Here is a 51,100-nt window from a genome sequence, read left to right as displayed (position 1 = left end):
CTCCCACCAGAGGCGGGAGGACAAACGCGGGGGGTGGGTGGGGTGCCCCCCCCCCCCTCTCTCCTTCTTTTTCGTGCCGCTGTACGCCGCTACCTACTGCGGCGTACAGCGTCGTGCAAGAGGGCTACATCGCGAGCGTCGGCGTCTCGTCGCGCACGTCGCTGGCGAGCTCCACGGTCGCCGCCTGAGCGGGCCGGCCGAGGGCCCGGTACTGCCAGCCCTTCGACGTGTAGTCGTTGGCGTTCAGCGCGTGCCGTCCGTCGAGGATCCGCTTGTGCGTCACGAGGGCGCCCAGCTCGTCGGGATCGGCGTCGCGGAACTCGGACCACTCGGTCAGCAGGGCGACGACGTCGGCCTGGTCCACGGCCTCGGCCATCGACCCGACGTAGTTGAGGTCCGGGTAGAGGCGGTGGGCGTTGGCGTTGGCCTCGGGGTCGTAGACCGTGACGATGGCACCCTCGAGGTACAGCAGCCGTGCGACGTCGAGCGCCGGGGCGTCCCGGACGTCGTCGGAGTTCGGCTTGAAGGCGGCGCCGAGGGCTGCGACGCGGACGCCGTCGAGGTTCCCGCCGGCGAGCTCGCGGATGAGGTCCACGGTGCGGACCCGGCGGCGGTTGTTGATGGAGTCGACCTCGCCGAGGAAGCTGACGGCCTGCCCGACACCGAGCTCTTCGGCGCGGTACTTGAAGGCGCGGATGTCCTTGGGGAGGCAGCCGCCGCCGAAGCCGAGGCCGGGCTTGAGGAACCGGCCACCGATGCGGTCGTCCAGGCTGAGGGCCTTGGCCAAGTGGTTGACGTCGGCGCCGGTGGCCTCGCAGATCTCGGCCATGGCGTTGATGAAGGAGATCTTGGTGGCGAGGAAGGAGTTCGCGGCGACCTTCACCAGCTCGGAGGTGGCGAGGTCGGCGACGATCACGGGGGTGTCGAGGTCGAGGATCGGCGCGAAGACCCGGCGGAGCTGCTGCTCGGCCCACTCGGAGCTGACGCCGAAGACGAGGCGGTCCGGGAACAGGGTGTCCTGGACGGCGAAGCCCTCGCGGAGGAACTCGGGGTTCCAGGCGAGTTCGAGCTCGGCACCGAGGGGGGACACCGACTGCACCATGGTGGTGAGGCGGGCGGCGGTGCCGATGGGGACCGTCGACTTCCCGACGAGGAGTGCCTTCCGGTCGATGCGGGTCGCCAGCGCCGTGAAGGCGGCGTCGACGTAGCGCATGTCGGCGGCGGAGGAGTCGGGGGCCTGCGGCGTGCCGACGCAGACGAAGTGCACGTCGCCGAAGGCGGCGGCCTCGTCGAAGTCGGTGCTGAAGCGCAGTCGACCCGACGCGAGGGCCTCCTGGAGCTTCTCGGGCAGGCCTGGCTCGAAGAACGGGACCTCGCCGGCGGACAGCATGTCGATCTTGCGCTGGTCCACGTCGACGCCGAGGACGTCGAAGCCCATGATGGCCATGCAGACGGCGTGGGTGGCCCCGAGGTAGCCGGTGCCGATGACGGTCACGCGGGGTGCTGGCTGGTCGTTCTGGAAGGGGATGCTCATGATGAGGCCTCTTTTGGGGTAGGAAGTAGCTCGGTCTGTCGTGTCGGGGTGGTGCAGGTGATGCTTGGGGGTATGGGGTCTGGAGCGGGTCAGCCGGAGGTGCAGGGCTCGTTGGACAGGCCTTCTCCGGCGTCGGAGGCCGTGTTGCTGCATTCGACGACGTTGTCCCGCACCGGTTTCAGGGAGTAGCCGAGGCCGGGCCCGTTGACCTGCGCGACGTTGTCGCGGAAGACGTTCTCGGTTCCCCAGCCGTCCACGATCTCGTGGGTCTGGAATCCGTCCAGCGGCGAGTTGGCGCCGGTGTTCTCGGCGATGATCCAGCCGCGGCCCTTCACGTCGACCCAGGAGTCGGCCTCGACGATGCCGGACCCGTCGAAGCTGTTGGCCCGCAGGATGCCGTCCGAGGTGCCCTCCTTGATGTCGACGTTCTCCGAGGTGGTGCCGGAGATGGTGTTCCCGGCGATCTCGTTGCGGTCGCTGCGGTCCGGTTCGCAGTTGCTGATGTCGCACCAGTTGCTCTCGGCCGTGCCGATGTAGACGCCCTCGCCGAACTTGGGCTTCCGCAGGCCGGTGTCGCTGATCGTGTTGCCGATCACCCGGTTGTCGGTGCTGAACTTCCGCAGATGGATCGCCTCGTCGCCGAGGGTCGTCACGGTGAGGCCCTGGATCACGGTGTTCGTGCTCTGGTCCACCATGACGCCCTTCTGTCCGTTGCGGACGGTGAAGCCCTGGAGCACCCAGTAGGAGGAGTCCTCCAGGTGGAACACGTAGCCGTCGTCGGTGGTGCCGCCGTCGAGGATGCTCTCCGTGGTGCCGCAGAGCGTGATCGGCTGCTCGGCCGTCCCCGCCGCGGAGGCGGTGAAGTTCCCCGTGTACACGCCGGGCGCGATGCCGATGACGTCGCCGGGCTTGGCGGCGTCGAGCGCGGTCATGAGGTCGTTCGGGTTGGACACCGTCACGGTGGCCTCGGGGCACTCGGCGGGTGTCTCGACCGGCGCGGGCGGCGGGGCGGCCTCCTGGGAGGTGCCCGGCTGGGGCTCGCGCTCGTTCGAGGCGGACCCCTTGCCGTTCGACGCGTTCAGGCCGACCACGACGACGACGGCGGCCACGGCGAGCGCGACGACGGCGAGGATCAGGGCGATCAGCCCGCTCCGGCGGCTCATCGTGCACCCCGGACGTCGTCGATGCGCACGATGCCGCGGCTGAGGGCCGTCAGCGGGACGCGCTCCTCGTAGGGGTTGCGGATGGTCCGTACGCGCAGGTGCCGCTTGCGGGTGAAGGCGGTCGCGACGAGGAGTGCGCCGAGCAGCAGCCAGACGAACGTCAGCGGCTGGAACACGGAGTTCAGGACGCTGTGGACGGTGGGGGCGGGGTGCCAGTTGAGCAGTTCGTTCTCCTCGACGAGGGCACCCGTGGACGTCTCGTCCCAGATGGCGGTGGTGCCGTACCCGCCCACGTTGTTGCCGGTGACCCGGGTGTCGGGGACGTTCCCGCGGAGGGAGACGCCGTGTCCGGAGAGCGAGGTCATGGTGTTGCCGGTGACCGTCGCCGAGGCGTCCCGGACATACACGCCCGTGTCGCCGCCGGAGATGGAGTTCCTGCGGATGTCGGCCTGCGCGCCGGTCTCGCGGACGGCGATGCCCTGCTGGCGCTGGTCGCGGATCTCGTTGTCGATGATGGCGACGCCCTGGGCCCCGTAGTTGACGACGACGCCGACCTCGTTGCCCCGGATGGTGTTGCCGGTGAGGCGCAGGTTGTCGCCGCCGCTGACCTCGACGCCGTAGCGGCCGTTGTCGCTGACGGTGCTCTTCACGACGCGGTTCGCCCCGTAGGTGACGACCGCCGTACCGACGGCGTTGGGGCCGTCCGCGAGCGGCTGTCCGTCGAGGGAGATCCCGTTGCGTCCGTTGCCCCGCGCGGTGACGTCCTGCAGCTGGACGCGCATGCTGGACCGGCCGACGGTGATGCCGTCCACCGCGTTGTCCGACGACGTCGTGCCGGTGATGGTCGCGTCGGTGACGGAGCGGTGCAGCACCAGGCCGTCCACGAGGCTGCCACGGATCGTGGTGTCGCGGATGGCGACGTCGCGGGCATTGGTGATGAAGAGGCCGAAGGCGTTGTCCTTGACAGTGAGGTTGTCGATGCCGGCGGTCACGACGCTGTAGTCGAGGTCCGACTGGTCGGCGAGGGACTGCAGGTCCGCCTCGGGGAGCAGGCGTGCGCCCGCCGGTGCCACGGGGTCCGCCGTCGGTGCGTCCTGGAAGGTGCCGGCGGTGTCCGTGCCGGTCAGCGCGAGGCCGCCGGTGTTGCCGCTCCAGAAGCCGAGGGAGGAGACGGTGGTGTGGGAGAACGCGGCATGGCCGCCGATCATCCGCACGTAGGCGCGTCCGTCGGAGGTGTCGGTGTCGACGCCCACGCCGTTCCAGCTCGTGAGCGCGACGTCGGCCTCCGGGGTGCCGGCGATCGCCAGCGAGCCGCCGAGGGCGACGATCGATACGAAGGCGTCCTCGTCGCTCTGCATGCGGACGGTGACGCCGTCCCCGCCGTTCAGGGACAGGGTGGCGCCGGGCAGCACCACGATGTTCTCGCTCAGCAGGAACGTCGACGACGCCAGCTGCTTGAAGGTGTCCGGTGCAAGCTGGAGGAGGTCCGCGGTGGTGTACGGGATGGTGCGGGCGGGCAGCACGAGCGTGTTCGTGGCTCCGGTGTGGAGGCGGTACGGGCCTTCGAGGCCGTCGACGCGCCAGCGGGCCGCCGAGGCGATGGTCCGCACGTAGACGAGGCGTTCCTCCTCGCTCTGCACGATCCGGGCCTCGCTGCGGGGGTCACCGGTGTAGAGCTCACCCTGCACGTTGCCGTTGGCGGCGATCTCGTTGCGTCCGACGGCGTCGGCCTCGGACTCCTTCCACACGTTGCCGGCGGCGAGGAAACCCGCGCCGACGAGCGCGATGAAGACGAACGCGAGGATGCCGAAGAGGATCGGTTTGCGGCTGGTCATGCGACGGCCTCCCGGGTGTCCTGGTCGGAGAGTGCCGAGCCGGGGGTGGAGTGGAGGCTGAGGGCGTCCTGTCCGTCGCCGCCGACCTGGTCGGCGTGGCGGGTCAGCCAGCCCTGCTTGTTCATGGTGGCGAAGGCGTACAGCTTGATGGGCAGGGCCACGAGGATGACGGCGAAGGCGAGGACGGGCAGGATCAGGATGTCCTTGGGGTGGCGGCGGAGGTGGGAGGCGCCGCGGATGCCGCGGCCGAGCAGGAGCCAGCTCAGGGCGGCGGCGACGCCGAGCACCGTGAAGTCGAGGCGGTTGAAGATCAGGTAGAACATGGTCAGGCCCATGGTGACGGGCGTGAGCAGGATCTGCAGGACGGTGACCTTGGTGATGAAGGGGGTCCGCCACAGCCACCCGGTGCCGATGGCCGTCAGGTAGCAGCGGTAGGAGTTGCGGCTCCAGCGGATGCGCTGCTTGACGAAGGCGCGGAAGCTGGAGGGGAACATCGAGAGCGCCCGCGCCGTCGACTGGTGCACGGTCTTGTAGCCGGAGGCGAGGACCAGCCAGGTCAGGCGGCCGTCGTCCCCGGAGATGCAGCGCTTGCCGAGGAAGTACTCGTTCTCGAGGTGCTCGAGGACGGGCAGGACGGCGGAGCGGCGGTAGACGGCCGTACGGCCCGAGATGCACGGGACGGCGCCGGCGGCACCCATCGCGGGGACGTAGTCGAGGTAGCGCAGGTTCACGAGCCAGTCGGCGACGCGGCGCCACACGCTCGAATCACGCTGGAAGACGTTCTGGTGGGTGCCCACCGCACCGACGAGCGGGTCGATGAAGGGCATCTGCACGTTGCGCAGCAGCTCCGGCTGCCACCAGGTGTCGGAGTCCGTGAGCACCAGGATGTCGTACTTCGCGAGGCGGATGCCGGCGCCCAGGGCGGAGCGCTTGCCCACGTGGTGGAACAGGATGGGCTTGATGGTCGGGTCCCCGAGGGCCTCGATGCGGGCGTACGCCTCCAGGTCCTCGACGTCGAGGACGATGATGATCTCGTCGGGACGCTGCGCACGCCAGGACTCGAGCGCGCTCATCAGGATGTCCGGGTCCTCGTGGAAGGACGGCACCACCACCGACGTCGTCGCGGTGTGGTCGGTCACGATGGGCTTCGCACGGTGCGAGAGGATGAAGCGGTAGAGCCACAGGCCCCAGACGATGGCGCCGGCGACCGCGATCGGGAAGTAGGGCGAGACCTCGGCCCAGAACGCGCTGACGTCGGTCCAGTCGAGGGCGGCGGTCCAGCTGGACCACGTGTTGCCCAGGGCCTGCGCGCCGAGGTCTACGGCGGAGGCTGGGCTGGCGGCGAGCGCGAGTGAGTGCATCGGTGTCCTTGGAAAATGAGACGGCTGTCGGGATGCACGTCAGCGGGCGTAGGGCGCCTCCCACCGGCACAGCAGTGCTGCGTCCTGGTGTGGCAGATGGTCCGAAACACTGTTCAGGACCCGTTCCCTTTCTTGAGACTAGGGGGGCACGCCAGACCCTGTCCTACTCGAAAAAAAGTCGCGACTACTTGGCACTACTTAGGCGCTCTAGCGGCTTTTTCGACGCCCCGTGGCGGGCGCGCGCCCGCCCCGCGGCTCTCCCGCGCGGGTCGGCGGGTGGGCCTCGCGGCTCCCGGCCGGACGGTGGCCGGAGGCAACCTCCAGTGCTGTGACCTGCGGTTTCATCCCGCATGCGCAGCGCGGATGGGCGCCGACCGGCGGGAGCGGGAGGTGCCGGAGGGGCCGTGCCGCCGGCCCTCCGGGCGAGGTCGCCGACTACCTGCCCGGTCCGGCGTGGGGTTCGGTGCCGACCAGTATTAACGTCGCGGCGTGTGATCCGAAACATGCTTGACCAACCGCCGAAACGGGGGCAGGAGGAGGACCTACTCCCCCAGCACCTCCGCGGCCTCCATCCACTGCGTCTCGAGGTCCTCGATCTCCGCCTGCAGCTCCCGCAGGCGGGTGTCGAGGCCCGCGATGTGATCGAAGTCGGCATCGGCCTTGGCGCCGGCGTCGCTCATCTGCTGCTGGACCTTGCCCTTCTGGGCGTCCACCTTACTGATCTGCCGTTCGATGCGCGCGAGGTCCTTGCGGGCCTGCCGGAGCTCCGCCTCGGACGAGCTCGAGGTCGTCCCCGCGGACCCTCCGCTGACGGCGGGCGAGGCGGCGTTCCCTGTCGCCGTCATGGGTCCTGCGGCACGGCGCAGCTCGAGGTACTGGTCCACGCCGCCGGGCAGGTCCCGCAGCCGGCCGTCACCGAGCAGCGCCATCTGGGAGTCGGTCACGCGTTCGAGCAGGTAGCGGTCGTGGGAGACCACCACGAGGGTGCCGGGCCAGCCGTCCAGCACGTCCTCGATGGCCGAGAGCGTATCGGTGTCGAGGTCGTTGGTCGGCTCGTCGAGCATCAGGACGTTGGGTTCGCCCACGAGCAGGCGGAGCAGCTGCAGGCGGCGGCGCTCGCCGCCGGAGAGCTCGCTGACCCGCGTCCACTGCTTCTCGTTGGTGAAGCCGAGCTGCTCCACGAGCTGGGTCGCCGAGACCTCCTTGCCGCCGACGGCGAACACGCGCTTCTCGGACTCGATGACCTCGATGACGCGGCTGTCCCGGACGTCGTCGAGCTCGCGCACCTCCTGGGACAGCACCGCGGTCTGGACGGTCTTGCCGCGCTTGACCTTGCCCGAGCCGGGCTGGAGCTCCCCGTTGAGCAGGCGCAGCAGCGTGGTCTTGCCCGAGCCGTTGACGCCCACGAGCCCGAGGCGCTGGCCCGGGGCGAGCCGCAGGGTGATGTCGTCGAACAGCCGGCGCTCGGAGCCCTCGCCGTCGTCGATGGTCAGGCTGACGTCCTCGAGGTCGAGGACGTCCTTGCCGAGCCTGGACATGGCCATCTTGCTGAGGGCGAGGGAGTCGCGCGGTTCCGGGACGTCGGCGATCAGCTCGTTCGCGGCCTCGATGCGGAACTTGGGCTTCGCGGTGCGGGCCGGGGCGCCGCGCCGCAGCCAGGCCAGTTCCTTCTTGACGAGCTGCACGCGCTTGGACTCGACGACGTTCGCCATGCGGTCGCGTTCGGCGCGCGCGAGGACGTAGGCGGCGTACCCGCCGTCGAAGTCCTCCACCATCGCGTCGTGGACCTCCCACGTGTGGTTGCAGATCTCGTCGAGGAACCAGCGGTCGTGGGTGACCACGAGCAGGCCGCCCTCGGTCGCACGCCACCGCTGCTGCAGGTGGCGGGCGAGCCAGGCGACGCCCTCGACGTCGAGGTGGTTGGTGGGCTCGTCGAGCATGATGACGTCGTCGTCGCCGATGAGGAGCTTGGCGAGGGCCACGCGCCGCTTCTGCCCGCCGGAGAGGGAGGAGACCTTCGCGTGCCAGTCGACCTCGGAGACCAGGCCGCCCATGACGTCGCGGATCTTCGGGTTCGACGCCCACTCGTGGTCCGCCTGGTCGCCCACGATCGCGGTGCCGACCTCGAGGTCGCCGTCGAGCACGTCCGACTGGTCGAGGTACCCGACCGAGACGTCACGGCGTTTCGTCACGCGGCCGGAATCGGGCGTGCTGTGCTGGGCGAGCAGGCGCATGAGCGTCGACTTGCCGTCGCCGTTGCGGCCCACCATCCCGATGCGGTCGCCGTCCTCGAGCCCGAGGGACACGTTGTCGAGGATGGTGCGGGTGACGTAGGCGACGCTGAGGTTTTCCGCGCCGAGGAGGTGTGCCAAGGAGATACTGCTTTCGGTTGGAGCGATGCGCTGGATGCGCGGTGTGCGCGAGGGGCTGCGGGCCGGGTCAGCCCGCGAAGCCGGCGACGATGCGGGCCCCGTGGGCCGGGCCGCGGACCGATGCCGCCTGCAGCCCCTCCGTCGCGAGGAGGGATTCGAGTTCGGCCGCGTGGCCCGAGCTCTGCGTCAGGAATGCGATCGTGGGACCGGAGCCGGAGACGATCCCGGCGAGGGCTCCCGCGGCCTTGCCCGTCTCAAGGATATCGCCCAGCGCCGGGGCGAGTTCGAGCGAGGCCTGCTGCAGGTCGTTGTGGAGCAGTGGGGCGAGGCCCGGGGCGTCGCCGGCACGCATGGCGCCGAGGATGGCCGGGTCGATCTGCGGCTGGGGGTCCGGGTCCACGCCGTCGCGCAGGCGGATCTCGTCGAGCCTGCGGTACACCTCGGGCGTGGAGAGGCCGTAGTCGGAGGTCACCAGGACCCAGTGCAGGGGCGTCTTCGAGATGGCCGGCGTGAGCTGGTCGCCGACCCCGAGCCCGACGGCGGTGCCCCCGACGAGCGCGAAGGGCACGTCCGCGCCGAGGTCGACGGCGATCTTTGCGAGTTCGTCCCGGGAGAAGCCGCTGCCCCACAGGGCGTCGCAGGCCAGCAGGGCCGCCGCGGCGTCGGCCGATCCCCCGCCCATGCCGCCGGAGATCGGCACGCGCTTCGTGATGTCGAGGACCACCCCGGTGCGTCCCGGGCTGACCTCCGCGAGGAGCTCGGCGGCGCGGACCGCGAGGTTCGTGCGGTCCAGCGGGATGGAGTCGTGCGGCAGGTTCAGGGTGCCCTGGCCGTTCACCGTGACGGTGATGCCGTCGCCGGGCGCCTCGGTGGCCGTGACCTCCTCGTACAGGGAGACGGCCAGGAACACGCTGGCGATCCCGTGGTACCCGTCCTCGCGCGGGGGCCCCACCTTCAGGGAGACGTTGATCTTCCCGGGGGCACGGACGCGGACGGAGCGGGTGCCGGCGCGCATGTCGAACGTTCTGCCCGGGACCATACCCACCAACCTAACCCACCGGCCGGGGTGCCGCCGGGGAGGCCTGCGCTTCCCGTCGGGCTTCCGCGATGCGCGCGAAGGCCGTGATATCGAGCACCTCGCCGCGGGCCGTGGGGTCCACCCCGGCGTCGCGCAGGGCCTGCTCGGCGAGGACGGGGCTGCCGGCCCAGCCGGCGAGCGCGGCGCGCAGGGTCTTGCGGCGCTGGGCGAAGGCGGCGTCGATGACGGCGAACACCTGCTCGCGCGTGGCGCTCGTCGCCGGGGGTTCGCGGCGCGTGAAGCGGACGAGGCCGGAGGCGATCTTCGGGGCGGGCCAGAACACGTTCATGCCCACCACCCCGGCCTTCGTCATGCTCGAGTACCACGCGGCCTTCACGGACGGCACGCCGTAGGTCCTGGACCCGGGAGGAGCGGCGAGGCGGTCCGCCACCTCGTCCTGCACCATCACGAGCCCGTGGCGCAGCGAGGGGAAGCGCTCGAGGAGGTTGAGGACCACGGGGACGGCGACGTTGTACGGCAGGTTGGCGACGAGCGCCGTGGGCGGGTGCGGCAGCTCCGTGACGCGCAGGGCGTCCTCGAGCAGGACGTCGAGGGCCGCGGCGCGGTCGGGCCGCCACCGCGCGACGGTGTCGGGGAGCTTCCGGGCGAGGACCGGGTCGATCTCGACCGCGACCACGCGCTCGGCGGCGTCGAGCAGGCCGAGCGTGAGGGAGCCGAGGCCGGGCCCCACCTCGAGGACCGTCTCGTCGGGGCCGAGGTTCGCCGCGGCGACGATCCTGCGGATGGTGTTCCCGTCGATGACGAAGTTCTGTCCGAGGGTCTTGGTGGGACGGATGTCGACGTCGGCCGCGAGGCGCCTGATGTCGGCGGCGCCGAGGAGGGGGGCGGGCGTGCCGGCGGCGGGGGGCGTAGTCACCCTGCCATGGTATCGGTCGCGCCGCGGCGCTCCGGCGGGGTCGCCGTTCCCCGGCGCCGTGCCGGGAGGGCCGGTGGATACCGGCCCGGGAGTCGGCGACGCCTGGTGGAGGCCCTGGTCTCAGGAGAGCCTCCGGCGCCGCCGACCCATTCGGGGCTGCTTCCCTGCTGGGAAAAGGAAGCTGCCGGTCGCACCGTCGGCTTCCGGTCTCACGAGAAGGACGGTACTGGGAGGGCGGCCGGCTTCGGCGCGATGTAAGGCCGGCGGCGCCTCTCCTCCTAGAACAGTACGAAGGAGCGGCGGCACCGGCACGAGTGCTCCCTACCCGACTTCGGGGGGTCCGTACTCGCCCCTCCGGCCGGTGCTACGTGTGATCGGCGACACCCGCTACGGGGCGGTGTCCGCCGGGCTCCGCGGGCCGGTCCCACGTGCCGTAGACGGCCTCCGTGTTCGCCGTCAGCCGCGCGCATAGGGCGTCGAGGTCGGCCTCCAGGAAGCCCGCCATGGCGCGCACGGTGTAGGGGACGAGGTATGCGGCGTTGGGCCTGCCGCGGAAGGGGTGCGGCGTGAGGAACGGCGCGTCGGTCTCGGTCAGCACGAGGGAGGGGTCCGCCACGAGCAGCGCCTCCCGCAGGTTCTCCGCGTTGCGGAACGTCACCGTCCCGGCGAAGGACATGTACCAGCCCTGCTCGTTGCAGATGCGCGCGAGGCCGGCGTCGCCCGAGAAGCAGTGCAGCACCACGCGCTCCGGGGCACCGTCGGCCAGGAGGGTGGCCACGACGTCGTCGTGCGCGTCCCGGTCGTGGATCTGGAGCGCCTTGCCGAGCCGCTTGGCGATGTCGATGTGGCGGCGGAACGACGTGAGCTGGCTCCCGCGCCCGCCCTCCCCCGTCCGGAAGTAGTCGAGGCCCGTCTCCCCGAGCGCCCGGATCCGCGGGCCGGCGGCGAGCCGTTCGATCTCCTCGAGGGCGTCGTCGAGCGTCCCCGCCCCCGCGAGCAGCGGGGCGTCGTTGGGGTGCAGGGCCACGGCGCCGAGGAGCCGGGCGTCCTGCTCCACGACCTCGGCCGTGAAGCGCGACGACGCGAGGTCGGTGCCCACCTGGACGGCGCCCCTCACCCCTGCCGCCTCGGCCGCGTCGAGGGCGTCGCTGAGGGAGACGGCGGGGCCCTCGCTGAAGTCGAAGTGCGTGTGGTTGTCGATCACGGGGACGGGCAGCGGCTCCGGCAGGGGCGGATAGGTGCCCTTGCGGCGCCGCCGGGCCCCGTCGCCGCCCTCTCCCCCGCCGTCGGCGGACTGCGCTTCTCCCGCCTCCTCCGTCTCCTCCGGCTCCCGGTAGGCCGGCGGCGTCTCCCCCGCCGCGTAGGGATGACGGACCGATGCTGCGCTGTTACACATGGGGCAAGCCTAGCCACGGGGCGGAACTTATCTCCCGGGGATCAAGTTGACCTAGTAATCTGTGAAATCAGCCAGGCCTGTCCTGCCCCGCGCCGGAACGGTCGTGGCGGTTCCCTGCGTGTCGCTCGCCTGGCCGTCCGGCTCGCGCGTACCGCCGCAGCCGCACGCATGGAAGGTACCCATGGACGTCCAGCACAACATCGCCGAGGCCGCAGCGGAACCCCGGACCGCGGCACGGGTGGACCCGGACGTCCCCGGCGTCGGCTTCCACGACATCAGCACCCGCATCCTCGGCTCCATCAACACGGTCATCGACGGCAAGCCCGAGGCCGCGCGCCTCGCCCTCACCGTCCTGCTGGCCCAGGGCCACCTGCTCCTCGAGGACGTGCCCGGCGTCGGCAAGACGATGCTCGCGAAGACCCTCGCCCGGACGATCGACTGCACCGTGAACCGCATTCAGTTCACGCCCGACCTGCTGCCCTCGGACGTCACCGGGGTGTCCATCTTCAGCCAGGACACCCGGCGCTTCGAGTTCCGCCCCGGACCGGTCTTCGCGAACATCGTCATCGGCGACGAGATCAACCGGGCGTCGGCCAAGACGCAGTCCTCCCTCCTCGAGTGCATGGAGGAGCACCAGGTGACCGTGGACGGCACCACCCATGTGCTCGGCGACCCGTTCATGGTGGTCGCGACGCAGAACCCCATCGAGATGGAGGGCACCTACCCCCTCCCCGAGGCCCAGCGCGACCGCTTCATGGCGCGGATCTCCATGGGCTACCCCGACGCCCGGGCCGAGGCCGACATGCTCGAGACGCACCAGTCCGTGTCCCCGCTCGAGGGGATCCGCCCGGTGGCGAGCGTCTCCGACATCGCCGCGATGATGCGCGAGGTGCGCGGCGTGTACGTGTCGCCGGCCGTCAAGGACTACACCGTCGCCGTCGGGCATGCCACGCGCCAGCACCCCCGGCTGCGCCTCGGCGCGAGCCCCCGGTCGCTGCTGCAGCTCCTCCGGGCGGCGAAGGCGGGCGCCGCGCTCGAGGGCCGGGACTTCGTGCTGCCCGACGACATCGCGTCCGTCGCCGACGCCGTGCTCGCCCACCGCCTCCTGCTGGACCGCAAGGCCACGAGCGCGGGCGAGACGGCGTCGAGCATCGTGCACGACATCCTCGCGCGGGTCCCGGTGGCCCGCGAGGCCCAGCGGCGATGACGGCCCGGACAGGCGACTGATGGTCCTCCTCGACAGGCTCCCCTCGCGCATCCTGACGGTGCGCGGGTGGGGCTTCGTCCTCGTCGCGGTCGTCGCGCTGCTGTCCGCGCAGGTGCTCGGGCGCCGTGACCTCCTCTACGTGGGGATCCTGCTCGCGGCCCTGCCCGCGGCCTCCATCCTCGTCCTCCGGCTCGTCAAGCCCCGGTTCACGGTGGCCCGCCGGTTCCAGCCGCAGTCCATGGAGATCGGCTCGACGACGACCGTCACGCTCTCGCTCACGGCGTCCGTGGCGGGCGGGGCCAGCATCGCGATGGAGGAGCAGCTCCCGGCCCGCTTCGGGCAGGCGCCGCAGTTCACCTACCCGTCCCGCAACCCGACGCCGGACGGCAAGTCCCTCTACGAGTACCGCCTCCGGTCCGCCTCGCGCGGCGTCTACCTCATCGGTCCGGTCACCGCCGAGTTCACGGACCCGTTCGGCCTCGCGAAGTCCTGGCACGTGCTCGGCGGGGCGGACGGCCTCGTGGTCACGCCCGCGCCGCTCGAGCTGCTCCCCTCGACCCTGCAGGGCTCCCGCGGCAACGACGGCCTCGCCGCGACGCACCGCCAGGCCAACCCGAGCGACGACGACGTCATGACCCGCGAGTACCGGCACGGGGACTCGATGCGGCGCGTGCACTGGGCGGCGACCGCCCGGCACAGCGAGCTCATGGTGCGCCAGGAGGAATCGGTGACCACCCCGCAGGCCACGCTGCTCCTGGACCAGCGGCACGCGAGCTTCAGCGGCGGCTTCACCGCGGCCTTCAGCGGCGACGGGGCCACCGGCAGCGGGCTGTCCACCTCCCCCACCTTCGAGGCGGCGGTCACCGCGGTCATGTCCATCAGCGCCCACCTGCTGGAGCGCAACTACGCCCTGCGATTCCTCGACCACCAGGGCGCCCCGGCCCTGCTGCACTCCCCCTCCGCGCCGTTCCCGTCCGACGAGGAGCACCACGGCCCGGGCGCCGTCGCCGGCATCGCCGAGGGCCTCGCGGCCCTCGAGCTCGGCCCCGAGGGCGGGCGCCGACAGCACGCCGAGGAGGGGCCCGGCGTCACCGCGCGGGCCGGGGACGCGGTACGCGGCGCCGCGCGTCGTCTCCGGCGTCCGACGTCGGACACCTCCCAGACCACCCCGCACGCGGCGTTCGGCGACGACCTGCTGGACAAGCTGGCCACCACGCGCCACCGCGGCCCGCTCATCGCCGTCCTCGGGACGCTCACGGGCGAGGAGGCACGGACCCTCGCCTCGGCCGCCGACTACGGGTCCGCGTCCTACGCGATCCTCCTCACCGAGCGGCCGGCCGACGCCCGGCGGCAGCTCGAGATCCTCCGCGACGCGGGCTGGCACGCGACGGCCGCCTCGCCGGCAGCGCACCTGCCCACCGTCTGGGCCGGCCTCGGGAACGCGTCCGGCACGACGCCCAGCGAGCAACCCGTCCCGGCATCCTCCCCCGGGCCCGTCCGCGGCTCACGACACTCCCCAGGATCGGCATGACCACCACACTCTCCCGCCCCGCGGCCGCACCGGCAGCCGCGACGCCGTCCGCCCGGCGACCGCCGTCGGCCGACCCCTGGCACTGGTCCGTCACCGGGGCGTCGCTCCTCGCCGTCCTCGCGGCGGCCACCAGCCTGAACGGCGTCGTCGAGCCGTGGACCTGGCTGCTGCCGGTCCTCGGCACGCTCGTGCCGGTGCTCCTGGCCATGGCGCTGACCCGCACCCTGCGCCTGAACGGCGTGCTGACCGCCCTCGTGGGCGTCCTTGCCCTGATCGGTGCCCTCACCGCGCAATTCGTCCCCCGGCAGAGCATCCTCGGGGTCGTCCCGGGGCCGGGCACCTCGCTCGAGCTGCGGCGCCTCCTCGCGCAGGCAGAGGAGACCGTCGTCTCGCAGGTGGCCCCGGTGCTGCCGGGCGCCGGGATCGTCCTGATCATGTGCGCCGCGCTCGGGCTGGTCGCGATCCTCGTGGACATCCTCGCGACGACGATGCGCATGCCCGCCGCGAGCGGCCTCGGGCTCTTCGCGATCCTGATCGCCCCGGCCATCGTGAAGCCCAACGGTGTGGGGATGGCAGCGTTCATCGCCACAGCCCTCGCGTTCCTGCTGCTCCTCGCCGCCGCGCAGTGGCGCGAGAACCGTCTCGCGTCGGGCGGGGCACGGGCCTCGTCGGGCTTCGCGGGGCGCAGCGCCGTCATCGGCTCGGCGGCCCTCGCCGTGACCGTGATCCTGCCGATGTTCGTGCCCGGCTTCAACTCCGGCGCCTTCCCGCAGGGGGCGCGGCTCAACGTCTGGGGCAACGCGACCGGCCTCAACCCGGCGGTGACGCTCGGCAACGACCTCCGCAATCCCACGGGCTTCGGCCGGATCGCGTACTCCACGAACTCGGACACCCCCGTGTACCTGAGGGCCGTCACGCTCGAGGACTTCAGCGGCCGGCGCTGGGAACCCGACCAGCGGCTCGACGACCGCGAGCAGGGCGTCGACGAGATCGGTGCGGAGGCGGGCGCCCCGCGGAGCGCGCCGGCCGGCAGCACCGTCTTCACGCGCGTCACGACGCAGAGCTACTCCAGCCCCTGGCTGCTCTCGCCCTACGCGCCCGTGGGCATCTCCAACCTCTCCGGCAGCTGGGCGTGGGACCCCGCGAACCTGTCGGTCCTCGCGACCGACGGCGGGTCCACGGCACGCCAGGAGTACGTCGTGGAGAGCACCTCCGCCGAGCTCACGCGCGAGGGACTCGGGGCCATCGGGCCCTCGGAGGACCCGGCCGTGCCCGAGGTCTTCACGCAGCTGCCGGAGGACACGCCCGAGATCGTCCGCACCAGGACGGACGAGGTCACCGACGAGTTCGTGAACCCCTACGACAAGGCCCTCGCCATCCAGAGCTACCTCCGCGGGCCGGAGTTCACCTACTCCGTGGAGGCGCCGGTCGACGGCGGGTACGACGGCAGCGGCATGGACGTCATGGCACGCTTCCTCGAGTCGAAGTCCGGCTACTGCGTCCACTACGCCGGCACCATGGCCGTCATGGCGCGCGCCGCGGGCATCCCCAGCCGGGTCGCCATCGGCTACACGCCGGGCAGCCCCACGGGCGACACCACCGAGGGCCCGCGCGGGACGGAACTGCGCGAGTTCGTCGTCGACTCCCGCAACGCGCACGCCTGGCCCGAGCTGTACTTCGAGGGCGTGGGCTGGGTCCAGTTCGAACCGACGCCGTCCCGCGGCGTCGTCCCCACGTACGCCCAGCAGTCCTCCTCGCCGGTCGGCCCGCGGGCGGACGACAGCGACGCCCTCAACCCCGGCGGTGCCACCGGGGCGGCCGGCCAGACCGGCTCGGCCGCGGAGCCGTCCGATGCCGCCGACGGTTCCTCGGCCGGCGGCCCCGACGACGAGGCGAACCCCCTGGCCGGCGCGCTCGCCCTGGCGGGCATCGGGCTGGTCGCGCTCCTGCCGCTCCTCCTCCGGACGTCGAGGACGCGCTCACGGCGCGCCGTCGTCGGCGACGTCGTGCCGGGTGCTGCCGGGGCCGCGACGGCCGCCTGGGCCGAGACCACCGAGATCGCCGGCGACTACGGCTACCCGCTCGAGCCCACCGACACGCCCCGCACCTTCGCCGGGCGGCTCAGCCGGGACGCTCGGCTCGACGGTGATCCCGCCGTGTCGCTCGGGAGGCTGCAGTCCGCCTACGAGCACGAGGAGTACGCCGCGCACACCGTCCCCTCCTCCGCCCGGACCGGTGCACGGAGCGGTGGTCCCGACGTCCGGTCCGGGACGCTCGCCCGGCCGCCGGCGGTCCCGCGCTGGGACGACGTCGACACCGTCACGCGCGCGCTCCGGAGCGGCAGCTCCTGGACCCGGAGGATCAGGGCCCGCCTGTTCCCGCAGTCGCTCCTCAACCGGTTCCGGACCGGCACCCGCCGCTGACCGACGACAAGGCCGCCGGCACACGGAAGGCCGGCACCCTCCCGGGTGCCGGCCTTCCTGCTGCCTGCCGCCGTCCGCCCCTCGGCGGACACCCCGCTAGGAGGCGTAGGGGTCGGCGATGCCGACGTACTGCGTGTACAGGTACTCCTCGATGCCCTCGGCGCCGCCCTCGCGGCCGAGGCCGGACTGCTTGACGCCGCCGAACGGTGCCGCCGCATTGGACACGACGCCCGCGTTGAGGCCCAGCATGCCCGTCTCGAGCCGCTCGCCGATGCGGAGCCCACGATTCAGGTCCCGCGTGAAGACGTACGCCACGAGGCCGTACTCGGTGTCGTTGGCCAGGTCCACGGCCTCGTCCTCGGTGTCGAACGTGATGATCGGGGCCACGGGGCCGAAGATCTCCTCCTGCATGATGCGCGCGGTCCGCGGCACGTTCGTCAGCACGGTCGCCTCGTAGAAGTAGCCGTCGCCCGTCACCGGCGCCCCGCCCGTCACGGTCTGCGCACCGTCGCCGACGGCCGCCGTCACGAGCTCGTGCACCTTGTCGCGGCTCTTCTGGTCGATCAGGGGGCCGAGCTTCGACTCGTCCCGGGTGCCACGCGCCGGGGTCATGGCCTCCATGCGCTCGGCGAGGGCCGCCGCGAAGCGGTCGGCCACGGAGGAGTGCACGATGAAGCGGTTCGCGGCCGTGCAGGCCTCCCCCATGTTGCGCAGCTTCGCGAGCATCGCCCCCTGGACGGCGGCGTCGAGGTCGGCGTCCTCGAAGACCAGGAAGGGGGCGTTGCCGCCGAGTTCCATGGAGGTCCTCAGCACGTTCTTCGACGCCGCGGCCAGCAGGCTGCGGCCCACGGGCGTGGACCCCGTGAAGGAGAGCTTCCGCAGCCGCGGGTCGTCGATGAGCGGTCCCGTGACCTTGCCCGCCGTCGTCGTGTTGACGATGTTGAGCACGCCGGCCGGGAGGCCGGCCTCCTGCAGGACGGTCGCGAACAGCGACGACGTCATGGGCGTGAGGTTCGCGGGCTTGAGGACCATCGTGCAGCCCGCGGCGATCGCGGGGGCGATCTTCCGGGTGGCCATGGCCAGCGGGAAGTTCCACGGCGTGATGAGCAGGCACGGGCCCACGGGCTTCTTGCTCACGAGGAGCCGCGACCTGCCGTCGGGCGACGTGGAGTAGCGGCCCGAGGCGCGGACCGACTCCTCGGAGAACCACCGGAGGAACTCGGCGCCGTAGGTGACCTCGCCACGCGCCTCGGCGAGCGGCTTGCCCATCTCGAGCGTCATGAGCAGCGCGAACTCGTCGGCGCGAGCCGTGACCAGATCGAAGGCCCTGCGCAGGATCTCGCCCCGCTCCCGCGGAGCCGTCCGCGCCCATGCGGCCTGCGCGGCGACCGCAGCGTCCAGTGCGGCCATGCCGTCCTCGGGGCTGGCGTCGGCGAGCGTCCGGAGGGTGCGGCCGGTGGCCGGATCCTCGACGTCGAACGTGGCACCGGACGACGAGGCACGCCACTCGCCGCCGATGAAGAGGCCCGTGGGCACCTTCTCGAGTACTGCCTTCTCCTGGTCGGCGGTGACAGCCATACTGAGCTCCTTCGCGAAGATACTGGGGGTCGGGCACTGGGGGTTCGGGGCGTCCCGGACGGGGACATCCCGCTCACGCTAGACCCGGCGACGAAGGGGTGTCCAGTGAAGCCTGCACTCCCGTGACGCTTACCCGTTGGACGAGTGCACAAGCCACCGGGCGCCCCGGCCCCGGTCAGCGTGCGGCGATCACCGCGGCGTACAGTTCGCGCTTGCTGACGCGGCTCTCGGCCGCCACGGCGGCCACGGCGTCCTTGAGCCGCATCCCGCCCTCGATCAGCGCGTTGACGTCGGACACGTGGTCCTCGGGGCTGGAGGGCGGCGCCTCCGGCGCACCGGCGACGACGACGGCGATCTCGCCGCGCACCTCGACGGCCTGGGCCCACTGGAGGAGCTCGAGGAGGGAGCCGCGGATCACCTGCTCGTGCACCTTGGTGAGCTCACGCGCCACCGCCGCGGGCCGTTCGGAGCCGAAGGTCTGCTGCAGCGAGCGCAGCATCGGCTCGAGGCGGTGGGGTGCCTCGAAGAACACCATCGTGCGGCGTTCCGCGGCGAGGTCGATCAGGCGTCCCGTCCGCAGGCCCGGCTTGCGCGGCAGGAATCCCTCGAAGCAGAACCGGTCCGTGGGCAGGCCGGACAGCGCGAGCGCGGCGAGGACGGCGGAGGCGCCCGGCACCGACGTCAGGTCGAGGCCCTCGGCCACCGCGGCCTCCACCAGCCGGTAGCCGGGATCGGAGACCGAGGGCATGCCGGCGTCCGTCACCATCAGCAGGGTGGCGCCGTCGCGCACGAGGTCGAGGAGTTCGGGGGTGCGCTCGGTCTCGTTGTGTTCGTGATAGCTGATGACGCGGCCGGTCACGGTCACGCCGAGCGCCTGCACGAGCCGGTGCAGGCGGCGCGTGTCCTCCGCGGCGACGACGTCGGCGGACCGGAGCAACCCGATCAGCCGCTCGGTCGCATCACCCATGTTGCCGATCGGCGTCGCCGCCAGGACGATCCGGCCCCGGCCGCTGCCGTCCCCCGCGGTGCCGCGGTACGCCGTCCCGGGGACGCGGGCCCCGGGGTCCCCCGACCCGTCCTCGGCGTCCTGCGCTCCCGGCGCGTCCTGGTCGTCGTCGGCCGCGCGCGCTTCCCGGCTCCCGTCCCGGCCCTCCCCGGGGTCGTCGCTGCTCGTGTCAGGGGTGGCGTCGTTGCGTGGCTGGTTCACCGGACCAGCCTAGCCGCCGCAGCCTCCGGGAAGCCGGGCCGCGGGTAGGCCGGTGTCCGGGCCCGCATGCGGGGTCGGCACAGGTGCCGCCGGTAGCATGACAGGGTGAGCCACACCGCCGTCCAGCCCCGACGGGACAGCCCCCCGCCGGGCGGAGCCTGGATCGTGGCTCCACTCCACGCCTACACGCGCGCCGGCCTCACCGAGCGGCTCCTCGGCGCCACCGCCCCCGGCGGACCGCTCCGCTGGATCCTCCCGCTCGCCATGGCGGTGCTCGGCGGGATCCTGCGCTTCGTGCGGCTCGGCGAGCCCGGGTCCCTCGTGTTCGACGAGACGTACTACGTCAAGGACGCCTACTCCCTGCTGCAGTCGGGCTACGAGCGCGAATGGCCCGAGAACGCGAACGACTCGTTCAACGCGGGCACCCCCGGCGTCCTCCTCGACGCACCCGACTACGTGGTGCACCCGCCCGTCGGCAAATGGATGATCGCCTTCGGGATGCTCGTGTTCGGTTCCGACAACGCCTTCGGCTGGCGGTTCTCGGCCGCCGCGATCGGCACGCTCTCGGTCCTCCTCCTCGCGCTCGTGGCCCAGCGCATGTTCGGCTCGGCACTGCTGGGCGCCGCCGCGGGCCTCCTGCTCGCCATCGACGGGCACCACCTCGTGGAGTCGCGGACGTCGCTGCTGGACATCTTCCTCAGCTTCTGGCTGCTCGCCGCGTTCGCGGCACTGCTCCTCGACCGCGACGACGGCAGGCGGCGGCTCGCCCGGCGCCTCTCCTCCCGCGTCGGCGACGACGGCCTCCCCTCGCCGGCACACCTGGCCTACGGCCCCTTCCTCGGGTTCCGGGCCTGGCGGCTCGTGGCCGGCATCTGCCTCGGCCTCGCCCTCGGGACCAAGTGGTCGGCCCTGCCCTTCATCGCGGCGTTCGGCCTCCTGACCGTCGCGTGGGACCTCAGCGCCCGGCGGATCGCCGGCATCCACCACTGGTCCCGCGCGGGCATCCTCAAGGACGGACCGCTCGCCTTCGCCTGCATGGTCCCGGCGGCGCTGCTGACCTACCTGGGCACGTGGACGGGCTGGTTCCTCTCGGAGGACGCCTACGACCGCACCTGGGCGGAGCGCAACCCGTCGGAGCAGTGGGGCTGGGTCCCGGACGGCCTGCGCTCGCTCGCCGAGTACCACCGGAGCGCGTTCTCCTTCCACCAGGGCCTCGGCACGGACCACCCGTACGAGGCGAGCGCCTGGACGTGGCTCCTCATGGGACGGCCGACGTCGTTCTTCTACGAGAAGCCGACCGGCTGCGGAGCCGACGCCTGCTCGCAGGCCGTCACCGTGCTCGGGAACCCGCTCATCTGGTGGAGCGCGGCACTGTCCCTGCTCGTGCTGCTGTTCTTCTGGCTCGGCCGCCGCGACTGGCGCGCCGCGGCGATCCTGACCGGGGTCGCGGCGGGATACCTGCCGTGGTTCCTCTACCCGGAGCGCACCACCTTCTACTTCTACGCCGTGTCCTTCGAGCCGTTCCTCGTGCTGGCCCTGGTGTACTGCCTCGGCCTCGTGCTGGGCGGACCGGACGCTGACGGGCCCCGGCGCCGAAGCGGTATCGTGCTGGTGGGGCTCTTCCTCGCGGTCGCCGTCGCGCTGTCCGCCTATTTCCTGCCGATCTGGACGGCCGAGGTCATCCCGTACGACCAGTGGCGCATGCGCATGTGGCTGCGGAGCTGGATCTAGGGCCGAGACCCCCTGCAACGAAAGCGAGCACTCGTGCGCGAAGCCATCACGGAACTCCTGGTCGACCTCCCGGCGGCCAGCAACACCACGGACCTCCTCCTGCGCACCCACGACGCCGATCCCGGACGCGCGCTGTACGCGCTGCAGTCCGCGGGGCAGTGGCAGGACGTCTCGGCGGCGGAGTTCCTGCAGCAGGTGGGCTCCGTGGCCAAGGGCCTGATGGCACTCGGCGTGCGGCCCGGCGACGCCGTCGCGGTGATGTCGAAGACCCGCTACGAGTGGACGCTCGCCGACGTCGCGATCTGGTTCGCCGGAGCGGTGACCGTGCCCGTCTACGAGACCTCGTCGGCCCACCAGGTGGCGTGGATCCTCGAGGACGCCCGGCCCGCCGTCGTCTTCGTGGAGGACCAGGGGAAGGCGGAGATCGTCCTCGACGCCGCCGGCAGGTCGAACCGCACGGACGCGACCACCGTGGTGCACCTGTCCGGCAGCGCACCCGCCGGGACGGCCGCCCTGACACTCGCAGCCCTCGTCGGGGCCGGCTCCGGGGTGTCCGATGCGGCGCTCGAGGCCGCACGGAGCTCGCGCGGCCTGGCGGACGCGGCGTCCATCGTCTACACCTCGGGCACCACGGGCCGGCCGAAGGGCTGCGTCATCACGCACGGCAACTTCGCGCTGTTCGCCGTCAACACCCTCGAGTTCCTGCCCGAGTTCCTGCAGCAGGACAACGCGCGCACGCTCATGTTCCTGCCCCTCGCGCATGTCCTGGCCCGCGCCGTGCAGGTGGTGTGCTTCGCCGGCGGCATCAAGCTCGCGCACTCCGGATCGGCGGCGCAGCTGCTCCAGGACCTGACGACGTTCCGGCCGACGTTCCTCCTCGCCGTCCCCCGCATCTTCGAGAAGATCCACACGACGGCCGGCCGTCGTGCCGCCGACGCCGGCAAGGGACGCCTGTTCGCGGCGGCCGAGCGGACCGCCGTCGCCTACTCGCGCGCCGTCGACGCCCGCGGGCGGGGCGGCCGCGGCCCCTCACCCGTGCTGCGCGCCGCGCATGCCCTCTTCGACCGCATCGTCTACCCCCGGCTGCGCGACGTCTTCGGCGGCGAGGTCACCTACACCGTGTCCGGCGCCAGCCCCCTCAGCGAGCACCTCGTCCACTTCTTCCGCGGCGCGGGCATCCTGGTCCAGGAGGGCTACGGCCTGACCGAGAGCACCGCGCCGTGCACCGTGAACACGGTGCCGCTGACGCGCGTGGGGTCCGTGGGCATCCCGATGCCCGGCATGAGCGTGCGGCTCGGTGACGACGGTGAGGTCCAGGTGAAGGGCGCGGCCATCTTCGCCGGGTACTACCGCAACGACGAGGCGACCGCCGCGGCCTTCACCTCGGACGGCTACTTCCGCACGGGTGATCTCGGTTCGCTCGACGAGGACGGCTTCCTGACCATCACGGGCCGCAAGAAGGACCTCCTCGTCACCGCCGGCGGCAAGAACGTGGCACCCGACCCCCTCGAGGAGAAGCTCCGGGAGCACCCGCTGGTCGGGCAGGCCGTGGTGGTCGGGGAGGGCAGGCCCTTCATCGCGGCGCTCATCAGTCTTGACCGCGAAACCCTCGGGCCGTGGGCCGCCGCGCACGGGAAGCCGAGCCTGACGGCCGATGCCGCCGCCCGTGACGAGGAGGTCCTCGCCGAACTGCAGACCGCCGTCGACGCCGCGAACGCGACCGTGTCCCAGGCGGAGCAGATCCGGCGGTTCACGGTCCTCGACGTCGAGTTCACGGTGGAGTCGGGACACCTGACGCCGACCCTGAAGCTGAAGCGGGCCGCCGTCGTCGCCGATCACGGGGACGCACTGGCGGAGCTCTACGGAGCGGCGAGACGCTAGGCGCGGCACGCCTGTCTTTCCGCCCGGGCCCTCTCCGCGCACCCGGCCTTTCCGCGCACTCGGCGCGGCCGCCCAAAGCCGGGGCATCTCCCCCGACGCTGTCCACAGAGCCGGGGCAGCGGCTCAGAGCCGTGGTGCATTGCCCCCGGCTCTGGGCACCCGGCGCGGCGGCCCGGATCGGAGGGGGCTAGGAGGCTTCCAGCGCCTCCCGGTACTTCGCCTGGGCGGCGTCCTGCGCCACCATCGACCGCTCACGACGCGCCTTCGTGGGCCACGTGAGGATCAGCGTGAGCAGGGTCGCCCCCAGGACGAGCACCGCGACCGTGATCGCGGAGTCCGTCCAGAACTGCTCGGGGAACAGCCGGATCAGCGTGTCGTCGACCCGGAACGTCCAGCTCCCGTCGGCGAAGAACAGGGCATGCACCTGGGTGAAGAAGGTCTGCCAGGCCAGCACCGCGAGCACCGTCAGGGCGACGATCCCCACGAGGGTGAGGACGGCGCCCGCGAACAGCGCCCGCCGGATACCGCCCTTGTACCGCCGGGCGAGATAGACACAGGCGATCACGGACAGCACGAAGAGCACCAGGGCGATGAAGAAGGACAGGCCCAGCACGCCCTTCACGTCCGCCATGTGACCCACCTCGGACTCGAGGAACAGCGGCTCGCCGTCGGGCGTGACCAGACCGCCCAGGTACCGGGCCGGCGCGAAGTTCAGGACGTAGTCGAGGGCGTAGGACCCGTAGGTCATGCGGTCGTCCAGCGAGAAGCCGTACTGGTCGTCGGGGAACCCGGGCCGGTGGTATTCGAGCCAGAGGAACGACGACGTCGCGACGGCGCGGACGGCTGCCGCCACCACGACGACGGGGAAGAAGAGGGCGACGACGACCTGGAGGAAGCGTGCGAGGACGGGCTTCGCGGCCACGGCCTGGTCGCGGACGGCGGCGCGGCGCGCTGCGTCCTTGTCGGGGGGACTCGCCGAGAGCGACGCCGTGTCGGTGGACGGTTCGCGGGAGCCCGACGACGCACGGCCGCTGCTGCTCGCGGCTGCCACCGGGGCGGAACCCTGGTCCGGCGCCGGAGGTGCACCGGCGTCGTCACTCTGGGCCGGGGGGCGGTCGTGAGTGTCGGTGTCGGTGTCGGTGTTCTGCGCTCTCTCACCGGCCGCCGCCGTCCCGACGCTGTCGGCAGACGTCGCGCCGGAGGGAGTCGTCGCCCCGGTGCCGGGCGTCGCCGTGGTCGAAGCAGCACCGGCGGCGGTGGCGCCGGCAGCCGAAGCACCCGTCACGGCGGGCATCATCCGGGTCGCGGTTCCGACGCCGTCATCGCCGGAGGAGGCGTCACCTGCAGAGGCGCCATTGGAAGAATTGCCACCGGACGAACGGGCGTCGGAGTCGTCGGGATCCCGGCCCTCCCCCGGTCCCACCGGCGAAGGGTCGTCGGATTGCCTGTCAGCCGCGGACCCGCCCGCGGAAGGGTTGTCAGCGGAGGAGTCATCGGCCGGATCCTCCCCCGTGACGCGGGACAGGTCGGGCATCGTGCCGGCCTTCCGCCGCGGCAGGTCGTGGCGCTGGGCGACGCCCGATACGGGCTGGTCGTCCGGGCCGGCCGCGTCGCCCGCGGCGGGAACCGCCGAGTCGTCTGCGCGGCGCATGCCTGAAGCGGTCGAACCGGTGCTGTCCATCTCTGCCACTGCGTTGTCTCCTCGATCGATGCCCGCCGGCGCTGCCTCCGGCGTCTTTTCGACACTACCGGGCATTCGGGCACCCCGACGGGAGGCTCCCCGCGCACCGGCCCGGGGTCAGGCGGTGATGACGGCGTCGCCGCGGTCGACGACGCCGAGGTCCCCGCGGTGCCCGGCCGCGACGGCCCGCCGCCCGAGGATGAGCGTGTACGCCCAGTAGGCCGCGAGCACCAGGAGTCCGATCGCCAGGCGGAGCCACTGCGGCAGTCCGCTCGGCGTGACGAAGCCCTCGACGAGGCCGGAGACGAGCAGCACCAGCACCAGCCCGAGGGCCACCGTGATCAGCGACCGCCCCTCCTCCGCGAGGGCGACCGACCGCAGCCTGCGGCCCGGTGCCACCCATGCCCAGAAGATGCGCAGCCCGGCGGCGGTCGCGACGAAGATCGCGGTGAGCTCCATGAAGCCGTGGGGCAGGATGTAGAGGAAGAAGACGTCGAGCCGGTCGTAGGCCGCCATCGTGCCGCCAGCCATCCCGATGCCCTGTGCGTTCTGGTAGAGGATGACTGCGGGCCAGATGCCGGTGACCCCGAAGGCGACGGCCTGCAGGGCGATCCACGCGTTGTTCGTCCACACCAGCCCCGCGAAGGACGCGGCGGGGTTCTCGGAGTAGTAGTCGATGAAGTCCTCCTCCACGTACCGGCGGAGCGCCTCGTCCGTCCCCAGGGCGCCGATGACGCCCGGCGTCGCCGCCACCCAGAACCCGTAGAGCCCTGCCACCACGAGGAAGACCGCACCGATCACGACCGTGAACCACCGGATGCGGTAGAAGGCGGCCGGCAGCGAGAACACGAAGAACTGCGCCACGTCCTCCATGAAGTGGGACCTCGCCCCGGTGAAGCGGGTGCGGGCACGGGACAGGCGGGTGGACAGGGCGCCGGAGAGGGCGCTCTCGGGATCGACCGAGCGGATGATGGACAGGTGCGTCGACACGCGCTGGTACAGCACGAGCAGCTCGTCCGCCTCCGCCCCGTCCAGCCTGCGCCGGCGCACGAGGTCGTCGAGGCGTTGCCAGTCGCCGCGGTGCACGGCGATGAATGCATCCACGTCCATGCGCCCCACCCTATAGTCCCGCCGACCGGCCCACCCGCCGACCGCGCACACCGGCGATAGGCTGGCCCCATCGCATCCAGCCGAGCCAGGGGGAACACATGAGTCCGGTCGTCACCGGCGAGGCGGTCGTCCTCGAACTCAGGCCCGCAGGCTTCGCCGCCCGCGGCGTCAGCATCCTCATCGACGTCGCCGCGCAGCTCCTCGTCGCGGTGCTCCTGATGCTGCTCATCGGGAACGTCTTCGGCGGCGTCCTCGATCCGGCGCTCACGTCGGCGGTCCTGATCGCCGTCGTCGTCCTCCTCCTCGTCGTCGTGCCGGTGACCGTGGAGACCCTCACGCGCGGCAAGTCCCTGGGCCGCCTCGTCATGGGGCTGCGGATCGTGCGCGACGACGGGGGTGCCATCCGCTTCCGCCACGCCTTCATCCGCGGGATGCTGGCGGTCTTCGAGATCTACCTGCTCGGCGGGTCGCTGGCGTTCCTCGTGTCGCTGTTCAACGAGCGGTCCAAGCGTCTCGGCGACCTCCTCGCGGGCACCTACGCGATGCGGGAGCGTGTCGTGGCGAGGCCCCGCGCGCTCCCCGTCATGCCGCCCGGGCTGCAGCAGTGGGCCGCGACCGCGGACATCGGCCGCCTGCCCGACGCCCTCGCCCGCAGGATGTCGCAGTTCCTCGCCCAGGCACCGAGACTGACCGAGCAGGCGCGGCACGCGCTGTCCGTGGACCTGGCCGGCGAGGCGAGCCATCACGTCTCACCGCCGCCGCCCGCCGACACCCACCCCGAGGAGTTCCTCCAGACCGTCATCGCCTCGCGCCGCGATCGCGACTACGCGGCGATGGCCCGGCAGCGCGAGCGGACCGAGGCGACGGCGAAGAGGCTGCACACCCTGCCCTACAGCTAGCGCGGCCCGGGGACCGCGCCTAGGGCTGGCCGACCCACTCGTCCCAGGGCACGTTCCAGTCGCCGAACCCGTCCCAGACGTACATGGGGCCGTAGCCCGTGTTGAGGATCTGCACCACGTCGCCGGGGCCGAACGTGCGGTAGAAGTACTCGGCGCCCTCGGGCGACATGCCGATGCAGCCGTGCGAGACGTTGAAGTTGCCCAGGGCCACCTGCGCTGCCGGGAGCGCCTCGTGGACGAATGCGCCGCCGTTGCTCAGCCGGCTGGCGTGGTTCACGACCGTGGGCGGGTAGTAGGCGGGATCGCCGGGCTCCAGCCCGATGGACTCCGCCTTGAACTGTGTGGACTTGTAGTGCTCCATCACGACCATGTACCCCTCGGTGGAGGGCCATTCCTCGGTGCCGAGGGTGATCGGGAAGGTCCTGTCGAGCTTGCCGTCGAGGTAGACCTTCATGGTCTTCGTGGTGTTGTCGACGACGGCGAGGCGCGCGTTGTGCGTCTTCACGGTCATCGTCGTGTCCGCATTGCCGATCATGCCGTTGCCGAAGTCGACGCCGAAGAGGTTCGCTTCCACGGTGATGGTGCTGTTCGGGGCCCAGAAGGTCTCGGGGCGGTAGCGGACCTTGGTGTCGGTGAGCCAGTAGAAGGCGCCGGGCTGGCCGCTGGTACTGGTGACCGTGATGGCCTTCTCGACGGCGTCCCGGTTGGTGACCGGCTCGCTGAAGCTGAACTCGAGCGGCTGCCCCGTGCCCACCGTGCTGCCGTCGCGGGGGAACATCGAGGCGTCGGCCTCGTTCGCGGGTACCACGGTCGTGAAGCTCGACGTCTGCCGCTGCGGCTGGCCGGCCGAATCGAGCACGGTGTAGGAGAACGTGTAGTCGGTGTCGAAGGCGAGCCGTTCCGTCGCCGTCCAGCCCCTGCCGTCGGCCGAGAGGGTGCCCGCCACGGGAGTGCCGCCCGCGCGCGGCACCAGCTCGACGCCCTCGAGCGTCGCCCCCTCGACCGTCACGGCGGCGACGGTGGCGGGGTTGACGGCGTAGGCCTCGTCCGTGGGCGTCAGGCCCACGGTGTACTCGCCGGCGGGAGCCTGTGGATCCTTGTCCGCCGCGGCGGACGGGGCGGGATCGGCCTGCGGGTCCCCGGCGGCAGCGGGCGAGGACGGCGCGGACGAGGGTGTCGACGACGCTGCGGGCGACACCGGGTCGTTCCACGGCGAGGCGGTCGCGATCCCCACACCGCCGCCGACCACGACGACCGCCGCGGCACCGATGGCCGCGATCTTCCAGCCCTTCCGGCGCGCCGCGTCCCTGCCCGAGTCCTGCTTCATGCGCATGCATCTGCCCTTCGATGTCGCTTCCCCCGTGCGATGCTACGCGACGGCGCCGACGACCCACCGCAGGAAGCGGCGGGTCGTCGGCAACGATTCGGCACCGGCCGTCGGCAGTCGGCGACGGCGGTCAGCGGCAGCCGGCGACGGCGGTCAGCGGCGGTGCGCAGGGGGTCCGGGGGCGGCCCTAGTAGCGGTACTGCTCGGACTTGTAGGGCCCGGCGACGTCGATGTCGAGGTACTCGGCCTGGCCCTTGGTGAGCTCCGTGAGTTCCACGCCGAGGGCGTCGAGGTGCAGGCGCGCGACCTTCTCGTCGAGCATCTTCGGGAGGACGTAGACCTCGTTCTCGTACTCGCGGTCGCCCTCGGCGTCCTCCTGCTCGAACTTCGTGTAGAGCTCGATCTGCGCGATCGTCTGGTTCGCGAACGAGTTGCTCATGACGAACGAGGGGTGGCCGGTGGCGTTGCCGAGGTTCAGCAGGCGGCCCTCGGAGAGCATGATGATCGAGTGCTCCGCCACGCCCGCGGCCTCGTCGGCGGGGATGACCCACTCGTGGACCTGCGGCTTGATCTCGATCTTCCCGACGCCGGGAACGCGGGCGAGCCCGGCGATGTCGATCTCGTTGTCGAAGTGGCCGATGTTGCCGACGATGGCCTGGTGCTTCATGCCCGCCATGTGGCGGGCCATGATGACGTCCTTGTTGCCGGTGGTGGTGATGAAGATGTCACCCTGCGCGAGCACCGTCTCGAGCTTCGCGACCTGATAGCCGTCCATGGCTGCCTGGAGGGCGCAGATGGGGTCGATCTCGGTGACGATGACGCGGGCGCCCTGGCCGCGGAGGGCCTCCGCCGCACCCTTGCCGACGTCGCCGTAGCCGCAGACGACGGCGACCTTGCCGCCGATCAGGACGTCCGTGGCCCGGTTCAGGCCGTCGGGCAGGGAATGGCGGATGCCGTACTTGTTGTCGAACTTCGACTTCGTGACGGAGTCGTTGACGTTGATCGCCGGGAACAGGAGCTTGCCCTGCGCGGCGAGCTGGTAGAGGCGGTGCACGCCCGTCGTGGTCTCCTCGGTGACGCCCTTGATGCCGGCGGCGATCGTCGACCACTTCTGCGGCTCGGACGCGATCGTGGAGCGCAGGGTGTCGAGGAAGACCGTGTACTCGTGGGAGTAGTCGGCGTCGCCCTCTTGCGGGTTCGCCGGGACGGCGCCGAGCGCCTCGAACTCGGCGCCCTTGTGCACGAGCATCGTGGCGTCGCCGCCGTCGTCGAGGATCATGTTGGGGCCGAGGCCCTCGGCCTGCCCCGGCCAGGTGAGGATCTGCGTGGCGGTCCACCAGTAGTCCTCGAGCGACTCGTTCTTCCACGCGAAGACGGGCACGCCCGCGGGCTCCTCGACGGTGCCGTTCCCCACGACGACGGCGGCGGCGGCCTCGTCCTGGGTGGAGAAGATGTTGCAGGACGCCCAGCGGACCTCGGCGCCGAGGGCGGTGAGCGTCTCGATGAGGACGGCCGTCTGCACCGTCATGTGGAGCGACCCGGCGATCCGGGCGCCCGCGAGGGGCTGCGCCTCGGCGTACTCACGGCGCAGGGCCATGAGCCCGGGCATCTCGTGCTCGGCGAGGCGGATCTGGTGGCGCCCCGCCTCGGCGAGGGAGAGGTCGGCGACTTTGTAGTCGAACATGGTGCTGTTCCTGCCTGTGGGTCGTGGGGGGACTGCAGGCGCCTGCCCTAGGGGGTGGCCGCGCCGTCGAGTAGTTCGGCGCGGAGCAGCACGGGGATGCCCTCGTCGAGTCCGTAGGTGAGCGTCGCGCCGTCGGGTCCCGGAGCCGTCGACCGGAGGACCGGGCCCTCCTGCACGAGCTTCGACCCGGTGACGGGGCAGCGGAGGACGTCGAGCAGCCGTGCTGGGAGGTTCGCCATGGAGTAGCTTTCGCTCGGGAGGGACGGGAGATCGCGCACCCCAAGTCTAGCGCGGCAGGCGCGGCACGACGGCGCCGAGCACCCCGCGCGGATCAGGGTTCGGGCAGGATCCGGAGGTGGCCGCGCCGGGGTCCCGTGACGCCGGCCGGCGGCTCCATGGGTGCCTTGCTGCCGCGCTTGCCCGCGGGAGCCTGCTCGACGGACGGCTCCGCCGCCGCTTCCCGCACCGCGTCCGCGAGGGCCAGGAGGTCGTCCGAATTGTGCTCCGGCGGGGCGTCCGGGAGCGTCAGCCGGACCACCTCCCAGCCCCGGGGGACCGTCAGGCGCCCGGCGTGCACGGCGCACAGGTCGTAGGTGTGGGGCTCCGCGTACGTGGCGAGGGGGCCGAGGACCGCCGTCGAATCCGCGTAGACATAGGTGAGGGTGGACATCGCCCGCCGCTGGCAGGCGGATCTGGAGCATTGACGGAGTGATCCCACGATCGGCAAGCCTACCGGGCTTTGGTCGGCCGGCCCGGCAGGACGCGCACCGGGGTCTCCCCGGCATCCTCCACCGGCGTCCCATTCGGGAGTGCGGCAGCAGGGCTCAAGGCTTAGAGTCTTTACATGCAGGATGCTTCCTCTTTTTCGGTCAGCCTGACCGATCCCTCGTCCACTGAAGGACGTCAGGCACGGTCGTTCTACGAACGCCGGCGCAATCGCCGTGGCCGTGGCATGCGCGGTGAGCTCTTCCCGCAGCACCTCCCGGCGTCCCGGTCCCGGTCCGAGCAGTTCGACGACTGGGTGATGGAGTCCGCGCAGCGGCTCGAGCGCCTGTGGGGCGAGCGGATCCAGGACCTGCAGATCGTGGTGCAGGAGATCCCCGACGGCCTCGAGGAGATGACGTCCGACACGCTCCGCGGCCTCCTCGGATCCTGCTCCCCCGCCGCGCCCGGCAGGCCCGGCGTGATCACCGTCTACCGCCACCCCGTGCTCATGGCCGCGAAGGCCCTGCTGCCGGTCAACGAGCTCGTGCACGACGTCGTCGTGGAGCAGACCGCCGAACTGATGGGCCTCGCACCGGAGGTCGTCGATCCGGCCTACGGCCGGTCCCAGGCCTGATCCGGACGGAAGCCGGGCCCCGGACGCTAGTAGCCGAGCTCCACGGGGATGCTCTGCGGGCCGGTCGCGCCCGCCGGCACAGCGGCCACCGACAGTCCGGCACGCGCGCCGGGCAGGGTCATGACCTGGGCGCCGTAGACCGGGTCCCCCGTTGCATCGATGACGACCCCGGCCGGCGCGCTGCCGAGCGAGGACGCCGGCACCGTGACCGACGTGCCGCCGGCGAGACCGATCACCACGGGGTCGCCCAGCGCCCCGTCGGCCGCGACGGGGGTCAGGGTGACCTCGCCCCTGCCGCTCGGCGCCCCCAGCACGAGGGCCGTGTCCACGCCCTCCGCCAGGGCCATCGCGTGGTCGGTGCCGAGGCGCACGGCGGAGGGGGCTCCGGCGAAGTCGACGGGCTTGCCGCCGTCGATGCCGCGGGTGACACGCGCCGATGCCACCACGGAGACGTCGGAGGTCACGGCGATCGTGTAGCTGCCCTCCGGCAGGTCGCTGAGGGCGACGGTCGTCACCGATCCGGCCGCGGCCGTCCCGACTCCCCCGCCGGCCAGCTCCACCACGCCGTCGGGGCCGTAGACCTCGATGTCCAGCACGGCGTCGCTCGTCCCGGGGACGAGCACCTGGAGTTCGGGGGCCGCGGTGCCGTAGCCCTCCTGCTCGCGGATGCGCCGCGCCGTCCCGGCGTCCTGCACGACGACGCCGGGCACCACCTGCGTGACGCCCGCCGCGGCGGTCGGTGACAGCAGCTCGACGCCTCCCGGGGTGAGGCCGCGCAGCACGCTCTGCTGGATGACGCCCGTGATGCGGCCGCCGTCGCTGCGGACCCGCACCGCGACCTGCTCCTGGTCGCCGGCGAGGCCGCCGAGGACGATCCGGCGGGTCTCGCCGGGAGCGACGAGCTGGCCACGGGCCCCTGCAGCCTCGATCGGGCCGCCACTGCCGTGCAGTTCGAGGTCCACGGTCGCGGGCGTCCCGCTGGGATTGGTCAGCGTGAGGATCGATGCCCGGCCCACGGTCGTGGACGCGCCGAGGATCCAGAAGTCGCTCGAGGGCACCTGACAGCCCGTCGCGGCGAGGCCGCGGAGGTCGCCGTCGGTGGCGGTGTACGTCGCGGTGGCGGCGGCCACCGGGGTGAGGCCGCCCTGCGGCTGCGCACGGAAGAGCGTCGGGGCGTCGACGGCGACGTCCCGGGCGACGCCGGCGAGGCGGCCGGTCAGCCCGTCGGCGCCACTGCTGGCCGGGCCGTCGGCGAGGGAGGCGGCGGGCGTGAAGTCCTGGATCATCGCCAGGGGTGCACCGCCGCCGACGGGCAGCAGCCCGCTGCCGGTCAGGGTGGCGCTCAGGTCGCTGAGCACCATCGCCGCGACGGTGGTCCTCGCCGTCGAGGACGCGGGGCTGAACTGGGGGTCCGCACCCTCGTCCGCCGCCTCGAGGAGGCGGGGCGGTGCGGGGCACACCGCCGTGTAGTCGCCGGCCGGCACGGTGGCCGCCGGTACCGCGAGGTCCGTCGACGGGGGCTCGACCAGGGCGTCCGCGGCGCCGGAAGCGATGGCAGCGGTCGCGGCGAGCAGCACGACCCCCGCGGCAGCACCCACCACGGCGCCCCTGCGGGCACGACGGAGGACGCCGCCGGCCGCCGCCCTGTCCCGGGCCACCGCGCGCGCGGCGACGGCGGCCTCCGCTGGTCCCGTCCCGGCGACCGGTGCGGCGCCATGCCCGTCGCGCTGCTTGCGTCCCCGGATCACCTCGGAACACTTCCACTGGGAACGGGCTGCGGTCCGGCGTCGAGGGCTCCCGCGTCGTCCGTGCCGGTCGCCGCCCGCGGGGAGGGGGCGGGGCGGCCGTGCGGGGGCCCCGTGGGCCGGACGACGCGGGGCTGCGACGGGAGGGGGACGGCCAGGAGGACGGTGAGCGCGAGGAGCACCGCCTGCACGGCCTCGGCCCACGGCTGGAAGGGGCTCACGTAGGACACCGACACGGTCCCGCCTCCTGCGGGCAGCGCGAACGCCTGCTGCCAGCCGTCGGACGTGGCATCGAGCCGTTCACCGTCGAGGCTCGCCTGCCAGCCCGGATCGGACTCCTCGGCGAGCACGAGCTTCCGCTCGCCCTCCCCCGGCGGGACGGCCCCTCCGGCGAGGATCGCGGAGGAGGAGATCGTCGCCTGCGTCCTGCCGTCGGCGTCGACGACCCGGACGCGCGCGGTGCGGTCGCCGGCGTCCTCCGTCCCGTCGTCGAGGGTCGCGGGGACCACCCGCCACAGGCGTCCGGCGTCCGTGTCGCCCACCGCGGTGAGGCCCGGGACGGCGTCGATGCGGCCGCCGAGGAACTCGCCGGCGGTGCCGGACCGCTGCAGGACGACGAACCCGACGCCGAGATCGCGTAGGTCGCCGCGCGGGTCGGCGCCGGTCGCACCGACGATCACCGCGACGGTCGTCCGGAGCATCCGCGCGGAGGCGCGGTCGTCAGCCGGGGCGTCCCCGCCCTGCAGGGTGCGGGCCGCGTAGAGCGGGTTGAGCGCGTCCAGGGTGGTCCCGGATCCGCGCATGAGGGACGCCGCCATGGTGTCGTCGTCGTCGACCGTGATCACGAGCGTGCGGGTCCGGTCCGGACCCTCGCCCCGGTCCGCGGCGGTGGCCGGCAGCGGTCGCTCGGCGGCGGGCCGGAGGTCGACGGCGGTACCGAAGCCGGTGGTGCCCTGGCCCGCCTCCGGTGCCTCCTCGGCCGGCGTGCCCGGGATGATCACGGGCTCGGCCACCACGGCGGGCGGACCGGTCACCTCGGGGGCCAACCACAGGCCGAGGCCGAGCACCGGGCCGACGGCGAGGAGCGCCCCGCCCGCGAGGCGGAAGGTCCGGCGGCCGGCCGGCCGGCGCGCGGCGGGCGCGGCGTCCGATCCCGGCCGGCCGGACAGCGCCGCGGCGAGGAGGCAGAGGGCGACGACGGACACGAACGGACCGGGGAAGACCGGGAGGAGCGACGCGGTGCCCAGCGCGACGGGGAGCAGGGGCGCGACGGCGGCCAGCGCGAGCGCCAGGACGGCGAGCAGCCAGAGCCGGCGCGCTATCCGGCCGCGCCCGGAGAACAGGGCGACGGCGGCGAGCACGACGACGGGCCCGCCGATGAGGACCGCGGCGACGAGCGACCACGGCCCCGCGCCGAGGAACCCGGCCGCGGCGGGCGGGAGCATCGGGTCGAAGGACACGGGGAAGCCGAGCAGGTGCTGCCAGGAGGCGGCCGGCTCGAAAGGCGTCGGCACGCCCGGATCGCCGAGGATCCCCCGGGGTGCGTCCACCGCCGAGAGGGCGTACGGGAGGTGGAGCGCCACGACCGGCACGAGGGCCCACCAGAGGGGACGGGCCCGGCGTCCGCCGAGGACCAGCGTGACCGCCAGTCCCACGACGACGACCGCGAGGAGGGAGGGGGCGCACGCGGTGACGATCGCGAGGACGAGTCCTGCGGAGGCCCCCGCGGTCCAGCTCCTGGTCCCGCCGACGCCCGGGAGGACGACCCCGTCCGGAAGGCTCCGGGACGGCAGGCCGGCGCCCACCGCGCGGACGACGCCGAGCAGCGCCAGGGGCAGGAGGAGGTGGGCGATCAGCGCGCCGAGGCGACCACTGCCCAGGGCCACCTGGAGGGCCGGGGCCGCGCCCCAGAAGAAGGCCGCCCAGAGGCGGAGCCCCCGTGAGCGCGTCAGCGCACCGGCCGCGAACCAGGCGGACAGGCCCGCCAGCGGCAGGGCGCAGACCACCGTGACCACGATCATCGTGTTCGCCGAGCCGAACCCCGCGAGGGAGAGGAGCCAGAGGACGTAGGAGAACGGCGAGCCGTGGGCGGCGTACCCGGTGCCGAGGCCCGCCCACCAGGTCGTCGCGTTGGCCCAGATGGCCGCGGGGGTCTCCGCGGCCGGCAGCAGTGCTCCGCCGGCGAGGGCGCCGGCGCCGACGAGACGGTGCAGGCCCGTCAGGGCGGCGGCCAGGAGCACGACGACGGCGAGCACCGCTCCGGCCCCGCTCCACAGCCGTGCGGGTGCGGCGAGGGCCGCGAAATCGTCGTTGCTGTCGCCGGAGGGGATGTACTCCTCGGTGGGCTGCAGCTGTTCGGCGCCGGGGTGTGCACCGCGGGAGGTGAAGGCGTCGAGGACGGACCTGCGGTGGGACCGGACGTCGCGACGCGAGGTGACGAGCGGGCGGACGATCGAGCGCGGGCGCTGCCGGGTCCTCGCGGCGGAGCGGCGGGAGCGCCAGAGCTGCAGCGGCCGGCAGACGCCGCCGAGGCTGCCGAGCAGCTGCCCGGTGCCGTGCGCGGGGTCCTTGGCGAGGAGCCCGAGGACGAGGCGCGCGACTCCCCCGAGCACTGCGCCGACGGCGAGGAGGGGGACGTTCCAGGGGGCCGCGTGCTTAAGCCGCAGGTACACCTCGGCGGCGCGGGCGGCGTGCGGCGCGGACACCGGGTGCGGCCTGGCGGGAGCGTGCCGCATCACCGCCGCGGGTACCACCACCACGCGGTTCCCGGCGAGGCGGTTGCGCCAGCAGAGGTCGACGTCGTCGCCGACGCCGTGGAGGGCGGGGTCGAACCCGCCGAGGGAGTCCCACACGTCGCGGCGCACGAGCATGCCGGCGGAGTTCACGGCGAACACGTCGCTGCGCGCGTCGTACTGGCCCTGGTCGTGCTCGTCGACGTCGATGAGCGTGAGCCGCTCGGCCCACCGGCTGATGGACAGGCCCACGTCCACCAGGGCGCGGCGGTCGTCCCAGGCCACCTGCTTCGCACCCGCCACCGTCACGGAGGGTGCCCGCTCGACGGCGAGGAGGAGTTCGGCGAGCGCGTCCGGTTCGGGGGCGGAATCGTCGTGGAGGAGCCACAGCCAGTCGGTGGCGGCGTCTCCGGGGGCGCTCCGGGCAGGGATCTCCGCGACGGCGGTCCGGACGGCGGTCCCGAAGCCGGCCCGTGCCGGCGCACCGACCACGGGGCTGCCCGTGGGCAGATCCAGCTGGAGGATGGAGGCCGAGGCGTCCGTGGACCCGGTGTCGACACCGACGCAGAAGTCGGCCCGGCGCGTCTGGCGGTGCAGTGCTTCCAGGGTGCCCGGAAGGTACTCGGCGCCGTTGTGGGCTACGACGACGGCGGTGACGCGGAGGTGCTGCGGGATCAGACCGCTCGCTTCCGCAGTCTGCGGCGCTCGCGCTCGGAGAGCCCGCCCCAGATGCCGAAGCGCTCGTCGTTCTCCAGCGCGTACTCGAGGCACTCGGACTTGACCATGCAGGAGCCGCACACCTTCTTGGCGTCGCGGGTCGAGCCGCCCTTCTCGGGGAAGAAGGCCTCGGGGTCGGTCTGCGCGCACAGGGCGTCGGCCTGCCAGGAGAGTTCGCCGTCGTCGTCGACGTTCCCGGGGGCCATCGGCTGCACGGCCCAGGAGGGCGAGGCGACGGGGCTGAGGGGACGTGCATCGTGCAGCACGTCGGGGAGAATGCGGAAGGACTCGGGGTCCGGCGTCGGCAGGACGAGGAGGCTGCTCGGGCCCTGCTCCACATCGGGCAGACCGGCGAGGGTCTCATGGGCGGTGAGGAAGGCGGTGGCCTGGTCCTCGAGCGGGGATCGCGTGATCTCGCGGTACCGATCCCCTGCCAGGGGATCGGCGGGGTCCAGGAACCAGTCGGCAGGAACGCCCCTCGAGCCGTAGCGGGCCGAGGCCTGCGCTGCGATATCTGGTCGTGCGTGAGTGCGTTCTGCCTGCCCCATGGATAAGCCCTTCCGGTGTTTCCGTTCCAACATCAGCATGGGTCGACCCTCGCGCCCAGCTGCTGGAACCAATCCGATACCTAATTACACGGGTGTAAGTCGATTTTCGTCAAGCGGCCGGGCGGATGATATAGATTCGCTATCGCAGAATCACGAGCGCCACGCCGGGTCGACTACCTGTCTTTGTCGGCGTGTCCAAGTAGTCTCGCACGGAGCCGAAGGGGCCCATCATGCCACAGACACCCGCAGGCATCCTGACCGCGATGAGGTCGGTCAGCCCCGCCTCCCCGCGCCTGGTCTGGTACGGCCAGGAGGGCCGGATCGAGCTGTCGGGACGCGTCTTCGACAACTGGGTCGCGAAGAGTTCCAACCTCCTCGTCGACGAGCTCGACGCGACCGCCTCGACCCGCGTCGCCCTCGACCTGCCGCCGCACTGGAAGTCCCTCGCTCTCGCGTTCGCCTGCTGGCAGGTGGGCGCGCTCGTGGTCCTGCCCGAGGACGGGGAGGCCCCGGTGGCCGGCGTCGACATCGTCTTCTCCTCGCGCACGGCACCGGCGGTCGATCCGTCGAGTCTGCTCGTCTGCGTCGCCCTCGGGTCGCTGGCGATGAGCTGGGACGGGCCGCTGCCGGGCGGGGCGGTGGACTTCGCCGGGGAGGTGCGGTCGCACGGCGACGTCTACCCTGGCCCGACCGCCGATGCCGGCGCCCCGCTCGTGGCCGCGGGAGGGCGGACGCTCTCGGCGCAGGACCTCCTGGACTCCGTGGCGCTGCCCGCGGGTGCCGCGGACGGCGAGGCGGGGCCCCTCCTGCTCGAACCGGGGGTCCCGCTCCTGAGGGCCCTCGGCGCGGCGCTGGCCGTCTGGTCGCGGGGCGGCGCGCTCGTCCTCGTCGAGGAGGGCGTGCCCGTCACCGACCGCATGCTGGCCGGCGAGCGGGTCACTGCCCGGTTGGGGACTGCCTGACGGGCTCGCGTGCCACGCCGGAGTGCGGCCGGAGGATCTCCTTGTCATGGCTGAACTCGGGCTCCTCGTCGAGTTCGGCGTTGAAGACCCAGAAGCGGTACGCGACGAAGCGCACCAGGGTGGCGAGCACCGTGCCGAAGATCCCGACAAGGAACAGCGCGCTCGGCTCGGTGACGTCGAAGCCGTACTTGGCCACCCACACGCAGCCGGCGGCGATGCCCATGCCGATGACATTGATGAAGACGAACATGAGGAGTTCGCGGGCGGCGTTCGGCTGGCGGCGGTGACGGAACGTCCAGTAGCGGTTCGCGACCCAGGCGAACATCGTGGCGATGCCCGCCGAGACGAACCGCGCCTTGACCTCGCTGCCGCTCATGGGGCCGTGGATCAGGTACCAGTACAGCCCGTTGTCGATGACGAAGGCCACGCCCCCCACGGCGCCGAACTTCGCCACCTCGCGCCAGAAGAGGGATGCGAGCCCCCTGATCCTGTCCATGAGTCCTGCCACTGCTTACCTCCGCGGTCCGGTCCGAACGCCGCCGCGGGGGTATGTCTCCCGGCGACTGCAGGACGAACCGCGACAGGGGCCGGCAGAGCAAGCCACCCCGGCTGACCTTTGCATGGCGTGTTTCGACCCCATTTTACGGTGTCGTCCCGCCACCCGCGTCGACAATCCGGTCCTGGCAACCTGAGAGCTTCCCGGCAAGTCGCCGGAAGATGCCGCGCCGCGCCCGGCCGATGGCGGGCCCGGACCCTGCCGTGGGTACGCTGTAACGGTGACTTTTCCCGTGATAGGCGTGATCGGCGGCGGCCAGCTCGCCCGGATGATGGCCGGTCCCGCCGTCGAACTCGGACTCGAACTCCGCGTCCTCGCGGAGGGGCCGGACGTCTCGGCGGTGGCTGCCGTGGCCCGGGCGCAGGTCGGGGACTACCGCGACCTGGAGACGCTGCGGGCCTTCGCTGCGGGCGTCGACGTGCTGACCTTCGACCACGAGCACGTGCCGGGCGGACTGCTCGACCGGCTCGCCCTCGACGGCGTGGCCCTCCACCCCTCGCCCCCGGCCCTCCGGCACGCCCAGGACAAGCTGGTGATGCGGCGCGCGGTGGAGGACCTGGGCCTGCCCAACCCCGCATGGCGGGCCGTGACGACCCTCGCCGACATCGAAGCCTTCGCGGCCGCCGCCGGGTGGCCCGTGGTCCTGAAGACACCGCGCGGCGGGTACGACGGCAAGGGTGTCCTGGTGGTGCGCGATGCCGCGGGCCTCGCCGCTGCCGGGTCGTGGCTCACCGGCGGCGAACTGCTCGTGGAGCAGTTCGTGCCCTTCCGCCGCGAGCTCTCCGTGCTCGTGGCGCGGCGCCCGTCCGGGGACGCCGTCACGTGGCCGGTCGTCGAATCGATCCAGGTGGACAGCGTGTGCGACGAGGTCCTGGCCCCCGCCCCGGACCTCCCCGACGACGTCGCCGCCGCCGTCACCGCCGCCGCGCTGCACCTCGCCGGGAGTCTCGGTGTCACGGGCGTCATGGCCGTGGAGCTGTTCGAGACGCCCGGCGTCGGGGCGGGCTACCTCATCAACGAACTCGCCATGCGCCCGCACAACTCGGGGCACTGGACCATGGACGGCGCCGCCACCGGCCAGTTCGAGCAGCACCTCCGTGCGGTGCTCGACCTCCCGCTGGGGGCGACGCACGCGCTCGCCGAGCACGCCGTCATGAAGAACGTCCTGGGCGGCGCCAACACCGACCTCTACGGGGCCTACCCGTGGGCCCTGTCCTCAGGTACGTCCGCTAAGGTGCACGTCTACGGCAAGGGCGTGCGCCCTGGCCGCAAGATCGGCCACGTGAACGCGCTGGCGGCTCCCGGAGAGCCGCTCGCCGACGTGCGCGCGAGGGCCTCGAGGGTTGCCGCGATCCTCCGCGACGGCACGGACCTGCCCTCCGCCGAGCAGGATCGACCGAAGGGAATGCAGTGACGAACGCCCAGGTAGGCCTCGTGATGGGCTCGGACTCGGACTGGCCAGTGATGGAGGCAGCAGCGGCCGCGCTGGCCGAGTTCTCGATCCCCTACGAGGCCGACGTCGTCTCCGCTCACCGCATGCCCGAAGCCATGATCGAGTACGGGCGGACGGCCTCCGAGCGGGGCCTCCGGGTCATCATCGCCGGCGCCGGCGGAGCGGCGCACCTCCCGGGGATGCTCGCCTCCGTGACGCCGCTGCCCGTCATCGGCGTCCCCGTCCCCCTGCGCTACCTCGACGGCATGGACTCCCTGCTCTCCATCGTCCAGATGCCCGCCGGCGTGCCCGTGGCCACGGTGTCCATCGGCGGCGCCCGCAATGCCGGCCTGCTCGCCGTCCGCATCCTCGCCGCCGGGACCGACGACCGGGCGGTGGAGCTCCGCGCCCAGCTCGTCGAGTTCGCCGGTGCCCTCCGGACGACCGCTGAGGAGAAGGGCGCCGCCCTGCGGTCCCGCATCGCCGACCCCACGGCGGAGGGCGCATGATCGCCCCCACCCGCGTCCACGGCACGGACGGCACCGACGGCCCGGGCACCCCGGGCCTCACCAACCCCGTCCGCTACCCGCAGACGGCGCCGCCCGCGGTCCGCACCAAGCGGGCGTTCGTGCTGCTCGCCATGACCCTCGTGCTGCCCGGCTCCGCGCAGGTCGTCGCGGGCGACCGGCGGCTCGGGCGCAGGGCCCTCAGGACCACGTTCGCGTGCTGGGCGCTCATCCTCCTCGGGCTCGTCCTCGCCCTGACCAACCGCACGCTCGCGGTCGGCGTCGTGACCCACCGCTGGTGGTCCCTGGCGCTGATCGTCGCGCTCCTCGGCATCGCCGTCGCGTGGGCGCTGCTGTTCGTCAACACCCTGCGGCTCATCCGCATGCCCCTCCTCGAACGCGGCGTCCGCCCGCTCGTGGCCGGGACGCTGGCGCTGCTCATGGTGCTCACCAGCGGGTCGCTCGCCTACGGCGCCTACGTGCTCGGCGTCGGCCGGTCGACGGTGGGCTCGATCTTCCAGTCGGGCCCGGCCTTCGACCCGGTGGACGGACGCTACAACTTCCTGCTCATGGGCGGTGACGCGGGCGAGGACCGCACGGGCCGACGGCCCGACAGCATCTCGGTGATCAGCGTGGACGCCGAGACCGGCGCGACCGTGACGTTCAGCATCCCGCGCAACTTCCAGAACGCGCAGTTCTCCGAGGACTCCCCCCTCTGGGAGGTCTACCCCGACGGGTACAACTGCGGCGACCCGTGCATCATCAACAGCCTCTACACCGACGTCACGCAGAACTACGCCGACCTGTACCCCGGCACCGCGGACCCGGGCGCCGAGGCGATGATGGACGCCGCGAGCGGTGTGCTCGGCATCGAGGTGCAGTCCTACCTCCTCGTCGACATGAACGGCTTCGAGCAGCTCGTGGACGCCATGGGCGGGATCCGGATCGACGCGGGCGGCTGGGTGCCGATCACCGCGGCGGAGATCCCGGGCACCGACCCCATCCGCCATTACCCGCCCGACGGCTGGATCAGGCCCGGCGTGCAGACGCTCGACGGCTACCACGCCCTCTGGTACGCCAGATCGCGCGAGTTCGTCACGGACTACGACCGCATCTCCCGCCAGCAGTGCGTCCAGCAGGCGATGATCGCCCAGCTCGACCCCGCCACCGTCCTGACCCGCTTCCAGTCGATCGCCGCGGCGGGCACGCAGATCGTCGAGACGGACATCCCGCAGGACCAGCTGGCGAGCTTCGTGGACCTCGGCCTGAAGGCCAAGGGGCAGGAGACCCGCCGCCTGACGATCGGCCCGCCGGACTTCGGCACGCCCGCCGACAACTTCGTCACCTACCCGGACTTCGACCTCATCCACGAGCGCGTCCAGGGGATGTTCGCGCCCCCGGCGGCCGATCCCGCGGCCGCCGCTCCCCTGCAGGTCGAGCGTGCCGGGCTCGTCACGCGGGCCCCGGCCCAGACCACCGACGACGGCATCACCGAGGAGTACCTGCAGGAGCTCGCCACGATCGGCGACGACGCGACGCTCGGGGACCTGCTGGCGGACAACGGACAGTGCTCCCCCGCCTGACCCCCCGTGATGTCACCGGGATGTCGCCGGGATGTCACCGGGATCCCGGTCGCACGCCTGACGCACGCCCACCCGACCAGCCGAAGGACGCCACGATGTACCTCCTCGAGAACCCCCTCCGCCCCTACGCCTGGGGATCCGAGCGCGCCATCGCCGACCTCCTCGGCCGGGAGCCCTCGGGTGGGCCGGAGGCGGAGCTGTGGGTCGGCGCCCACCCGGACTCCCCGTCGGAGGTCGTGCACGCGGACGGCAGCCGGGAGGGCCTCCACGAGGTGATCGACCGCGATCCCGAGGGACTCCTCGGCGGAGCGGTCGCCGAACGCTTCGGGAACCGCCTCCCCTTCCTGCTGAAGGTCCTCGCCGCCGGCTCCGCCCTGTCCCTGCAGGTGCACCCCAGCCTCGAGCAGGCGGCGGCCGGCTTCGACGCGGAGGAGGCCGCCGGCGTCCCCCGCGACGCTGGGCACCGCAACTACCGCGACCGGAACCACAAGCCCGAGATGATCTTCGCCCTGACACCGTTCGAGGCGCTCTGCGGTTTCCGGCCCCTGCCCGAGGCCGGGCAGGTCTTCACGGTGCTCGGCGCCGCCGTCTCGCCGGGCTCCCCCGCGCACGACCTCCTCGACACCGTCGCCGCGCGGCTCGCCTCGGGCGACGCCACGGCCCTGCGGGAGTCCTTCGTCCTGCTGCTCGACGCCCCCGGGGAGGTCGTCGACGAGGTCGAGGCCGCCGCGGGCCGTGTCGGCAGCCGCGCAGGGGACCCGGGATCCGGCGTCGCCGGCGACCTCGCCACCGTCGCGGAGCTTTCCCGCCAGTACCCGGGCGACCCCGGCGTCCTGGTGGCCCTGCTCCTCAACCGGGTCTCGCTGCGGCCCGGGGAGGCCCTCTACCTGCCGGCCGGGAACATCCACGCATACCTGGGCGGGCTGGGGATCGAGGTCATGGCGTCCTCGGACAACGTGCTGCGCGGCGGCCTCACGCCCAAGCACGTGGACACCGGTGAGCTGCTCGCCACCGTGGTCTTCGAGCCGCTCGCTCCCCCGGCGCTGGCCCCCGACACCACGTTCCTCGACCAGGAGCTCTACCGGCCGCCCTTCGACGAGTTCCAGCTCCAGCGGATCGAACTCGCCGACGCCGCAGCCGGTCCCCGCGGGGAGTCCGGGGCGAGCACGGGCGGCACGGGCGGCACGGGCGGCGCGAGCCCCCTGCCGGCCGGTGAGAGCCTCACGCCGGCGCACGTCCCCGTGGTGCAGAACGGCCCCGTGGTGGTCCTGGCCGTCAGCGGGCCGATCCTGCTCGACACGCCGAACTCGACCCTCGTCGTCCCGCGCGGCGGGAGCGCCTTCGTGGCGGCCTCGGAGGCCCCCCTCGTCGTCCGCCCCGCGGCCGACGCGCACGGGGCGACGGACGGCCCCGTGCTGGCGTTCGCCGTGACGGTCGGCGGCGGGACGCCCGGACCCTAGGAGCGGGCGCGCATCCGCCGGGCCGCGCCGATGGTTCGGGCGGCCTGCCGGCGTGCGAGCTGCATGCCGCGCTTCGCGACGGGGAGCGCCCGGCTGAACACCGGGTAGAACGGCGAGAGCGGCAGGTCCCAGGTCCCGGCGAGCTGGTCCTCGTGCTGCGCCCAGCCCATCTTGAAGCGGGACACGCCGTCGTTGAGGAGGCCGTTGAAGTCGTAGCGGGCCACGCCGCGGGCCTTCATCTCCTGGATGGCGAACCACTTAAGCGCGTAGTTGGCGCGCAGCCGCTCGCCCTCCTCGGTCATGCCGCCGTAGAGCTCGAAGGACGTCGTGTCCGTCGCCGAGATCCACAGGAAGGCGACGACGTCGTCGCCCTGGAACGCCGCGTACACGGGCGAGGCGTCGCCGAGGTTGTCGAGGATGTCCAGGTAGTAGGAGTCCTCGTGGATGCCGAAGCCGGCCCGTTCGGCGGTCAGCCGGTAGACGTCGAGGCAGGCGCCGATCTCGCCGCGCACCACGCGCCGGATCGCCAGGCCCTCCCGGCCCGACTTGCGGATGTACTGGCGGTGCTTCTTCGTCATGTCCGCGAGCAGCTCCTCCTCCGACCGGCGCAGGTCGAGGATGAGGGTCCGGCCGATGAGGATGGTGTTGGCGCTCTCCTTCCAGCCCGCGGCCGGCAGCGCCTCGACGGCGTCGCTCGCGGCGTCCCAGTCGGGTTCGATCGAGAGCGCGACCGAGTGGTGCGCCTCGCGGACGTAGCCGGCGATCGCCTCGAGGACCTCGATCTCACGACCGTCGGCCGTCTGCGGTCCGCGGGGGATGTACGCGAGGTTCCGCAGCGGCAGCGGGAGGGACCGCACCACGATCTGGGCCGCACCGACCACGACGCCGTCCTCGGCGACGAGCACGCGGTCGGCGCTCCAGCCGTGCGCGGCCTTCGTCTCGCCCCAGCCCCACAGCTGCTGGGGGTGCCCTCCCAGCTCGTTGACGGTGGTGTCCCATCGGGCGCGGTCGGGGCAGGGCGAAACGGAAAGGCTCATCCGACCAGCCTATAGGGGCGCGCCGCCACCCCGGTGCGGGTGGCGGACGGACGCATCCCTCCGGGGGCGGCCTAGTCCTTGACGCGGGCGTAGGTCTCCCACTTGTGGGCCTGGTGCTCGCCGTCGACCACGCGGATGGTCCCCGACTTGGAGCGCATGACCATGGACTGGGTGAGGACCTTGTCCTTGCTGTAGCGCACCCCGCGCAGCAGGTCGCCGTCGGTGATGCCGGTCGCGGCGAAGTAGCAGTTGTCGCTCGTGACGAGGTCGTTGGTCGAGAGCACGCGGTCGAGGTCGTGCCCGGCGTCGAGGGCCTTCTGCTTCTCGTCGTCGCTCGTGGGCCAGAGCCTGCCCTGGATCACACCGCCGAGGGACTTGATGGCGCAGGCCGCGACAATCCCCTCGGGGGTGCCGCCGATGCCCATGAGGGCGTCGACGTCGGTGCCCTCGCGGGCCGCGGCGATCGCGCCGGCGACGTCGCCGTCCATGATGAACTTGGTGCGCGCGCCGGCGGCGCGGATCTCCTCCACGAGGGGCTTGTGCCGGTCGCGGTCGAGGATCATGACGTTGAGCTGGCTGACCTTCTTGCCGTTGGCCTTGGCGATGAGGTGCAGGTTCTGCTTCACGGGCAGGCGCAGGTCCACCATGTCCGCGGCCTCCGGGCCGGTCACGAGCTTCTCCATGTAGAACACGGCGGACGGGTCGAACATCGAGCCGCGCTCGGCGACGGCGAGCACCGCGAGGGCGTTGTTGATGCCCAGGGCCGTCAGGCGGGTCCCGTCGATCGGGTCGACGGCGACGTCGCACTCGGGGCCGCTGCCGTCGCCCACGTGCTCGCCGTTGAAGAGCATGGGCGCCTCGTCCTTCTCGCCCTCGCCGATGACCACCACGCCGTTGAAGTGGACGGTCTGCAGGAGCGAGCGCATGGCGTCGACCGCCGCGCCGTCGGCGAGGTTCTTGTCGCCGAACCCGACCCAGTGGCCGCCGGCGATCGCCGCGGCCTCCGTGACGCGGACGAGTTCGAGGGCGAGGTTCCGGTCCGGCTCGTCGTCCCCGACGGCGAGCGCCGGTGAGAGTGTGGAGTACTGGGCGTTCGTGGCGTTCTGGGACACGTCGATCCTCATCGTCGAAGGTGGCCAGGCCCCACGCGGGCCTGGTGCTGCCGTGCTGCCATCATAGGCGTGCCGCGGCCCCCGGGCCCTGAATGCGACGGGCACCCGCCCGCGGCCTCCCGGTTAGGTGGCGGGCCCTGCATCAGCGAAAATGGGAGGGTGAGCGATAAAGGCGATGAGCGGACCACCCCCGGCACCGAGGCGGAACTCGACGACGACGCGCCCCCCATCACGCTCACCCCGAACCAGGCGAAGCGCGCCAGTGCGACGGCGCGCGGCATGCTGATCGCCACGGGCGCGACCATCGCCGTCGTGCTTCCCGTCTACTTCCTGAACCCGACCTACACGGCCGAGACCTATCGGCGCGACATCGACGTCGCGACCGTCGCACGCCAGGCCGCCGGGGACGCCGGCTACCTCCCCGCCTCGCCGGAGCTCCCCGAGGGCTGGTCCTCGAACTACGCGCGCTGGGTGACCGGCCGCAGCGACAGCGTCGACTTCTGGGAGGTCGGGTACCTGACCTCGGACACCGGCTTCATCCAGCTCACCCAGTCCGACGACGCCAACCCCACCTGGGCGGCCCAGCGCATCGGCGACGCGCAGGTCTCGGGCACGCGGACCATCGGCGGGCTCGAGTGGGAGCTGCTCGACGCACCGGACGGGGACACCGTGCTGAGGTCCGACGTCGACGGGGCCACCGTGATCCTCAACGGGGAGGCCGCGCTCACCGAGTTCGACACCCTGGGGGCAGCCGTGATCGAGGACGTGCGGCGCAACGCGGCGGAGGAGGCCGAGCGCCTGTCCGGCGCGGACGGCCCCTGAGCACCTGGACCTGCCCCGGGCCCGCCCCGACCAGTACAGTGGGCGGCGTGAACCAGCAACTGACCCCGGCCGACGCGTGGCTCCGCCTGCAGGAGGGCAACGCCCGCTTCGTCGCCGCCGACTCCTCGCACCCGAACCAGGACGCCTCCCGCCGCGCGGCGCTCGTGGACAACCAGAACCCGTTCGCCGTGATCTTCGGCTGCTCGGACTCGCGCCTCGCCGCGGAGATCATCTTCGACCTCGGCCTCGGTGACGTCTTCGTGGTCCGCACGGCCGGGCAGGTGATCGACGACGCCGTCCTCGGCTCCCTCGAGTACAGCGTCAGCGTGCTCGGCGTACCCCTGATCGTGGTCCTCGGCCACGACAGCTGCGGCGCCGTCACGGCCACCATAAACGCGATCGAGACCGGCGACATGCCGGCCGGGTTCATCCGGGACCTCGTGGAGCGGATCATGCCCTCGGTCCTCACGGCACGGCGCTCCGGCGTCACCGACGTGAACGAGACAGTCGTCGAGCACACGCGGCAGACGGCCCAGCGCCTGGTGGACAGTTCGCGCGTGATCGCGGACGCCGTCGTGGGCGGGGACACGGCCGTCATCGGCGTCTCCTACCGCCTCGACGAGGGACGGGCCGTGCTCGTGTCAGGATTTGGCGCCTAGGAGCGCGACCCGCGAGAATTGCCGCATGACGCCTCCAGCCAGCCCTGAGTACCGCATCGAACACGACACCATGGGCGAGGTGCGCGTCCCCGTCGACGCCCTGTACCGCGCGCAGACGCAGCGCGCCGTGGAGAACTTCCCGATCTCCGGCACCACCCTCGAGCGCGCGCACATCGAGGCACTGGCCCGCATCAAGAAGGCCGCGGCCACGGCCAACGCCGAGCTCGGCGTGCTCGACGAGGAGCGGGCCCGGGCCATCGAGGCCGCGGCCGAGGACGTCGCGTCGGGGAAGTACGACGGCGACTTCCCCGTGGACATCTACCAGACCGGCTCGGGGACGTCCTCGAACATGAACGCCAACGAGGTCATCGCGACCCTCGCCAGCCGGGCGCTGGAAGCGGCGGGCAGCACCGCCTCGGTGCACCCCAACGACCACGTCAACGCCTCGCAGTCCTCCAACGACGTCTTCCCGACCTCGGTCCACGTCGCGGCGACCTCGGCGCTCGTGAAGGACCTCTTCCCGGCGCTGGCACACCTCGCCGAGGCGCTCGAGCGCAAGGCCGCCGAGTTCGCCACCGTCGTGAAGTCCGGCCGCACGCACCTCATGGACGCCACACCGGTCACCCTCGGCCAGGAGTTCGGCGGGTACGCCGCCCAGGTCCGCTACGGGATCGAGCGCATCGAGGCCTCGCTCCCGCGCGTGGCCGAGGTGCCCCTCGGCGGCACCGCCGTCGGTACCGGCATCAACACGCCGGCGGGCTTCTCCGCCCGCGTCATCGAGCTCCTCGCCGAGGACACCGGGCTCGCCCTCACGGAGGCGCGCGACCACTTCGAGGCCCAGGCGAACCGCGACGCGCTCGTCGAGGTCTCGGGGATGCTGCGCACCATCGCCGTGTCGCTCACCAAGATCCACAACGACCTGCGCTGGCTCGGGTCCGGCCCCAACACGGGCCTCGGCGAGATCTCCCTCCCCGACCTGCAGCCCGGCTCGTCGATCATGCCGGGCAAGGTCAACCCCGTGATCGCCGAGGCGGTCCTCATGGTCTGCGCCCAGGTCGTCGGCAACGACGCCACCGTCGCGTGGTCCGGCACCAACGGCGCGTTCGAGCTCAACGTCGGCATCCCCGTGATCGCCCGCAACGTGCTCGAGTCGATCCGCCTGCTGAGCAACTCCACGCGCGTCTCCGCCGACCGCATGGTCGACGGCATCACCGCCAACGTCGAGCGCGCCCGCTTCCTCGCCGAGGCCTCCCCCTCGATCGTCACGCCGCTCAACAAGTACATCGGCTACGAGAACGCCGCGAAGATCGCCAAGAAGGCCGTCGCCGAGGGACTCACCGTCCGCGAGGCGGTCCTGGCCCTCGGCTTCGTCGAGCGCGGGGACCTCACCGAGGAGCAGCTGGACTCGGCGCTCGACGTGCTCTCCATGACGCGGCCCCCGCAGGCCTGACGGGCGCGTCCCCGCCGTCCCGGGAAGGGCGTACCCGCACCGGGTGCGCCCTTTTCGCGATCCCGCTCGAATTTGCACTCGAAACTTCATAGTGCAAATATGTACTCCATGCTCAACAGTGCAGAAAACGAGGACCTGGGGCTGCGGGAACGCAAACGCCGCCGGACCCGCTCCTCCCTCGTGGCGGCCGCGCGCCGCCGGACGCTCGAGCACGGCCTCGGCGGCTTCACCGTCGAGCAGCTCTGCGACGAGATCGGCATCTCGCGCCGCACGTTCTTCAACTACTTCCCCTCCAAGGAGGACGCCGTCCTCGGCTCCTCCGACGAGGGGCTGCCGGAGGAGCTCCTCGACGGGTTCGTCGCGTCGGGACGGACCGTGCCGCCGAAGCCCCTCCTCGACGCCCTCACCGAGCTCTTCGCCGAGTTCGGCGCCAGGATGGCCATCTCCCGCGAGGAGTACGAGATGATGTCCGCCGTCCTGCACCGGGAACCGCAGCTCATCACCAGGATGTTCGCCCGGGCCGAGTCGAAGTCCCAGCTGCTGACGGACCTCATCGTCGCGCGGGAGGGCCTGCCCGCGGACCACCCCGCGCCCCGCGTCGCCACGTTCGTGCTGGGCGGCCTCGCCCGCCGGTCGCTCGACGAATTCTTCGCCGACGGCAACGAGCTGTCCTACCCGGACGTCATCCGCCGGAACATCGACGCCCTGCGCTACCTCTTCCCCTCCCCTCCGCCCGAGGCCGCCTCCGGCCTCCCCGCCCAGCACCAGAACCAGGACCCCTCATGAGTACAACCACGGCGCCGGAAGGCCCGCTCCTCCTGACGCAGAGACGCATCTGGATCATCTTCTCGGCGCTCATCGCCGGGATGCTGCTCTCCAGCCTCGACCAGACCATCGTCTCGACGGCCATGCCCACCATCGTGGGGCAGCTCGGCGGGGTCGAGCACCAGACCTGGATCACGACGTCGTACCTCCTCGCCACGACCATCGTGATGCCGGTCTACGGCAAGTTCGGGGACGTCCTCGGGCGGCGCAACCTGTTCCTCTTCGCCATCGCCCTGTTCACCGTCGCGTCCATCGGCTGTGCGTTCGCCACCGACTTCTGGGGCTTCGTGGTGTTCCGGGCCATCCAGGGCCTCGGCGGCGGCGGCCTGATGATCCTGTCCCAGGCGATCATCGCGGACATCGTCCCCGCCAACGAGCGCGGCAAGTACATGGGCCCCCTCGGCGGCATCTTCGGCATCAGCGCCGTCGCCGGCCCCCTCCTCGGCGGGTACTTCGTGGACCACCTGACCTGGAACTGGGCCTTCTACATCAACATCCCCGTCGGGATCGCGGCCTTCGCCATCGCGTGGTTCACCCTGCGCCTGCCGTCGAAGAAGGCCACCCGGCGCATCGACATCCCGGGCGTCGTCCTGCTGTCCGTCGCCACGACGTGCCTCATCTTCTTCACGGACTTCGGCGGTGACGCCGAGGAGGGCTGGACCTCCCCGCTCACCTGGGCCTTCGGCGCCGGCATGGTCCTCGCCGCGGTCGCCTTCGTCCTGGTGGAACGCCGGGCCGAGGATCCCATCATCCCGCTCGGCCTCTTCCGCAACCGCACCTTCGTGACCAGCACCGGCATCGGCCTCACGCTGGGGCTCGGCATGTTCGCCGCGCTCGCGTTCATGCCGACGTTCCTGCAGATGGCCTCGGGCACCTCCGCCGCCGTGTCCGGCCTGCTGCTCGTGCCCATGATCGTGGGCCTCATGGGCACGTCCATCTACTCGGGGATCGCGATCTCCCGCACGGGCCGCTACCGCAAGTACCCGATCATCGGGACGTCACTGACGCTCGCCACCCTGCTCTGGATGTCGACCCTCACCGCGAGCACCCCGATCTGGATCATCTGCACCATGCTGTTCTTCTTCGGTGCCGGGCTCGGCCTCATCATGCAGGTCATCGTCCTCGTGGTGCAGAACTCGGTGGCCCCGACCATGATCGGCGTCGCGACGAGCACCAACAACTACTTCCGGGAGGTGGGCGCATCGCTCGGCGTCGCCGTCTTCGGCGCGATCTTCACGAGCCGGCTGTCCGAGCGGCTGCGGGAGACCTTCACGGCCTCCGGCGCGAGCCCCGAGGCCGCCGGTCAGGCGACGTCGACCCTCGATCCCGCCGCCCTGAACGCGCTGCCGGACCAGGTGCGGGACGCCGTCGTGAGCGACTACGCCGAGTCCCTGGCACCGGTGTTCCTCTATCTCGTCCCGTTCCTGGCGATCGCGCTCGTCCTCGCGTTCCTGCTGCGGGAGATCCCGCTGTCCGACACCTCGGGCATGGTGGCGCGCGGCGAGGCCATCGGCGGCGAGGAGGCGCTCCGGCTGGAGCGCGAGCGGGCCGCGTCATCCGCCGGGACGGCTCCGGCCGCGACGCCCGCCGGGCAGCCCGCCGGCGCGCGGACCGGTCCGTCCGAGCAGTCCGGCTCCTGAGGCGACGCCTCCCAGCGGGAATCGCAGGTCCGGCAGTGCCCGGAATGACGGGGAGGGGGGGTCGGGGGGAGAAGTGGGGGACGCCACCAAACCCCGCGGG

General features: G+C 72.3%; 39 protein-coding genes. 17 read left to right on the top strand and 22 right to left on the bottom strand.

What is annotated here, in order from left to right:
- Nucleotides 1-124: 124 nt before the first annotated feature.
- The 8 genes from ACX80K_RS16810 to ACX80K_RS16775 all read right to left on the bottom strand — a co-directional run bounded on the left by ACX80K_RS16810 (nt 125) and on the right by ACX80K_RS16775 (nt 11,616).
- On the bottom strand, nt 125-1,534 hold the full coding sequence (locus ACX80K_RS16810; protein ID WP_459273045.1) for a UDP-glucose dehydrogenase family protein: 1,410 nt from the start codon (nt 1,532-1,534) through the stop codon (nt 125-127).
- A gap of 89 nt (nt 1,535-1,623) precedes the next feature.
- The gene (locus tag ACX80K_RS16805) at nt 1,624-2,697 is read right to left on the bottom strand and encodes a right-handed parallel beta-helix repeat-containing protein (protein ID WP_459273044.1); all 1,074 of its coding nucleotides are present in this window, start codon (nt 2,695-2,697) and stop codon (nt 1,624-1,626) included.
- A complete protein-coding gene (locus ACX80K_RS16800) occupies nt 2,694-4,532 on the bottom strand; it encodes a right-handed parallel beta-helix repeat-containing protein (RefSeq protein ID WP_459273043.1) in 1,839 nt (612 codons plus the stop codon). The genes ACX80K_RS16805 and ACX80K_RS16800 overlap by 4 nt, the downstream gene beginning before the upstream one ends.
- Nucleotides 4,529-5,893, bottom strand: coding sequence for a glycosyltransferase (locus ACX80K_RS16795; RefSeq protein WP_459273042.1), 1,365 nt, complete (start codon nt 5,891-5,893; stop codon nt 4,529-4,531). Before ACX80K_RS16795 ends, ACX80K_RS16800 begins: the two co-directional genes overlap by 4 nt.
- A gap of 542 nt (nt 5,894-6,435) precedes the next feature.
- Nucleotides 6,436-8,265, bottom strand: a complete 1,830-nt coding sequence (locus ACX80K_RS16790; protein ID WP_459273041.1) for an ABC-F family ATP-binding cassette domain-containing protein — start codon at nt 8,263-8,265, stop codon at nt 6,436-6,438.
- 67 nt (nt 8,266-8,332) lie between these two features.
- Entirely contained in the window at nt 8,333-9,304 is a 972-nt protein-coding gene (locus ACX80K_RS16785; RefSeq protein ID WP_459273040.1) for a 4-(cytidine 5'-diphospho)-2-C-methyl-D-erythritol kinase, read from the bottom strand.
- Between the two features lie 10 nt (nt 9,305-9,314).
- The gene (gene rsmA, locus ACX80K_RS16780) at nt 9,315-10,220 is read right to left on the bottom strand and encodes a 16S rRNA (adenine(1518)-N(6)/adenine(1519)-N(6))-dimethyltransferase RsmA (RefSeq protein WP_459273039.1); all 906 of its coding nucleotides are present in this window, start codon (nt 10,218-10,220) and stop codon (nt 9,315-9,317) included.
- Between the two features lie 364 nt (nt 10,221-10,584).
- Nucleotides 10,585-11,616: a TatD family hydrolase gene (locus ACX80K_RS16775; RefSeq protein WP_459273038.1), complete on the bottom strand. Its 1,032-nt coding sequence runs from the start codon at nt 11,614-11,616 to the stop codon at nt 10,585-10,587.
- A 181-nt stretch (nt 11,617-11,797) separates the two neighbouring features.
- Here ACX80K_RS16775 and ACX80K_RS16770 point away from each other — a divergent pair, with 181 nt between their 5' ends.
- From ACX80K_RS16770 to ACX80K_RS16760, 3 genes are read left to right on the top strand one after another with little or no spacing between them, the layout of a single operon-like run.
- Nucleotides 11,798-12,823 (top strand): AAA family ATPase, encoded by a 1,026-nt coding sequence (locus tag ACX80K_RS16770; RefSeq protein ID WP_459273036.1) that lies wholly within the window; start codon nt 11,798-11,800, stop codon nt 12,821-12,823.
- Nucleotides 12,824-12,842: 19 nt separating this feature from the next.
- Entirely contained in the window at nt 12,843-14,354 is a 1,512-nt protein-coding gene (locus ACX80K_RS16765; protein ID WP_459273035.1) for a DUF58 domain-containing protein, read from the top strand.
- Nucleotides 14,351-16,777, top strand: a complete 2,427-nt coding sequence (locus ACX80K_RS16760) for a transglutaminase family protein (protein ID WP_459273034.1) — start codon at nt 14,351-14,353, stop codon at nt 16,775-16,777. Before ACX80K_RS16765 ends, ACX80K_RS16760 begins: the two co-directional genes overlap by 4 nt.
- Nucleotides 16,778-16,873: 96 nt before the next feature.
- On the opposite strand, the gene ACX80K_RS16755 is transcribed toward ACX80K_RS16760, so the two are convergent.
- Together ACX80K_RS16755 and rsmI are read right to left on the bottom strand one after the other, a co-directional pair.
- Entirely contained in the window at nt 16,874-18,355 is a 1,482-nt protein-coding gene (locus ACX80K_RS16755; protein WP_459273032.1) for an NAD-dependent succinate-semialdehyde dehydrogenase, read from the bottom strand.
- Nucleotides 18,356-18,530: 175 nt separating this feature from the next.
- A complete protein-coding gene (rsmI, locus tag ACX80K_RS16750) occupies nt 18,531-19,352 on the bottom strand; it encodes a 16S rRNA (cytidine(1402)-2'-O)-methyltransferase (protein ID WP_459273049.1) in 822 nt (273 codons plus the stop codon).
- A 315-nt stretch (nt 19,353-19,667) separates the two neighbouring features.
- Between rsmI and ACX80K_RS16745 the strand changes: the two genes are divergently transcribed.
- Entirely contained in the window at nt 19,668-21,293 is a 1,626-nt protein-coding gene (locus ACX80K_RS16745; protein ID WP_459273031.1) for a dolichyl-phosphate-mannose--protein mannosyltransferase, read from the top strand.
- Between the two features lie 33 nt (nt 21,294-21,326).
- Nucleotides 21,327-23,174, top strand: a complete 1,848-nt coding sequence (locus ACX80K_RS16740) for an AMP-dependent synthetase/ligase (RefSeq protein WP_459273030.1) — start codon at nt 21,327-21,329, stop codon at nt 23,172-23,174.
- Between the two features lie 187 nt (nt 23,175-23,361).
- On the opposite strand, the gene ACX80K_RS16735 is transcribed toward ACX80K_RS16740, so the two are convergent.
- Together ACX80K_RS16735 and ACX80K_RS16730 are read right to left on the bottom strand one after the other, a co-directional pair.
- Complete coding sequence (locus ACX80K_RS16735) at nt 23,362-24,855, bottom strand: TIGR01906 family membrane protein (RefSeq protein ID WP_459273047.1); 1,494 nt, start codon at nt 24,853-24,855, stop codon at nt 23,362-23,364.
- Between the two features lie 117 nt (nt 24,856-24,972).
- A complete protein-coding gene (locus ACX80K_RS16730; protein WP_459273029.1) occupies nt 24,973-25,965 on the bottom strand; it encodes a stage II sporulation protein M in 993 nt (330 codons plus the stop codon).
- Between the two features lie 98 nt (nt 25,966-26,063).
- Here ACX80K_RS16730 and ACX80K_RS16725 point away from each other — a divergent pair, with 98 nt between their 5' ends.
- Nucleotides 26,064-26,864, top strand: coding sequence for an RDD family protein (locus tag ACX80K_RS16725; protein WP_459273028.1), 801 nt, complete (start codon nt 26,064-26,066; stop codon nt 26,862-26,864).
- Between the two features lie 19 nt (nt 26,865-26,883).
- On the opposite strand, the gene ACX80K_RS16720 is transcribed toward ACX80K_RS16725, so the two are convergent.
- The 4 genes from ACX80K_RS16720 to ACX80K_RS16705 all read right to left on the bottom strand — a co-directional run bounded on the left by ACX80K_RS16720 (nt 26,884) and on the right by ACX80K_RS16705 (nt 30,593).
- Nucleotides 26,884-28,197: a L,D-transpeptidase gene (locus ACX80K_RS16720; RefSeq protein WP_459273027.1), complete on the bottom strand. Its 1,314-nt coding sequence runs from the start codon at nt 28,195-28,197 to the stop codon at nt 26,884-26,886.
- Nucleotides 28,198-28,378: 181 nt separating this feature from the next.
- Nucleotides 28,379-29,875, bottom strand: a complete 1,497-nt coding sequence (gene ahcY, locus ACX80K_RS16715) for an adenosylhomocysteinase (protein ID WP_459273026.1) — start codon at nt 29,873-29,875, stop codon at nt 28,379-28,381.
- Nucleotides 29,876-29,922: 47 nt separating this feature from the next.
- Nucleotides 29,923-30,114, bottom strand: coding sequence for a hypothetical protein (locus ACX80K_RS16710; protein ID WP_459273025.1), 192 nt, complete (start codon nt 30,112-30,114; stop codon nt 29,923-29,925).
- Between the two features lie 92 nt (nt 30,115-30,206).
- Complete coding sequence (locus tag ACX80K_RS16705) at nt 30,207-30,593, bottom strand: DUF3499 domain-containing protein (RefSeq protein WP_459273024.1); 387 nt, start codon at nt 30,591-30,593, stop codon at nt 30,207-30,209.
- Nucleotides 30,594-30,719: 126 nt separating this feature from the next.
- Here ACX80K_RS16705 and ACX80K_RS16700 point away from each other — a divergent pair, with 126 nt between their 5' ends.
- The gene (locus tag ACX80K_RS16700) at nt 30,720-31,214 is read left to right on the top strand and encodes a metallopeptidase family protein (RefSeq protein WP_459273023.1); all 495 of its coding nucleotides are present in this window, start codon (nt 30,720-30,722) and stop codon (nt 31,212-31,214) included.
- A 26-nt stretch (nt 31,215-31,240) separates the two neighbouring features.
- Here ACX80K_RS16700 and ACX80K_RS16695 read toward each other — a convergent pair whose 3' ends face one another.
- From ACX80K_RS16695 to ACX80K_RS16685, 3 genes are read right to left on the bottom strand one after another with little or no spacing between them, the layout of a single operon-like run.
- On the bottom strand, nt 31,241-32,962 hold the full coding sequence (locus tag ACX80K_RS16695; RefSeq protein ID WP_459273022.1) for a DUF5719 family protein: 1,722 nt from the start codon (nt 32,960-32,962) through the stop codon (nt 31,241-31,243).
- Nucleotides 32,959-36,462 carry a glycosyltransferase gene (locus tag ACX80K_RS16690; RefSeq protein WP_459273021.1) on the bottom strand — a complete coding sequence of 1,168 codons (3,504 nt, stop codon included), beginning with the start codon at nt 36,460-36,462 and terminating at the stop codon, nt 32,959-32,961. Before ACX80K_RS16690 ends, ACX80K_RS16695 begins: the two co-directional genes overlap by 4 nt.
- Complete coding sequence (locus ACX80K_RS16685; RefSeq protein ID WP_459273020.1) at nt 36,366-36,956, bottom strand: WhiB family transcriptional regulator; 591 nt, start codon at nt 36,954-36,956, stop codon at nt 36,366-36,368. The genes ACX80K_RS16690 and ACX80K_RS16685 overlap by 97 nt, the downstream gene beginning before the upstream one ends.
- A gap of 230 nt (nt 36,957-37,186) precedes the next feature.
- Here ACX80K_RS16685 and ACX80K_RS16680 point away from each other — a divergent pair, with 230 nt between their 5' ends.
- Nucleotides 37,187-37,918, top strand: a complete 732-nt coding sequence (locus ACX80K_RS16680) for a TIGR03089 family protein (RefSeq protein ID WP_459273019.1) — start codon at nt 37,187-37,189, stop codon at nt 37,916-37,918.
- On the opposite strand, the gene ACX80K_RS16675 is transcribed toward ACX80K_RS16680, so the two are convergent.
- Nucleotides 37,893-38,414, bottom strand: a complete 522-nt coding sequence (locus tag ACX80K_RS16675) for a GtrA family protein (protein WP_459273018.1) — start codon at nt 38,412-38,414, stop codon at nt 37,893-37,895. The genes ACX80K_RS16680 and ACX80K_RS16675 overlap by 26 nt on opposite strands.
- A gap of 280 nt (nt 38,415-38,694) precedes the next feature.
- On the opposite strand from ACX80K_RS16675, the gene ACX80K_RS16670 reads away from it, so the two are divergent.
- The 4 genes from ACX80K_RS16670 (at nt 38,695) to manA (ending at nt 43,455) form a co-directional block, all read left to right on the top strand.
- Nucleotides 38,695-39,888, top strand: a complete 1,194-nt coding sequence (locus ACX80K_RS16670) for a 5-(carboxyamino)imidazole ribonucleotide synthase (RefSeq protein ID WP_459273017.1) — start codon at nt 38,695-38,697, stop codon at nt 39,886-39,888.
- Between the two features lie 23 nt (nt 39,889-39,911).
- Nucleotides 39,912-40,415, top strand: coding sequence for a 5-(carboxyamino)imidazole ribonucleotide mutase (gene purE / locus ACX80K_RS16665; protein WP_459273046.1), 504 nt, complete (start codon nt 39,912-39,914; stop codon nt 40,413-40,415).
- Nucleotides 40,412-41,995: an LCP family glycopolymer transferase gene (locus ACX80K_RS16660; protein ID WP_459273016.1), complete on the top strand. Its 1,584-nt coding sequence runs from the start codon at nt 40,412-40,414 to the stop codon at nt 41,993-41,995. Before purE ends, ACX80K_RS16660 begins: the two co-directional genes overlap by 4 nt.
- Before the next feature lie 95 nt (nt 41,996-42,090).
- Nucleotides 42,091-43,455, top strand: a complete 1,365-nt coding sequence (gene manA / locus ACX80K_RS16655) for a mannose-6-phosphate isomerase, class I (protein ID WP_459273015.1) — start codon at nt 42,091-42,093, stop codon at nt 43,453-43,455.
- Here manA and ACX80K_RS16650 read toward each other — a convergent pair.
- Nucleotides 43,452-44,492, bottom strand: a complete 1,041-nt coding sequence (locus ACX80K_RS16650; protein WP_459273014.1) for a lipid II:glycine glycyltransferase FemX — start codon at nt 44,490-44,492, stop codon at nt 43,452-43,454. The genes manA and ACX80K_RS16650 overlap by 4 nt on opposite strands.
- A 71-nt stretch (nt 44,493-44,563) precedes the next feature.
- Entirely contained in the window at nt 44,564-45,616 is a 1,053-nt protein-coding gene (gene glpX, locus ACX80K_RS16645; protein ID WP_104180123.1) for a class II fructose-bisphosphatase, read from the bottom strand.
- 147 nt (nt 45,617-45,763) lie between these two features.
- On the opposite strand from glpX, the gene ACX80K_RS16640 reads away from it, so the two are divergent.
- The 5 genes from ACX80K_RS16640 to ACX80K_RS16620 all read left to right on the top strand — a co-directional run bounded on the left by ACX80K_RS16640 (nt 45,764) and on the right by ACX80K_RS16620 (nt 51,000).
- Nucleotides 45,764-46,426, top strand: a complete 663-nt coding sequence (locus ACX80K_RS16640; protein ID WP_459273012.1) for a DUF4245 domain-containing protein — start codon at nt 45,764-45,766, stop codon at nt 46,424-46,426.
- A gap of 47 nt (nt 46,427-46,473) precedes the next feature.
- Nucleotides 46,474-47,085 carry a carbonic anhydrase gene (locus ACX80K_RS16635; protein ID WP_459273011.1) on the top strand — a complete coding sequence of 204 codons (612 nt, stop codon included), beginning with the start codon at nt 46,474-46,476 and terminating at the stop codon, nt 47,083-47,085.
- Between the two features lie 25 nt (nt 47,086-47,110).
- Nucleotides 47,111-48,535 (top strand): class II fumarate hydratase, encoded by a 1,425-nt coding sequence (locus tag ACX80K_RS16630; protein ID WP_459273010.1) that lies wholly within the window; start codon nt 47,111-47,113, stop codon nt 48,533-48,535.
- Between the two features lie 108 nt (nt 48,536-48,643).
- Nucleotides 48,644-49,321 (top strand): TetR/AcrR family transcriptional regulator, encoded by a 678-nt coding sequence (locus ACX80K_RS16625; protein ID WP_459273009.1) that lies wholly within the window; start codon nt 48,644-48,646, stop codon nt 49,319-49,321.
- Nucleotides 49,318-51,000 (top strand): MDR family MFS transporter, encoded by a 1,683-nt coding sequence (locus ACX80K_RS16620; RefSeq protein WP_459273008.1) that lies wholly within the window; start codon nt 49,318-49,320, stop codon nt 50,998-51,000. Before ACX80K_RS16625 ends, ACX80K_RS16620 begins: the two co-directional genes overlap by 4 nt.
- Nucleotides 51,001-51,100 lie beyond the last annotated feature (100 nt).

The sequence above is a fragment of the Arthrobacter sorbitolis genome (assembly GCF_054510995.1).
This window is presented reverse-complemented; position numbering and strand designations above follow the sequence as displayed.

Bases quoted from the DNA above. Each gene is read 5' to 3' on its own strand.
- ACX80K_RS16810 (WP_459273045.1), bottom strand. From the start codon at position 1,534: ATGAGCATCCCCTTCCAGAACGACCAGCCAGCACCCCGCGTGACCGTC.
- ACX80K_RS16805 (WP_459273044.1), bottom strand. From the start codon at position 2,697: ATGAGCCGCCGGAGCGGGCTGATCGCCCTGATCCTCGCCGTCGTCGCG.
- ACX80K_RS16800 (WP_459273043.1), bottom strand. From the start codon at position 4,532: ATGACCAGCCGCAAACCGATCCTCTTCGGCATCCTCGCGTTCGTCTTC.
- ACX80K_RS16795 (WP_459273042.1), bottom strand. From the start codon at position 5,893: ATGCACTCACTCGCGCTCGCCGCCAGCCCAGCCTCCGCCGTAGACCTC.
- ACX80K_RS16785 (WP_459273040.1), bottom strand. From the start codon at position 9,304: ATGGTCCCGGGCAGAACGTTCGACATGCGCGCCGGCACCCGCTCCGTC.
- ACX80K_RS16775 (WP_459273038.1), bottom strand. From the start codon at position 11,616: ATGTGTAACAGCGCAGCATCGGTCCGTCATCCCTACGCGGCGGGGGAG.
- ACX80K_RS16770 (WP_459273036.1), top strand. From the start codon at position 11,798: ATGGACGTCCAGCACAACATCGCCGAGGCCGCAGCGGAACCCCGGACC.
- ACX80K_RS16765 (WP_459273035.1), top strand. From the start codon at position 12,843: ATGGTCCTCCTCGACAGGCTCCCCTCGCGCATCCTGACGGTGCGCGGG.
- ACX80K_RS16760 (WP_459273034.1), top strand. From the start codon at position 14,351: ATGACCACCACACTCTCCCGCCCCGCGGCCGCACCGGCAGCCGCGACG.
- ACX80K_RS16755 (WP_459273032.1), bottom strand. From the start codon at position 18,355: ATGGCTGTCACCGCCGACCAGGAGAAGGCAGTACTCGAGAAGGTGCCC.
- ACX80K_RS16735 (WP_459273047.1), bottom strand. From the start codon at position 24,855: ATGGACAGCACCGGTTCGACCGCTTCAGGCATGCGCCGCGCAGACGAC.
- ACX80K_RS16730 (WP_459273029.1), bottom strand. From the start codon at position 25,965: ATGGACGTGGATGCATTCATCGCCGTGCACCGCGGCGACTGGCAACGC.
- ACX80K_RS16725 (WP_459273028.1), top strand. From the start codon at position 26,064: ATGAGTCCGGTCGTCACCGGCGAGGCGGTCGTCCTCGAACTCAGGCCC.
- ACX80K_RS16720 (WP_459273027.1), bottom strand. From the start codon at position 28,197: ATGCGCATGAAGCAGGACTCGGGCAGGGACGCGGCGCGCCGGAAGGGC.
- ahcY (WP_459273026.1), bottom strand. From the start codon at position 29,875: ATGTTCGACTACAAAGTCGCCGACCTCTCCCTCGCCGAGGCGGGGCGC.
- ACX80K_RS16710 (WP_459273025.1), bottom strand. From the start codon at position 30,114: ATGGCGAACCTCCCAGCACGGCTGCTCGACGTCCTCCGCTGCCCCGTC.
- ACX80K_RS16700 (WP_459273023.1), top strand. From the start codon at position 30,720: ATGCAGGATGCTTCCTCTTTTTCGGTCAGCCTGACCGATCCCTCGTCC.
- ACX80K_RS16685 (WP_459273020.1), bottom strand. From the start codon at position 36,956: ATGGGGCAGGCAGAACGCACTCACGCACGACCAGATATCGCAGCGCAG.
- ACX80K_RS16680 (WP_459273019.1), top strand. From the start codon at position 37,187: ATGCCACAGACACCCGCAGGCATCCTGACCGCGATGAGGTCGGTCAGC.
- ACX80K_RS16675 (WP_459273018.1), bottom strand. From the start codon at position 38,414: ATGGACAGGATCAGGGGGCTCGCATCCCTCTTCTGGCGCGAGGTGGCG.
- purE (WP_459273046.1), top strand. From the start codon at position 39,912: ATGGGCTCGGACTCGGACTGGCCAGTGATGGAGGCAGCAGCGGCCGCG.
- ACX80K_RS16660 (WP_459273016.1), top strand. From the start codon at position 40,412: ATGATCGCCCCCACCCGCGTCCACGGCACGGACGGCACCGACGGCCCG.
- manA (WP_459273015.1), top strand. From the start codon at position 42,091: ATGTACCTCCTCGAGAACCCCCTCCGCCCCTACGCCTGGGGATCCGAG.
- ACX80K_RS16650 (WP_459273014.1), bottom strand. From the start codon at position 44,492: ATGAGCCTTTCCGTTTCGCCCTGCCCCGACCGCGCCCGATGGGACACC.
- glpX (WP_104180123.1), bottom strand. From the start codon at position 45,616: ATGAGGATCGACGTGTCCCAGAACGCCACGAACGCCCAGTACTCCACA.
- ACX80K_RS16630 (WP_459273010.1), top strand. From the start codon at position 47,111: ATGACGCCTCCAGCCAGCCCTGAGTACCGCATCGAACACGACACCATG.
- ACX80K_RS16625 (WP_459273009.1), top strand. From the start codon at position 48,644: ATGCTCAACAGTGCAGAAAACGAGGACCTGGGGCTGCGGGAACGCAAA.
- ACX80K_RS16620 (WP_459273008.1), top strand. From the start codon at position 49,318: ATGAGTACAACCACGGCGCCGGAAGGCCCGCTCCTCCTGACGCAGAGA.